Raw genomic sequence first — 57244 nt, forward strand, 5'->3', positions numbered from 1 at the left:
TGGTCAGGGTGTTCTTCAGGGCGTTCCAGAAGAAATCCGAGGACCAGAGGTTCTTGTAGTTGTCCAGGCCCGCCCAGGTCTGGTGACCGAGGGACGACAGCTGCACGTCGTGCAGCGAGTACCAGGCCGTGTAGAGCAGCGGGACCAGCGTGAACGCCCCGAACAGGACGAAGAACGGGGACACGAACGCGTACGGCGACGCCTTCATGTCCCAGCGGTACAGCCGGCTGCGCCAGGAGTCGGCGCCCGCCGGCGTACCGCGACCGTGAGCGCCCCGCGCCGCGCCCGGCGGGGTGCCGGGCGCGGCGTCGGCGCTCGACGCGGGCTGCGCGAGAGCCTGCTTGGGGCTGGTCACTGGCCGAGCACGTCCTTGATCTCCTTGGACGCCGCGTCCCAGCCCTGGGACGCCGACTTGCCCTTCTGCTCGACCTGGAGGATGCCGATGTCGGTGATCGCGGAGTTGATCGGCTGGTCCTTGATGCCGAAGTACTGCGTCGGGATCGTCTTCGCCGAGTCGGAGAAGATCTGGGTGAGCGGCGCGTTCGAGAAGTACGCCGTGGTGTCCGCGGCCGGCTTCAGGCTTGCGTACGCCGACGGGGTCGAGGGGAAGCTCGCCTGCTTGGCGAAGACGTTGGCCTGCTGCTCGGGCGCGGTCAGCCACTTGGCCAGGGCGACGGCCTCCTTCTGGTGCTTGGTCGCGGTCGGTACGCCGAGGAAGGAACCGCCCCAGTTGGCCGCGGTGGGCGCCGCCGCCACGTCCCACTTGCCCTTGCCGGAGTCACCGGACTTCTGCTCGATGTAGCCGATCATCCACGCCGGGCAGGCGACGGTGGCGAAGGTGCCGTTGGCGTAGCCCTGGTCCCAGGTCGGGTCGAACTGCTTCAGCTTCGCCGACATGTCGCTGGTGGCGACGTCCATGGCGACGTCCCAGGCCTTCTTCACGCCGTCGGACTTGTCCCAGACGACGTTGCCGTCCTTGTCGTAGTACCGCTTGTCACCGCCGCCGAGGGCCGCGTTGTAGACGGAGGCAGCGGAGTCCACGAACTTGGTGCCCTTGGGCGCCTTCTTCATGTACTGCTTGCCGACGTCGACGTACTTGGCCCAGTCGCCCTTCCACATGTCGGCGAGCTTGGTCCGGTCGGTGGGCAGGCCCGCCTTCTGGAACAGGTCCTTGCGGTAGCAGATGGCCATCGGCCCGATGTCGGTCCCGAGCCCGATGAGCTTGCCGTCCTTGCTGGTGGCCTGGGCGTTCTTCCAGTCCAGCCACTGGGACTTGTCGACCTCCTTGCCGAGATCGACGAACTTGGCCGCCTGCGTCTGCACGGCCTCGGTGATGTTGCCGACCTCGATGGCCTGGATGTCGTCCGTGCCGGAGCCGGCCTGGAGGCGGGTGAGCACCTTCGGCCAGTAGACGTCGGTGCGGGTGGTGACGTTCTCCTTGATGTTGATGTCCGGATGCAGCTTCATGTACTCGTCGTACAGGCCGGCCTGCTTGTAGCCGAAGACGCCGAAGGTGCCGATGGTCAGCGTGATCTTGCCTTTGCCACTGCCGTTTCCGCCGCCGCCGGAGCCGTCCGACGAGCTGTCGTCCGAGTCCTTGGCGCAGCCTGCCAGCAGCCCCGTGGTCAACGCGGCAACGGCCGCGAGGGCCATCAGCCGCTGGGACCGGCGGATGCTCGTGCGCATTGCGTCCTCCTGTTGCCTGACGTGCCGACCCCCCGGCCAACTGCATGAATCGGGCCCGTTCGTACTCGCTGCGGCTCGGGCGGGGAACGTGCGGGATGTGTAGGTGCCAGGTAGTGTGGGAGCGCTCCCATGAGTGATGTGTTGAAGAGTCGTCGGTCGGCGGCGGGGTGTCAAGGGAACGGACATCGGTAACTGCGTTCAGTTATCTGAGCGTTAACTGCGTCGAGCCGGGGACGCCGGTAGTCGGTATCCAGCCCGACCGGCGTTGGCGGACGAGGCCGAAGACCGATGAGCGGGGGTCTGCGGGCGGCGGCCCCCAGGACGGCCACCGCGGCGAACGGTGCTGTTACATTCGGCCAGCACAGAGGACGCGGCGAGAAAGGCGGAGCCCATGGCAAGCCACGGAGCGCGGGGCCGCGGCGGGGGGCGGCCCACGCTCGAGGAGGTCGCCGCCCGGGCCGGGGTCGGCCGGGGCACGGTGTCGCGGGTGATCAACGGCTCGCCCCGGGTCAGCGACGCCACCCGCGCCGCGGTGGAGGCGGCGGTCGCCGAGCTCGGCTACGTCCCCAACACCGCCGCCCGCGCCCTCGCCGCCAACCGCACCGACGCCATCGCGCTGGTGGTCCCCGAGCCGGAGACCCGCTTCTTCGCGGAGCCGTACTTCTCGGACATGCTGCGCGGAGTCGGCTCCGAACTCTCCGACACCGAGATGCAGTTGCTGCTGATCTTCGCGGGCAGCGACCGGGAGCGCCGGCGCCTCGCCCAGTACCTGGCGGCGCACCGGGTGGACGGTGTCCTGCTGGTCTCGGTCCACGCCGACGACCCCCTGCCCGACCTGCTGGCCCAGCTGGAGATCCCGGCCGTGATCAGCGGCCCCCGCTCGGCCGGCGAGACGCTCGCCTCGGTGGACTCGGACAACTACGGCGGCGCCCGCTCGGCCGTGGAGCACCTGCTCTCCCGGGGCCGCACCCGCGTCGCGCACATCACCGGCCGCCTCGACGTCTACGGTGCCCAGTGCCGCGTCGACGGCTACCGCGACGCCCTGCGGGACGCGGGCCGGGAGGTGGACGAACTCCTCGTCGAACCGGGGGACTTCACCGAGGAAGGCGGCCGCCGGGCCATGTCCGTGCTCCTCGACGTGCGCCCCGACCTGGACGCGGTGTTCGCCGGCTCGGACGTGATGGCGGCCGGCGCCCGGCAGGTGCTGCGCGAGGCGGGCCGCCGTATCCCGGACGACGTGGCCCTCGTCGGCTACGACGACTCCGCCATCGCCCGCCACATGGACCCGCCGCTGACCAGCGTTCGCCAGCCCATCGAGGAGATGGGCCGCGCGATGATTGACCTCCTCCTCACGGAGATCGCCGACCGCCGCCCACCTGTTTCCCGGGGGCTGGAGCGGCAGCACGCGGTACTGCCGACGGAACTGGTGGCACGGGCGTCGTCGTGACGGGGTGCGCTGATCGTCGTGGTGGTACCGCGCCTGGATGAGGATGACCTTGTCCTCGGTGACCGCGGAGGCCAGACGGTTTCCGCCAGGGCCCAGTGGGTGAAGTCGTCCCGCCCTTGAGCGTCGAACCCGAGCCTCCTTGGACTGCTACCGCATCACGGTCCCGGTTGCGGGGCTCGGATCGCGTGCTCAACGTCCGCAAGCCCGGTCCAGCGCCTGCTCGGCCTCGGTGGCCAGCGTGGCCACCAGGTCGGCGGCGGAGGGCACGTCGGTGATGAGGTCGACGGACTCGCCGGCCCATCGCGGGAGCGTGGGGATCTCGCCGCGGGCTACGGCGTCCTCGTACGACCGCCTGGCCTCGGGGTCGTTCGCGAGTTCCGGCTCCCGGCCGCGCCAGCGGTCGAGGAAGGGGTGTGGGAGGGTCCGGGCGGTGTAGTCGGCCGGCCAGCGCGAGCCGCGGGCGATGTCCAGTACCCGGTTCCGTTCGGTGTCCTCGCTGCGCCCCGCGACGATGGCCCGGGCGGTCGCGGGGTCGACCAGGGCCTCGGCCGTGGCCTGGAAGCGGGTGCCGAGCAGCGCCCCCGCGGCCCCCAGGGCCAGGGCGGCCGCCACACCGCGGCCGTCGCCGATCCCGCCGGCCGCCAGCACCGGCACGGGCGCCGCCAGGTCCACGACGACGGGCACGAACGGCAACGTGGACCGCCCGTGCCGGGCCCCGTGCCCACCGGCCTCGGTGCCCTGCGCCACGATCACGTCGGCGCCCAGGTCCACCGCCCTGCGGGCCTCTTCCAGGTCGGTGACCTGAATGATCAGCGCCGTACCGGAGTTGCGGATGCGCTCGGCGAACGGGCCCGGGTCCCCGAAGGACAGCATCACCGCCGCCGGGCCCTGCTCCAGCGTCCACTCCACCGCACCGACCTCGGTGGCCCACGCCTGGAAGCCGACGCCCCAGGGATTTCCGGCGCCCTCGGCGGCGACGACAGGCAGTTCGCGGGCCAGCCAGTCCCGGTCGCCGTTGCCGCTGCCCAGCAGTCCGAGGCCGCCGCCGCGTGAGACAGCCGCGGTCAGCGCTCCGCCGGCCGAACCGCCCATCGGTGCCAGGGCGATCGGATGCTCGGCACCGAACAGCCGGGTGAACGCCGTGGACAACGCCATGACGCCGTCTCCTCCCGTCAGCGGATGCCGATGGCGTAGGCGGGTTCCGCCACCGCGAGGAGCAGTGCGTCCGCTGTCGGCCGTTCATCCCTTCCCACCCGCTACGGCGTTCCAACCCCGCTCCAGCGGATCGGGGGCCTTGTCGACGGCGGCGACCCGGTCGGGGCGGTCATGGCGGCGACGGCCGCCGGGGTGTGCGCCGTCGCGTTCGTACTGGCGCTGCTGGTGGTGGAGGTGCCGCTGCGCGGCCGGCCCGGCACGGCGCAAACGAATCAGCCGGTGACTCGTCTTGCGACGGAGTCACCGGCTGATCGGTGAGGGTGAGTGACGGGACTCGAACCCGCGACATCCTGGACCACAACCAGGTGCTCTACCAGCTGAGCTACACCCACCACGACCGGCGGTTGAACTCGTCGTTTCCCCGACCGGCCGAGAAGAAGTCTACAGGGTCCGACGGGGTGCTCGCGCACAGGTTTTCGCGCGGGCCTCCCAGCGGACCCCGAAAGGGTGCAGATGGGTCGTTACCGCGCGGGCACGACGTGCTTGGCGGCGATCGCCCTCGCGGTGTCGGAGTCCGGGCCGGGCTGCGGGACGAAGATGGCCTCGCGGTAGTAGCGCAGCTCGGCGATCGACTCGCGGATGTCGGCGAGGGCCCGGTGGTTGCCGTTCTTCTCCGGGCTGTTGAAGTACGCCCTCGGATACCAGCGGCGGGCCAGCTCCTTGATGGAGGACACGTCGACGATCCGGTAGTGGAGGTAGTCCTCCAGGGTCGGCATGTCCCGCAGCAGGAAGCCGCGGTCGGTGCCGACGGAGTTGCCGCAGAGCGGGGCCTTGCCGGGCTCCTTCACGTACTCCTTCACATAGGCGAGGACCTGCTCCTCGGCGTCCTGAAGGGTCGTGCCGTTCGGGAGCTCCGCGAGCAGCCCGGACGCGGTGTGCATCTGACGCACCACCTCCGGCATCGTCTCCAGCGCCTGGTCCGGCGGGCGGATGACGATGTCCACCCCCTCGCCGAGTACGTTCAGCTCGGAGTCGGTGACGAGGGCGGCCACCTCGATGAGCGCGTCGTCGGACAGCGAGAGGCCGGTCATCTCGCAGTCGATCCACACCATGCGATCGTTCATGCGTCCACCCTAAAGCGGACCTGAGCTTTTGTGGCTCCCTGTGCCGATGCCGGGCCACTGCCGGCCTGCGCGGAAGAGGGGGCGAGCAGGTGCTCGCCCCCTCTCTCAGCTACCGCTCCGCGGCCCCGGCAGCAGGCCCACCGCGCCCGCCGCCGTGCGGCGGCTCTGCATCGGCACCCCGTTGTCCCGGTCCGGGTGCAGCACGGGCGCGTGGCCCATGGGCCCGGGGCCCGCGAGGCCCGTGGGCGGGCCCGGCTGGCCGGACGGCGGCAGCGGCGGCTCCGTGTCGGCCGGCCTCTCGCCCTGCGGCCTGCGGGCCCGGTAGGCGGCCCGGTAGGCGGCGGGGGACGAGCCGAGCTGGCGGCGGAAGTGCCCGCGCAGCGCGACGGGGGAGCGGAAGCCGCAGCGGCCCGCCACCTCGTCCACGGAGTAGTCCGACGTCTCCAGCAGGCGTTGGGCCTGCAGCACACGCTGTGTGATCAGCCACTGCAGCGGCGCGCTGCCCGTCAGCGAGCGGAACCGGCGGTCGAACGTACGGCGGCTCATATAGGCGCGTGCCGCCAGGGTCTCCACGTCGAACTGCTCGTGGAGGTGTTCCAGCGCCCAGGCGACGACCTCGGCGAGCGGGTCGGCGCCGATCTCCTCCGGTAAAGACCGATCGAGGTAGCGCTCCTGGCCGCCGCTGCGGCGCGGCGGGACCACCAGGCGGCGGGCCAGCGCGCCGGCCGCCTCGTTGCCGTGGTCAGTCCGCACGATGTGGAGACAGAGATCGATTCCGGCCGCCGTCCCGGCCGATGTCAGGACGTCGCCGTCGTCCACGAAGAGCTCTCGTGGATCGACGTGCACCGACGGATAGCGCTTGGCCAGTGTCGGCGCGTACATCCAGTGGGTCGTCGCCGGGCGGCCGTCCAGCAGGCCCGCCGCCGCGAGGACGAAGGCGCCGGTGCACAGTCCGACGATCCGGGCACCCTCCTCGTGCGCCCGGCGCAGCGCGTCGAGCGCCTCCTCCGGTGGTGGCGCGGTGATCGACCGCCAGGCCGGTACGACGACCGTCCCGGCGCGTGAGATCGCCTCCAGTCCATGCGGTGCGCTGAGTTCCAGGCCCCCTGTGGTCCGCAGCGGGCCCTCCTCGCCGGCGCACACCAGCAGTCGGTAGCGCGGCACGCCGGCGTCCTGGCGGTCGATCCCGAACACCGACAGCGGTATGGAACTCTCGAAGATGGGGCCGCCGCCGAACAGCAGCACCGCGACGATCTCCTTGCGGCGTCGCCCGGAGAGTTTCCGGGCTGCGGCATCCGGCGCGGCAGTGGAGTCGTGGCTCATACTGCTAAGCCCCCCTCGGTGGTCGCGGCTCCTCGGTTGTGTCGCTCCTGCACGTTTCCCCTCGGTCCTGCACGAGTCCCCCGCCGTAAGACAGTCAAGATCGAATCTACTGGGTCCCGCGGTCGCACGGTGACCAGTTCCACACGCCCGAATTGTCGATATGACAACTTGGCGTGAAGCATTCGATCACGAAGCGTTGCACTCGCGGGCCGTGCAGGGAAGTGCGCCTTGTCGCAGTGGCCAAACCGCGTAGGGTGCACAGCCGCCCGTGGACCCTTTCCGTGCAGGTCGAACGGGGGTTGGAGGGTGGTTGGGGCCCCTCTGCGGCGACATTCAGAAGTTGGCTGAAAAGAAGCGTTCGGGGGTACGGAAACAGGTCAGTCGACCGGTGTCGGTCGGCGGGTGTGACGTCCGCCTCTTTGCTCACCTAAACCCTCCTCGTCGCACCCGTACCGCCCGGCACACCGTTCCGACCGGCGCAGCAGGAAACGGCACACGGCCGTGACGGTGGCCAGGCCCAGGGCGGCGCCCGCCGCACCGGCCGGCGAGGTGCCGTACCAGAGCAGGACCACGGGGACGACGACGCAGCTGAAGGCGGCCCAGCGGATCACCTCGCGCACGGTGTCCGGCGCGGGCGGCGGCGCGGAGGTGGATCGGCGACCGGGCATGACTCGTACTCCCTGTGGCGGTGGCTCGTCCCCGTTCAACGCCCGTTCGGCCGCTCGGTCACCGGTCGTACACCTGTTGATCCTGTGCAAACCGCCTGTACGGGGCAGCAACCATTGCGTTACGGGCGCCGCTCGTGCATGCTCCGGTGAACCCCGACGGACGTCGGGGGAGCGCTTACAGAGCGTGCGCGGGATCTGGGCTCGGGAGGCGTGCCGCCGTACCCTTGGGGGTATGGGGTTGGGAAGATGTTTCCCGGACACAGCTCCGCCGCACACTGTCGTCCCCACCCATAAAGGATCACAACGCCGAGACAGCCATGGCCGGTCACGAATTCTTCGAACCCGCGGACCGCAAGCGGCCGGTCGCCGACCCCACGGCGGCCGATCCCCTGGCGGCGGAAGAGCCACGCCCCATCTGCGACCCAGCCTTCCGGCACGGAGTCGTCGTCGGCTTCGACGGCTCCACCTCCAGTGAGCGCGCCCTCGCCTACGCCATCGGCATGGCCCACCGCTCCCACTCGGGTCTGATCATCGTCCATGTCGCCAACCGGCTGCCGACCACCGTGTGGGCCGGTTGCGAGCCACCCGTCTTCGTCGACGTGCCGGACCACCGCACCGAGGTCCTCGGTCTTGAGCTGGCGTGCGCGGACTATCTGGCCGAGGTGCCGTGGATCCTCGTCGAACGGGGCGGGGACATCTGCCACGAACTCGAAGAGGTGGGGCGGGAGTACGAGGCCGACGCGATCGTCGTCGGCTCCACGCACGGTATCGTCGGCCGTATCTTCGGTTCCGTCGCCGGGCGGCTCGCCAAGCGGGCGCAGCGGCCCGTGATCGTCATCCCCTGAGCCTCTCAACTCCCTTTGTGCAGCGCGAAACTACTCGCGCGTAGAGGTGGTTTGTGCCCTTGTGAAGGGCATATACCGGTCACCGCGCAACAGCACAATGAAGGGAGCCCGCCGTGGACAACGAAGTCTCTGCGGGAAGCGGAAGCACCACCGTGGTCGGCCGACTCGCCCTGGGAATCACCCTGTTGGCGTTCGGGCTCGGTACCACCGGTGTCATCGACGGCGTGGCAGCGTCCGACGCCGTCTCAGTGGCCCACTATGTGGGCGGAGTTGCCCTGTTCCTCGTCGGTCTGCTGGCCTTCCGTGGCGGTGACAGCGCCTCCGGTACGGGATTCGTGGCCCTCGGCGCGCTCTGGTTCACCTGGGCCGTCGCCGGTCACTCCTCGGCCAACGCGGCCGGACTCTTCCTGCTCCTCTTCGCCCTGGTGGCGCTCACCCTGACCCTCGCGGGCGGGGACAGCCTCGGTCAGGTCATGCACGGGCTGCTGTTCCTGGCGATGCTGGTGCTGGCTGTCGCGGCCTTCGCCGACAGTTCGTCTCTGGCCAAGGTCGGGGGCTGGGTGGCCGCCGTGTCCGGTGCGGTGGCCTGGTACGCCGCCACGGCCGCGCTGGCCCACTGGCCGACGGCGCTTCCGGGTCGTGCTGCGGGCCGGGGGGTGACGGCCGCCGGCTGATATTCGAGCAGCACTGAACGGACCCCCACGTGAAGGTGGCACACGTGGGGGTCCGTCCTACTGCGGCGGAATTACTCCACCGTCACCGACTTCGCGAGGTTCCTCGGCTTGTCGATGTCCCGGCCGAGAGCCTTCGCCGTGTGGTAGGCGAGGAGCTGGAGCGGGATGCCCATCAGGATGGGATCCAGCTCGTCCTCGTTCTTCGGGACGACGATCGTCTGGTCGGCCTTCTCCTGGTGCTGGTGGGCCACCGCGAGGATCTTGCCGCTGCGGGCCTTGATCTCCTCCAGGGCCGCGCGGTTCTTCTCCAGCAGGTCGTCGTCGGGGACGATCGCGACCGTGGGCAGGGCCGGCTCGATCAGGGCGAGCGGGCCGTGCTTCAGCTCGGAGGCGGGGTAGGCCTCGGCGTGGATGTAGGAGACCTCCTTGAGCTTCAGGGAGGCCTCGCGGGCCACCGGGTAGCCCCGCACGCGGCCGACGAACAGCATCGAGCGCGCGTCGGCGTACAGCTCGGCCAGCTCCTTGACCTTCTCCTCCTGCTTGAGGATCTCGGTGATCTGCTCCGGCAGCTTGCGCAGGCCCTCGATGATCCGCTTGCCGTCGCGGACCGAGAGGTCACGGGTGCGGCCCAGGTGCAGGGCGAGCAGCGCGAAGGCGACCGTGGTGTTGGTGAAGCACTTGGTGGAGACCACGCAGACCTCGGGGCCCGCGTGGACGTAGATGCCGGCGTCCGCCTCGCGGGCGATCGCCGAGCCGACCACGTTGACGATGCCGAAGACCCGGGCGCCCTTGCGCTTCAGCTCCTGGACGGCGGCGAGCACGTCGTACGTCTCACCGGACTGGGAGACGGCCACGTACAGGGTGTCGGGGTCCACGACCGCGTTGCGGTAGCGGAACTCGGAGGCCGGCTCGGCATCTGCGGGGATACGGGCCAGCTCCTCGATCATCTGGGCGCCGATCATGCCCGCGTGGTACGAGGTGCCGCAGCCGAGGATCTTCACGCGACGGATCTGCCGGGCCTCGCGGGCGTCCAGGTTGAGGCCGCCGAGGTGCACGGTGGAGAAGCGGTCGTCGATTCGGCCGCGCAGCACGCGGTCCACGGCGTCGGCCTGCTCGAAGATCTCCTTGTGCATGTACGTGTCGTGGCCGCCCATGTCGTACGACTCGGCCTCCCACTCCACCGTGGTGGGCTCGGCCGTCGTACGGGTGCCCTCGGTGGTGTAGGTGCGGAAGTCGTCGGCCTTGAGGGTGGCCATCTCGCCGTCGTCCAGGGTCACTATCTGGCGGGTGTGGGTGACCAGGGCGGCGATGTCGGACGCGACGAACATCTCCTTCTCGCCGATGCCGAGGACCACCGGGGAGCCGTTGCGCGCCACCACGATGCGGTCGGGGAAGTCGGCGTGCAGCACCGCGATGCCGTAGGTGCCCTCGATCACACGGACCGCCTGGCGGACCTTGTCCTCCAGCTTCTCGGCGGAGGAGCGGGCGATGAGGTGGGTGAGGACCTCGGTGTCGGTCTCGGAGAGGAACTCGACGCCGTCCGCCTCCAGCTTGCGGCGCAGGTCGGCGGCATTGTCGATGATGCCGTTGTGCACGACGGCGACCTTGTTGTCGGCCGACATGTGCGGGTGGGCGTTGATGTCGGACGGGGCGCCGTGGGTGGCCCAGCGAGTGTGGGCGATGCCGGTGGTGCCCTTGAAGCGCGCCGGGACCTTGGCCTCCAGGTCGCGCACCCGGCCCTTGGCCTTGACCATCTTCAGGCCGGGCGCCTTCGGGGAGGTGACGACGATGCCCGCGGAGTCGTAGCCGCGGTACTCCAGCCGCTGCAGGCCCTCCAGGAGGAGAGGGGCGACGTCACGCTTCCCGATGTATCCGACAATTCCGCACATATCCCGTATCCCTCGGCCCGTGGTCCCCGGCCGGTTCTCAGCCGTAGACGATGCGGCGCAGCTGCCTGAGCGTCAGCTCCGGCGGCGCCACCGCCCGGTATTTCAGATCCGCCTCGATCCGTTCGAAGATCTCCGCGTTCACCAGGCCCTGGGCCTGCAGCTCGCGGTGGCGGCGACGGACGAAATCCTGGGTCGTCTCGTCGAAAAAGGCGAGCACGTCCTGAATCACCCGCAGCGCCTCGCCCCGGCTCAGGGGCGTGGACCGCGTCAGATGATCAACAAGTTCGTCGTGCACCCATAGATCTTGGAGTACCGCAGCCGGTTTCGCAAGAAACGTGCCCGATTTCGGGCAGATGGCTGGCGCGGGGCTGTTGGATCTCTGTTCGCAGGCTGTCCATTCTGTGTCTTGCGTCTCGTTGCCCAGACCCACGAGTTTCGGACGCCATGGACATTCCTCGTATGGGAGTACCCGACAAGCTGGCCGCGCGCATGAGCATGGCCGAGCAGCATGAGTACCTGCGCACCAGATTCTCCCGGCGCACCATGATCAGAGGTGGCGCCGTGACGCTCGGCGCCGTCGCCGGTGGCGCGTTCGTGCCGGGCGCCACCGCCCAGGCGGCCGTGCCCACGCAGCGCACCGCCGCCGCCACCGAGACGGTCGACGGCGCGCTCGTCGCCCCCTTCGGTCGCCACCTCGCCTACGGCAACGACCCGCGCACAGAGATGACCGTCTCCTGGCAGGTCCCCGTCGCCGTGAAGAATCCGTTCATCCGCATCGGCGCCCAGCCCTGGGACCTCTCCCGCAAGATCGAGGCCGAGGTCCGCACCCTCTACACCCCGGCCGGTGTCGGCGCGAGCGGCGACCACATGCAGTACTACCTGCACGCCAAGCTCACCCACCTGCGCCCCGGCAGGACCTACTACTACGGCGTCGGCCACGACGGCTTCGACCCGGCCGAGCCGCACCTCGCGGGCACCCTGGGCACCTTCACCACCGCCCCCGCCCACAAGGCGCCGTTCACCTTCACCGCCTTCGGCGACCAGGGCGTCAGCTACCACGCCCTGGCCAACGACAGCCTGATCCTCGGCCAGAACCCGGCCTTCCACCTGCACGCAGGCGACATCGCCTACGGCGACCCGGCCGGCCAGGGCAAGGCCACCGACACGGGCTTCGACTCGCGCACCTGGGACCAGTTCCTGTACCAGACCGAGTCGGTCGCCAAGCAGATCCCGTGGATGGTCAGTTACGGCAACCACGACATGGAGGCCTGGTACTCGCCCAACGGCTACGGCGGCGAGGAGGCCCGCTGGACCCTCCCGGACAACGGCCCGGACGCCAGGAACCTGCCGGGCGTGTACTCCTTCGTCCACGGCAACACCGCGGTCATCTCGCTGGACCCGAACGACGTCTCCTTCGAGATCCCGGCGAACCTGGGCATCTCCGGCGGAACCCAGACCAAGTGGTTCGAGGCCCAGCTGAAGACGTACCGGGAGTCGAAGGACGTCGACTTCATCATCGTGTTCTTCCACCACTGCGCGTACTGCACGTCCACGGCGCACGCCTCGGAGGGGGGCGTGCGCCAGGAGTGGGTGCCGCTGTTCGAGAAGTACCAGGTGGACCTGGTCATCAACGGCCACAACCACCAGTACGAGCGCACCGACGTCATCAAGACCGGCGCCGTCACCAAGAAGCTCCCGATCGGCGGCACCGCCTACCCCGAGACCGAGGGCGTGGTCTACGTCACCGCCGGCGCGGCGGGCCGCAGCCTGTACGCGTTCAGCGCCCCGGACTCCTACGAGGGCCACGAGCACGAGGTCGACTCGGTGGCGTCCTTCATCAACACCAAGGACGGCAAGGTCAACGAGACCGTCACCTGGTCCCGGGTCCGCTACCTCAACTACTCCTTCCTGCGCGTGGACGTCTGCCCCGCGCCGCAGGGCCGCCAGACCACGCTGAAGGTGTCGGGCATCGCCGAGACCGGCGACCGCATCGACCACTTCACGGTGTCCCGCGCGGCCAAGTAACTCCCTGAGCCGGGCCGCGGGCGGTCCTCACGCGCGCTCTCACATGCGTTTGAGGACCGCCTGCTTGGCCAGGGCGAACTCCTCGTCGGTCAGCACCCCGCCGCGGTGCAGCTCACCCAGCTCGCGCAGGCGCCGGAGCTGGGCGTCGTGGTCGTTCTCGGCGGCAGGCCCCTTGGCGAGCTGCACCGGCTCGCGGCGTACGGCGTCCACCTCGGCGGGGGCCGCGGGATGCGGCAGCCGCGCCTGTACGGCGGCGGCCACCAGGGCCATCAGCGGATCCTTCTTGAACCCCCACAGCTCGACCGCGTTCGGGTCGTACTTGGGCGGGGCCGTCACCGGGGCGCCGCGCACCAGGAAGCGCAGATGGCCGTTCTCCAGACCGGCCGCCGGCTGCCACTCCACGCCGACGACGTCCGCGAGGGGGATCGTGCGGGGGCCGCCGGAGGACTTGGCGTCCTCCGTCTTCCAGTTCCACTCCAGCCGCACCCGTTCCCCGTCGAAGTGGATCCGGTGAAACCCCGTCCAGCAGCAGGGCGTTGCGCACCTCGTCCGCGAAGTACTCGGCGACGCCGTGCCGGTCGGACTCCACCGTCAGCTGGTACGGGTCGTTCGGCTCGCCGAGCCGGCCGCCGGTGGCCTGCGTCAGCGGATCGGCGCCGTCGCGCAGCCGCAGCCTGAGCCGCCCCGACTTCCTCCCCTGCTCGAAGGAGACACCGGCCAACGCCCCCAGCAGTATGAGGAGTTCGCCCAGCTCGCGGCGGAGCGGGCTCACGTTCTTGTCCCGCCCCGGAGTGAGCCGCAGGACATCGCCGTCGAAGGCCCAGGTGCCGTCCTTCTGGATGATTTCCGCCATGGAGGGATTGTTTCATCGGATCTGCGGGAGAGTGGTCTCGACCACTTTTGAAGGGAGCGCATGTGAGACGGAACCACAGCACGACTCCCCGAACGACCCGCATCCTCGGTTCACTGCTGCTACTGGCGGCAGCCGGGGTCTTCACCCTCGGCGCGGCCCCCGAGGCGCAGGCGGCCGCCCCGACACCGCTGGACCGGGTGGTCCCGGCACCCGCCGCGGTCGCCCCCGGCGGGCACCCGTACCGCATCACCTGGGCGACCGGCGTCCACGTCGACGACTCCGCCGAGGTCCGCCGCATCGGCACGTACCTCGCGGGCATCCTGCGCCCCTCGACCGGCTATCGACTGCCGATCACCACCGACCAGGGCGCGGGAGGCATCCAACTCCACCTCGCCCAGGGCGACTTCGGCGCCGAGGGCTACCGGCTGCACAGCGACCCGGCCGGCGTCAGCATCACCGCGAGCGCCCCCGCCGGCCTCTTCCACGGCGTCCAGACCCTGCGTCAGCTCCTCCCGGCCGCCGTGGAGAAGAAGACCGCCCAGCCCGGCCCCTGGCAGATCGCCGGCGGCACCATCGAGGACCGCCCCCGCTACTCCTACCGGGGCGCCATGCTGGACGTCTCCCGGCACTTCTTCACCGTCGCTCAGGTCAAGCGGTACATCGACCAGTTGGCCATGTACAAGATCAACGAGCTGCATCTGCACCTCAGCGACGACCAGGGCTGGCGCATCGCCGTCGACTCCTGGCCGCGCCTCGCCACCTACGGCGGCTCCACCGAGGTCGGCGGCGGCAAGGGCGGGTACTACACCAAGGCCGAGTACCGCGACATCGTCTCCTACGCCGCCTCCCGCTATCTGGAGGTCGTCCCCGAGATCGACATGCCCGGCCACACCAACGCTGCCCTCGCCTCCTACGCCCAGCTCAACTGCGACGGCGTGGCACCCCCGCTGTACACCGGCACGCAGGTCGGCTTCAGCTCGCTGTGCGTGCCGAAGGAGGTCACCTACGACTTCGCCGACGACGTCATCCGGGAGCTGGCGGCCCTCACCCCCGGCCGCTACCTCCACATAGGAGGCGACGAGGCGCACTCCACCAGCCACACCGACTACGTGAAGTTCATGGACCGCGTGCAGCCGATCGTCGCCAAGTACGGCAAGACCGTCATCGGCTGGCACCAGCTCACCGGCGCCCACCCGGCCAAGGGCGCCCTCGCCCAGTACTGGGGCCTGGACGGCACCAGCGCGACCGAGAAGGCCCAGGTCGCCAAGGCCGCCCAGAACGGCACCGGACTGATCCTGTCCCCGGCGGACCGTCTCTACCTCGACATGAAGTACACCAGCAGCACCGGGCTGGGCACGAAGTGGGCCGGTTACGTCGAGGTCCAGCGCTCGTACGACTGGAACCCCGGCAACTACCTCCCCGGCGCCCCGGCTTCGGCCATCCAGGGCGTGGAGGCCCCGCTGTGGTCGGAGACCCTGAAGACGTCGGCCGACATCGAGTACATGGCATTCCCGCGCCTTCCGGGCGCGGCCGAACTGGCCTGGTCCCCGGCGGCCACCCACAACTGGAACACCTACAAGCTCCGCCTGGCCGCCCAGGCCCCCCGCTGGGACGCCCTCGGCATGAGCTACTACCACTCACCGCAGGTCCCCTGGCCGAAGAGCTGACCACACACGGACGGGCACCCCGGAGGACCGTACTCCGGGGTGCCCGTCAGCGTGTCGACCGCTGGTACTCCAGCAGGACTTCCCTAGATCCTTTGCCGATGCAATTCAGAGACAGGTGTGGCTGCCAGTCGAATTGCACGTCGGACCGTTGGGAAATTCCCTGTCAGTAGGCGCTGTTGACGTTGTCGATCGAGCCGTAGCGGTGGTACGCGTAGTTGCAGGCCGCGGTGATGTTGGCGACCGGGTCGTAGATGTCCGACGAGGTGCCCGGCACGTGGTACGCGTCGAACGTCGGCTGGATCACCTGGAGCAGGCCCTTGGACGGGGTGCCCTTGACGGCGTTGGAGTCCCAGAGGTTGATGGCCTTCGGGTTGCCGGAGGACTCACGCATGATGTTGCGGTGGATGCCGTTGTAGGTGCCCGGAATGTTGTTCTTGGCCATGACCGCCAGGGAATGCTTGATCCAGCCGTCCAGGTTGTTGGTGTAGGTCTGGCCCGAGGAGGACGGCGTGCTGGACGGTGCCGCCGTGGTCGAGGCCGCCGTGGACGAGGCCGACCCGGTGGGCAGGGTGAGGACCTGCCCAATCTGGATGATGTAGGGGCTGGCGAGGTGGTTGGCCGACGCGATGGCCTGCCAGCCGCCCGGCACATGGAGGGATCGGGCGATCGACGTCAGATGGTCGCCGGCCTTGACGGTGTAGGCGGTCGTGCCGGTGGACGTGGCGGCAGCGGCCTGAGCGGTGCCCGCGGCCGTGCAGGCCAGGGCGAACGTGCCGACGGTGACGGCGCCGCCGGCGAGGAATCGGCGGGACCGGGATGAGGTCTTGCGGGCATGACGGGGCATGGAGCGGTCCTTTTCCGAGAATTGGATCACCTGCAGTTGCCGATTCCCTTCGGCAAACAGCACTGCATTTCGTTTAGCGGTGCGCTGCGGCGGGAATATTGTTAATACGCTGGGAATAAGCTGGCAATTGCCCTATTTACTAACCGGGCTAGTTGTCCTCCGGTGCCGGGTTCGGTCAGGGCCCCGGGAAATCCGGAAGTTAAGGGCAGCTCGAAGTCCTAGGGGGCTTCGTAAGTGAATTGGGTCACGTGGCCCAGGTCAAACGACTCAACGGCTTAAATACGGAAATAGCAGGACTTTGCGGCAAATTAGATTAAATCGGACATCGAGGCATGTATAAGTCGGCGCCCCGGAGGACCGTGCTCCGGGGCGCCCGTCCGTTTGTGAGCTGTCAGAGGCCGGCGATCGGGTTCTTCAGCATGCCGACGAGCTGGAGCGCGCCGGAAGGATCGGTGAGGTCCACCATCTGCCTGTTGTTGCGCAGCTGGAGCCGGTTCAGGCAGGACAGGGCGAACCGAGGGGCGAAGATGTCGTAGTGCCGGAACTTGCCGGCAAGTTCCGGATTCGCGTCCTGGTACTCACGGGTGACCTCCGCGACCGTGCGCCAGAAGGCCTCCTCCTTCAGGATCTCCTCGGCGGCGAGATGGGCGGCGAGGAAGCGGAAGAAGCAGTCGAAGACGTCGGTGAAGACCGACAGGAGCTTCTTGTCCTCGGGTACGTCCACGCGGACGCGTGCGACCTCCGGCGGGAGGACGGCGTCCGGGTCCATCACCGCGATCTCCTCGGCGATGTCCTTGTAGACCGCCCGCTGCACGGCCCCGTCCCTCAGTACTAGGATCACGTTCTCGCCGTGCGGCATGAACACCAGGTCGTAGGCGTAGAAGCTGTGCAGGAGCGGGGTGTAGTAGGCACGGAGGTAGCGCCGTAGCCACTCCGTCGGGGTGAGACCCGACCGTTCGATCAGCGCGGCCGCGAAGGAGGCGCCGGCGTGGTCCACGTGCAGCAGGGAGGCCATGGTCGCCAGCGACTCGCCGTCCCGCAGCGAGGGCACCGGGCTCTCCCGCCACAGCGCGGCCAGCATCTTGCGGTACGGCGAGTAGCGGTCGGTGGCCTGCTCGTACTCCAGGTGCCGGTAGCCGACCGCTGCACGCTCCCGGATGATCGACAGGCCCGTCGATTTCAGCACCGGGTCGTTCTCGATCAGCTGGACCAGCCAGTCGTTGATCGCCGGGGTCGCCTCCATGTAGGCGGCAGAGAGTCCCCGCATGAAGCCCATGTTGAGGACCGACAGGGCCGTCTTCACATAGTGCTTCTCTGGGTGGGAGGTGTTGAAGAAGGTGCGTATGGATTGCTGGGCCAGGTACTCGTCGTCACCCTCGCCGAGGCAGACCAGATGCCCGCGGGCCACCTCGGCGGCGAAGGTCACGGAGAGCTTGTTCCACCACTGCCAGGGGTGGACCGGGATGAGGAGGTAGTCGGCGGGGTCCAGGCCCTGGTCGGTGAGGGTGGTGCGGAAGCGGGTCAGCGTCGGCTCGCCCAGCTCCTCCCGCAGGAAGGACTCGTACTCGACTCCGGCGCCCGCCGTGAACGCGGCACGCGAGCGGTGCGCGGCCAGCCACACCAGCCGGACGGGGCTCGCGGTCTCCGGGGCGTACGACAGGTACTCGTGGATGCCGAACCCGAGCCGCCCGTTGTTCGCGACGAAGCAGGGGTGCCCCTCGGTCATCCCGGTCTCGATGGCCTGGAAGCCGCTGCCGGCCAGCTCGGCCGAGGTGATGCGGGGCTTGGTGAGCTTGTAGCAGGTGCCGGCGAGGGTGGAGGAGATCTCCTCCAGGTAGACCGGCAGGACCTCGTCGCTCAGGCCCAGGGATTTCCTCAGCTCGATGAAGAAGTCCAGGGCGGACAGCGGAAGTGCGGCGCCGTCGCGGTGGCGGGTGATCGAGTCGGGGTCGATCTGCCAGTGGTCGAGGGCGCGGCGGACGGCGGCGAACCGGTACGTGATTCCCCCGTCGTCGCTGCGGACGACGTACCGGCCGCCGTCGCCGACCTCGGGCGTGATCAGGCGCTCGTGCGCGAACTCCGCGAGCGCCTTGCGGATGAGCAGGCGGTTGGCGGTCGCCCAGCGCTCGGGGGAGAGGTGGGCCACGGCATCGGCGAGGCTCATATGGCCACCCCCGTCGCGGCGGCGAACTGCTCGCGGGTGCAGAAGCTCAGCAGGGCCTGCTTCTCCGGCTTCCGGATCTCCCGCTCGGGCACGAACCCGACGGCCTCGTTCAGGGCGTGCACGGCCTTGTTGTCCACGTCCGGTTCGACCACGACTCGCTGTACCGCGGGGTCCTCGAAGAGGTGGGCCATCACGGCGGTGATGACGGCCCGCGTGAACCCGTGCACGGGCGTGTCGGTCGGTGCGACCATGAAGTGCATGCCGACGTCGCCCGGCCGGGGCTCGTACAGGCCGGCCAGCTCCCGCTGCGCGGGGTCGTACTTCTCCATCAGGAAGACCGGCTCCCCGTCGTGCAGCCCGAGCAGAGCGTGGTGGTGCTCGTCCGCCGCGATCTCCATGTAGGCCCGCTCGACGTCCTCCGGCTTCGCGTCCTGCATCATCCAGAAGGACGCCTTGGCATCGGTGACCCAGGAGTGCAGGAGTTCGCCGTCCCTCAGTGGGTCGACGCTACGGAAAGTGAAGATCATACGGCGAACTCCTGGAACGCGATCGTCTTCTCGACCGGGTAGTACTCGGTGCCGAGCAGCTGGCGGATGATGGACGAGTTGCGGTACGCGCCCATGCCCAGGTCGGGGCTGGTGATGCTGTGGGTGTGCACGCCCGCGTTCTGCAGGAAGACGCCGCGGCCGGTGACGTCGATGGCGTAGTTGCGGGCGACGTCGAAGCGGCCGTGGCCGTCGAAGAGGAGGCGGTCGCGGATCGGGGCGAGGAAGGCCGGGGGCTCGTAGCGGTAGCCGGTGGCCAGCAGCAGGCCCTCGGTGCGGATCTCGAAGTCCTTGTCCTGCTCGTCCTGGTGGAAGCCGAGGGTGAAGGTGCCGTCCTCGTAACCGGCCCAGGTGAGCGTGGAGTTGGTGAGGAGGCGGGTGGGGACCGGGCGGTCGCCGCTCTCGACGTTCTTCAGGTAGAGCAGATCGAAGATCGAGTCGATCAGATCCGAGTTGATGCCCTTGAACAGGCACTTCTGCTGCTTCTCCAGCCGGTAGCGGGTCTCCTCGGGCAGCGCGCGGAAGTAGTCGATGTAGTCCGGGGAGGTCATCTCCAGGGTCAGCTTGGTGTACTCAAGCGGGAAGAACCGCGGGGAGCGGGTGACCCAGTTCAGCTGGTAGCCGTAGAAGTCGATTCCGGCGAGCAGTTCGTGGTAGATCTCGGCGGCGCTCTGGCCGCTGCCGACGATCGTGATGGACTTCTTCGCCCGCAGCTCCGCCTTGCGCTGCATGTACTGGGAGGTGTGCAGGAAGTCGCCGGCCAGATCCCGGCAGGCCCGCGGGACGTAGGGGGTCGTCCCCGTGCCCAGGACCAGGTGCCGGGCACGGAACGTTTCACCGGCCTCGGTGCGGACGACGTACCGCTCGTCCTCGTACGTCACCTCGGTGACCGTCGTGCCGAAGCGGACGCTGCTGAGTTTGCTCGCCGCCCAGCGGCAGTAGTCGTCGTACTCGATCCGCAGCGGATAGAAGTTCTCGCGGATGTAGAACGAGTACAGTCTGCCCTTCTCCTTCAGGTAGCTGAGGAAGGAGTACGGCGAGGTCGGGTCGGCGAGGGTGACCAGGTCCGACATGAACGGGGTCTGGAGATGGGCGCCGTCCAGGAACATCCCGGCGTGCCACTCGAAGTCGGGCTTGGAGTCCAGGAAGACCCCGTTCAGGCCGGTGATGGGCTCGGTGAGGCAGGCGAGGCCGAGGTTGAAGGGGCCGAGCCCGATGCCCACGAAGTCGTAGGTCCGGCTGGCTTCAGGACGCGCGGTCAAGGGGCTCTCCCAGGTACTGCTCGGCGTGGCCGGCGATCAGGTCGAGGACGGCGGTGATGTCGGCCGCCCGTGTCTCGGGGTTGAGCAGGGTGAACTTCAGGTAGTGGCGGCCGCCGACCTTGGTGCCCGCGACCACGGCGTCACCGGAGGCGAACAGGGCCTTGCGGGCGTAGAGGTTGGCGCGGTCGATCTCGGCCGGGTCGGTGACGGCCGCCGGGATGTAGCGGAAGACCACGGTGGACAGCGTGGGTTCGACGACGACGTCGAAGCGGGGATCGGCGGAGAGCAGCCTCCAGCCCTCGTGGGCCAGGTCGCAGACCTCGTCGAAGAGCTGCCCGATGCCGTCGGCGCCCATCACCCGCAGGGTCATCCAGAGCTTGAGGGCGTCGAAGCGCCGGGTGGTCTGCAGGGACTTGTCCACCTGGTTGGGGATGCGTTCCTGCACCATGCGGCGCGGGTTGAGGTACTCGGCGTGGTAGGTGGCGTGGCGCAGGGTGGCCGCGTCCCGGACCAGCACGGCGGAGGAACTCACCGGCTGGAAGAAGGACTTGTGGTAGTCGACCGTGACGGAGTCGGCGCGTTCGATGCCCGCGAGGCGGTCCCGGTGCTTGAGGGAGGCGAGCAGCCCGCAGCCGTAGGCCGCGTCGACGTGCAGCCACACGCCGTACTGGGCGCACAGCTCGGCGATCTCCGGGAGCGGGTCGATGGAGCCGAAGTCGGTGGTGCCGGCGGTGGCGACGACGGCCATCGGGACCAGCCCGTCGCGCCGGCAGCGCTCCAGCTCGTGGGCGAGGGCGACGGTCTGCAGCCGCTTGTCGTGGTCGACGGGGACCGGGACGACCGCCTCCTGGCCGAGGCCCAGCAGTTTGGCGGACTTCTTCACGCTGAAGTGGCTCTCCTCGGAGGCGAAGATCCGCAGCCCGGCGACGGAATCCGTCTTCGCCTCCTCCCTCGCCAGCAGCAGCGCCTGGAGGTTGGACTGGGTGCCGCCGGAGGTGAACACGCCGTCGGCGGCGGGTCCGAGGCCGATCCGATCGGCCGTCCAGTCGATGAGCCTGCGCTCGATGAGGGTGCCGCTGGCCGACTGGTCCCAGGTGTCGAGGGAGGAGTTGACGGCGGAGAGCACGGCCTCGCCGAGCACCGCCGGGATGACGACCGGGCAGTTGAGGTGGGCGAGGTAGCGGGGGTGGTGGAAGTAGACCGCGTCGCGGAGGTAGACGTCCTCCAGCTCGTCCAGGACGGCCGCGGTGTCGCCGAGCGGGCGGTCCAGGTCGATGGCGTCGATCCGGGGGGAGAGGGCGTCGACGGTGACGCCGGTGAACGGACGGTCGGTGGTGGCGAGTTTGGCCGCCACCCGCTCGACTCCTTCGGTCACGGAGCTGCGGTAGTGCTCCGCGGTGAGGCCATTGAGCAGGTGCGAGCGCATGTGGGGGTCCTCCGAGGGGACAGTCCGTGCGGGGATTGAACGGAACCGCTTTAACTAAGGTTAGCCTAACCTAACTTTCTTGGATCAAGGCATGCCTCACCCGTGACCGGTGTCACGCGCAAGGCAGCTACCTGCTCAGGGGAGTTACTACTCCGCGGCCCGCAGTTCTTCCTCGGCCAACCCCTGGCGCCAGTACCCGACGAAGGTCACCCGCCGCCGGTCGACCCCGCGCTCGCCGACGAAGTGCCGCCGCAGCGCCTTCACCTGCCCCGACTCGCCGGCGATCCACACGTACGGCCGCCCGGCTGGGGGAAGTTGTGCGGCCCGTACGGCGTCGACGGCCATGGGGGACCCGTCGTGCCGTACGAGCCACGTGATCTCCGCGTCCGCCTCCGTGCGCACGTCCTGGATGTCACCGGCGTGCGGCACCTCCAGCCAGGCCCGGGAGCGGGTGCCGGCCGGGAGGGATTCGAGGATGGCGGTCGCGGCCGGTACGGCGGTCTCGTCGCCCCACAGGACGACCAGGTCGGTGTCCTCGGGCGGGCGGAAGCGGATGGCGCGGTTGTCGGCGATCGCCGGACCGAGCACCAGCACCCGGTCGCCGGGGGTGGCCCGGGAGGCCCAGCGGGAGGCGGGGCCGGCGGGGGTGGCCGCGCCGGACCCGATGCCGTGCAGCGCGAAGTCGATGTCGATCTCGACCGTGCTGCCCTCGGCGTCCCGGCGCAGGGACCGGAGCGTGTACGAACGCATCACGGCCCGTACGTCATCGGGCAGTTCGCGCCAGGCCCGCCACCATCCTTCCCCCAGGTCCAGGGGTACGACAGGCTTCGGCTGGCCAGGGTGCGGGAGGAACAGCGAGACGGACTGGTCGCGTCCGTCGGAGTGGAACGCGTGCAGATCGGTCCCGCCGAAGGTGACGCGAACGAGAGACGGCCCCAGCCGCCTCGTCCGTACGACCTGCAGAGAGAAGAATCGGAACGGGGCGGCTACGGCCGTCGTCATGAGGGACTCCTCAGCCAACCTTCTTGGCCTTCTCCAGGGCCTCGGCCAGACTCGTCAGCAGTGGCACGCACTTGTCGTACGAGAGAATCGGCTCGGGCGACCGGGCGATGACCTGACCCGCCTTCACCGCGGGCAGTTTCTTCCAGGTCGGCTTGGTGATGTCGGCCGGCTGGATGGCCGACGACCGGTCGTCCATCATGATGATGTCGGCCTTGTACTTGTCGACGTTCTCCCAGCTCAGCGACTCGTACCAGCCGCCGCCCTGCTTCTTGGCGCTCTCCGGCGGCTCGACGAAGTTCACGCCGAGGGCCTTGAAGTACTCCAGGTCGATGGAGAGGTTGGTGCCGGAGACGTAGAACAGTTGGTCGCTGGCGCTGCCGGCCATGACCTTGATGTCCGGCTTGGCCTTGGCGGCGGCGCGCAGCCGGGCGGCCGCGGCCTCGAACCGCGTCTTGGCGTCGGTCACCTTCGCGGCCTTCATGTCCGCGCCCAGCGACTCGGCCAGCTCCCACATGCGCTGCAACGGCTGGGTGAGCCGGCGGTCATAGACGGAGATACCGATGCTGGGGGCCAGCTGGGCGATCTTCTTCTTCGACTCCTCGGGGACGTACCAGAGGGTGCCGGCGCCGTCGAACATCGTCGTGATCAGCACGTCCGGCGCGAGGGAGGCGTACTTCTCGACGCTGAACTGGCCCCAGGCGTTGCCGAGGACCGTCACCTTGCTGACGTCCATGTCGCCGGCCTGGACATCGGCCTTGCCGTCCTTGGTCGTCGTCGGACCGAAGACGCCCTTGACCTGGATGCCGTAGTCGTGGAGCGCGGCGCCGACGCCGGTGAAGGCGACGATGTTCGCGGGGAGCTTGTCGAGCTTCACGGTCGTGCCGCGGTCGTCCTTGAAGGACCAGGGGCCCGACTTGGCGGCCTTCGTGCCGCCGTCGGAGCCACTGTCTTTGCCCTTGCCGTCCCCGCAGGCGGCGAGCGCGGCACCGAGTCCGACGGCGCCGCAGGCGGCGAGGAGGCCGCGGCGAGTGAGGTGGGTGGCACGGGCGTGGGACATGGGTATGACTGCTTTCGAACGGGGCGGAGCGCCCGCCGGACAGGTTCGAAGGTAGGTTAGCCTAACCTTCCTTGTTGTCCAGGGGTGGGGTCTGCGCTCCTTGTTCCGTACGGGACCGCCCCCAGCCCTCCGCAGGAGTCACCCATGTCCAAGCCCCGCTTCGCCGTCCTCGGCGCCGGCAGTATCGGCTGCCATCTCGGCGGCCACCTCGTCGCCGCCGGGTACGACGTGGCATTCATCGGCCGGTCCGCCGCCATGGACGTGCTGCGCGAGCGGGGGCTCACCCTCAGTACGTCCGTCAGGCCGCCCGTCCATCTGACGCCGGACCAACTCACCCTCGCCACCGGTCCGGAGGCCGCGGCCGGTGCGGACTATGTGCTGGTCACCGTGAAGACCGCCGGCACCGAGGCCGCCGCCAAGGAGCTCGCCGCTCAACTCGCCCCCGGTGCCGTGGTGGTCAGCTTCCAGAACGGGCTGCACAACCCGGCCACCCTGCGCGCCGCGCTCCCCGGTCACACCGTGCTGGCCGGGATGGTGCCCTACAACGTGGTGCAGTCCGAGCCGGGCACCGTGCACCAGGGCATGCCGGGCAGGCTGATGACCGAGCCCGACGACAGGCTCTTCGCCGCCTTCCGCGGGGCGGGCCTGGCCATCGAGGCCCGTACCGACATGTCCGGGGTGCAGCACGCCAAGCTGCTGATGAACCTCAACAACGCGATCAACGCCCTGTCCGGGCTGCCGCTCCGCGACCAGCTCGGCCGGCGGGCCTACCGGCGCTGCCTCGCGCTGTGCCAGCGCGAGGCCCTCGCCGCCTACCGCGCCGCCGGGGTCACCCCCGCCCGCCTCGGCCCCACCGCGCCCGGCGTCACCCCGTACGTACTGGGGCTGCCCGACGCCCTCTTCCGCCGGGTGGCGGCGGCGTCCCTGCGGATCGACGCCCACGCGCGCTCCTCGATGTGGGAGGACCTGCAGCGCGGCCGGCCCACGGAGGTCGACTCACTGCAGGGCGAGATCGTCGCCCTCGCCACGGCCCATGGACGCAGCGCCCCCGTGAACGCGCGTCTCGCCGCCCTGGTGCATGAGGCGGAGTCCACGCCGCGCACCTGGACGGGACCGGAGCTGTACGCCGAGCTGCGCGCGGCGCGCTGAACCGGCGACCGGAACGCGTCACAAATCCCGTTCCAGGCGCCCGAGTCACCGCAGTCAACCCTCGTCGGCCGACGAACCGGCCCCGCGCTGCCAGTGCACGCGCGGGGCCGGAACCGTCCGATCAGCCGGAGCTCAGCTCACCAGGCCCAACTCCCGGGCGATCAGCATCCGCTGGACCTCGCTCGTGCCCTCGCCGATCTCCAGGATCTTGGAGTCGCGCCACATGCGGGCCACCGGGTACTCGTTCATGAAGCCGTAGCCGCCGTGGATCTGGGTGGCGTCACGGGCGTTGTCGACGGCGACGGTGGAGGAATACAGCTTGGCCAGGGCCGCCTCCTTCTTGAAGGGCTCGCCCGCGACCAGCCGGGAGGCCGCGTCGCGCCAGGCCAGGCGGGCCGTGTGGGCCTTCATCTCCATGTCGGCGATCTTGAACTGGATGGCCTGGTTGGCACCGATGGGCCGGCCGAAGGCCTGGCGCTCCTTGGCGTACTTCACCGACTCGTCCACACAGCCCTGGGCCAGGCCGGTGGCGAGCGCCGCGATGGCGATACGGCCCTCGTCCAGGATGCGCAGGAACTGGGCGTAGCCGCGGCCCTCCTCGCCGAGCAGGTTGGCGGCGGGGACCCGGACATCGGCGAACGACAGCTCGCGGGTGTCGGAGGCGTTCCAGCCGACCTTCGAGTAGGGCGCCGCCACCGTGAAGCCCGGGGTGCCGGACGGGACGATGATCGACGAGATCTGCGGCTTGCCGTCCGGCTTGCGGCCGGTCACGGCGGTCACCGTCACCAGGCCCGTGATGTCCGTGCCCGAGTTGGTGATGAAGCACTTGGTGCCGTTGATCACCCATTCGTTCGTGTCCGGGTCCAGGCGGGCCGTCGTACGGGTAGCGCCCGCGTCGCTGCCGCCGTCCGGCTCGGTCAGGCCGAAGGCGCCCAGGATCTCCCCGGTGCACAGGCGGGGCAGCCACGCGCGCTTCTGCTCCTCGGTGCCGAAGAGGTGCAGGGGCATGGCGCCGAGCGAGACTCCGGCCTCCAGGGTGATCGCCACCGACGAGTCCACCCGGGCCAGTTCCTCCAGCGCGATGCCGAGCGCCAGATAGTCGCCGCCCATGCCGCCGTACTCCTCCGGGAACGGCAGCCCGAACAGGCCCATACGGCCCATCTCGCGGACGATCTCGTACGGGAACTCGTGCCGCTCGTAGAAGTCGCCGATCTTCGGCGCCACGACGTCGTGCGCGAACTCCTCCACCGTACGACGGAGTTCCTCCAGCTCGGGGCTGAGACGGTGGTCCATGCTGATCACTGGTCCTTGTGGGAGAGAGCGCGGACGGTACGGGACGGGCTGGGCCGGTCCAGATGGGCGGCCATCCACACGCTGGTGGCGGTCAGACGGCCGAGGTCGACCCCGGTCTCGATGCCGAGTCCGCGCAGCATCCAGACGAGGTCCTCGGTGGCGAGGTTGCCGGTGGCGGACTTCGCGTACGGGCAGCCGCCGAGGCCGCCGGCCGAGGCGTCCACGGTGGTGACGCCGTGCTGGAGGGCCGCCAGGGTGTTGGCGAGCGCCTGGCCGTAGGTGTCGTGGAAGTGCACGCCGATCATGTTCGTCGGCACGCCCTCCTCGTTGAGCAGGGAGAGGAGTTCGAGAACGTGGCCGGGGGTGGCCACGCCGATCGTGTCGCCCAGGCTCAGCTCGTCGCAGCCCATGTCCCTGAGGGCCGTGCAGACGCGGGCCACCTGGTGCAGCGGGACGGCACCCTCCCAGGGGTCGCCGAAGCACATGGACACATAGCCGCGCACATGCACGCCCCGGTCCTTGGCCTGCCGCACCACCGGCTCGAACACGGCCAGCGACTCGTCCAGCGTGCGGTTGAGGTTGGCCTTCGCGAAGGACTCGGTGGCGCTGGCGAACACGGCGACCCGGTCGGCGCCGAGCGCCAGCGCCCGGTCCAGGCCGCGCTGGTTGGGCACGAGCACCGGCAGCGCGACGCCTTCAAGCTCGCTGACCAACGGGAACAGCTGCTCGGCGTCCGCCAGTTGGGGCACCCACTTGGGATGCACGAAGCTCGTCGCCTCGATCGTCGTCAGGCCCGCGTCGGCGAGCCGGCGGATGAACTCCGCCTTGATCTCGGTCGGTACGGTCCGCTTCTCGTTCTGCAGTCCGTCACGCGCGCCGACCTCGTGGATCCGCACCCGCGCGGGCAGATCGGAAGCCGGTACGACCATGGGCAGTTGCTCGGCGGTCACTTACGCCACCTCCTCGTGCGGTGCGATCACGGCCAGCACCTGGTCCATCGCGACCGTCGCGCCCGGGGTCACGTCCAGTTCGGCGACCGTGCCGGCGTGCGGGGCGGAGATGACGTGCTCCATCTTCATCGCCTCCACCACCAGCAGGCTCTGCCCGGCGGCCACCTCGTCGCCGACGGCCACCTTGACCACGGTCACCGTGCCGGGCATCGGCGCGGTGAGGGAGTCGGCACCGGCGTGCGCGGACCGGCTGAGGGACGCGGCCACCGGGTCGTGGTCCCGCACCTGCCAGGCGTCGCCGTCGCGGCCGATCCAGTCACCGGCCCGGTGGAAGGTGTGCCGGACGCCGTCGAGGGCGACGCAGACCGTGGCACCGGTGACGGTGGAGCTGCCGCGCGGGGTGTACGTCACCGGGTCCTGCACCCGCAGGTGGAAGGCGGGCGGCTTCGGGGTGCCGCCGAGCCGCCAGCCGCTCGGCACCGAGAAGGGGTCGACCCAGCCGTCCGTACGGGGCTCCAGCGCCTTCGCGCGTACGGCCGCGGCCGCCTCGTACACCTCCTCCGGTACGTCCGTGGTGACCAGCTCGTCCACCACGCGCTCCACCAGCCCGGTGTCCAAGTCCCCCGCTACTACCGACGGATGGGCCAGCAGCCGCCGCAGGAAGCCCGCGTTGGTCTGCACGCCCAGCGTGACCGTCTCGGCGAGCGCCGACCGCAGCTTCCTGAGCGCGGTCTCCCGGTCGGGGGCGTGGGCGATCACCTTGGACAGCATCGGGTCGTACAGGCTGCCCACCTCGGTGCCCTCGCTGAGCCCGGAGTCGGTGCGGATGCCGTCGCCCCGCGGCTCGTTCAGCAGCAGGACGGTGCCGCCGGAGGGCAGGAAGCCGCGCGCGGGGTCTTCGGCGCAGATCCGGGCCTCGACCGCGTGCCCGGTCAGCGTCACGTCGTCCTGCGAGAAGCCCAGCTCCTCCCCGGCCGCGACCCGCAGCTGCCACTCCACCAGGTCCAGGCCGGTGATCAGCTCCGTGACCGGGTGCTCCACCTGGAGGCGGGTGTTCATCTCCATGAAGTAGTACGCGGACGGGTCGCCGCCCGGCACGATGAACTCCACCGTGCCCGCGCCCCGGTACCCGCAACTGCGGGCCGCCTGCACGGCGGCCTCGCCCATCGCCGCGCGCGTGGCCTCGTCGAGGAGGACGCTCGGCGCCTCCTCGATGATCTTCTGGTGCCGCCGCTGCAGCGAGCACTCGCGCTCGCCGAGGTGCACGACGTTCCCATGGCCGTCGGCCAGCACCTGGATCTCGATGTGCCGGGGCCGGTCGATCCACCGCTCCACCAGCAGGGTGTCGTCGCCGAAGGAGGCGCGGGCCTCGCGCCGGGCGGCGGCGATCTCCTCCTCCAGCACGGTCATGTCCCGCACCAGCCGCATGCCCTTGCCGCCACCGCCGGCGGAGGGCTTGAGCAGCACGGGCGCGCCCAGCGCGCGGGCCGCCTCGGCCAGTTCGGGGTCACGTCCGCCGGGCACCACCGGCACCCTGGCCGCCTGCACCGTCTCCTTGGCGCGGATCTTGTCGCCCATGAGGGCGATCGCGTCCGCCGGCGGTCCGATGAAGACGAGCCCCGCCTCCTCGCACGCCCGGGCGAAGCCGGCGTTCTCGGCGAGGAAGCCGTAGCCCGGGTGGACGGCCTGGGCGCCGGTGCGGGCGGCGGCGTCCAGCAGGCGGTCGGTGGACAGATAGCTCTCGGCGGCCGGTGCCGGGCCGATCCGTACCGCCGTGTCGGCCTCCCGGACGTGCCGCGCGTCGGCGTCGGCGTCGGAGAAGACCGCCACCGAGCGCACGCCCAGCGAGCGGAGCGTACGGATGACGCGTACGGCGATCTCGCCCCGGTTGGCGACCAGCACTGTGTCGAACACGGTTCCCCTCCTCACATCCGGAAGACGCCGAACTGGGGGTCTCCCAGAGGCGCGTTGGCGCAGGCCGTCAGGGCGAGTCCGAGCACCTGACGGGTCTGAAGCGGGTCGATCACGCCGTCGTCCCAGAGGCGGGCGGTGGCGTAGTAGGCGTTGCCCTGGCGCTCGTACTGCGCGCGGATCGGTGCCTTGAAGGCGTCCTCGTCCTCGGCGGGCCAGGCCTCTCCCCGGGCCTCCAGCTGGTCGCGCTTGACCGTGGCGAGGACGCTGGCGGCCTGCTCGCCGCCCATGACGGAGATCTTGGCGTTGGGCCACATCCACAGGAAGCGGGGGGAGTAGGCCCGGCCGCACATCGAGTAGTTGCCCGCGCCGTACGACCCGCCGACGACGACGGTCAGCTTGGGCACGCGCGTGCAGGCGACGGCCGTCACCATCTTGGCGCCGTGCTTGGCGATACCGCCCGCCTCGTAGTCCTTGCCGACCATGAACCCGGAGATGTTCTGCAGGAACACCAGCGGGATCCCGCGCTGGTCGCACAGCTCGATGAAGTGGGCGCCCTTCTGGGCGGACTCGGAGAAGAGGATGCCGTTGTTGGCGACGATCCCGACCGGGTGGCCGTGGATCCGGGCGAAGCCGGTGACCAGGGTCTGCCCGAACTCGCTCTTGAACTCGGCGAAACGGGAGCCGTCGGTGATACGGGCGATGATCTCGCGTACGTCGTAGGGGGTACGGGAGTCGACCGGGACGGCGCTGTACAGCCCGTACGGGTCGATCTTCGGCTCCACGGCCGGCTGGACCTCCCAGGGCAGGGACTGCCGGGCCGGGAGGGTGGCGACGATGTTCCGCACGATCCTGAGGGCGTGCGCGTCGTCCTCGGCGAGGTGGTCGGTGACGCCGGAGATCCGGGAGTGGACCTCGCCGCCGCCCAGCTCCTCCGCCGTGACGACCTCGCCGGTGGCGGCCTTCACCAGGGGCGGCCCGCCGAGGAAGATCGTCCCCTGGTTGCGGACGATCACGGCCTCGTCGCTCATGGCCGGGACGTACGCACCACCGGCCGTGCACGACCCGAGGACCGCCGCGATCTGGGGGATCCCCGCGCCGGACATCCGGGCCTGGTTGTAGAAGATCCGCCCGAAGTGGTCCCGGTCCGGGAACACCTCGTCCTGCATGGGCAGGAAGGCACCGCCGGAGTCCACGAGATAGACGCACGGCAGGCGGTTGTCGAGGGCGATCTCCTGGGCGCGCAGGTGCTTCTTCACGGTCATCGGGTAGTACGTGCCGCCCTTGACGGTCGCGTCATTGGCGACGATCACGCACTCGCGCCCGCTGACCCGCCCGATCCCGGCGATCACCCCGGCGGCCGGGGCCTGCCCGTCGTACATCCCGTCGGCCGCGAGGGGTGCCAGTTCCAGGAACGGCGACCCCGGGTCGAGCAGTGTGTCCACCCGGTCCCTCGGCAGCAGCTTGCCCCGCGCGGTGTGCCGGGCCCGCGCCCTCTCGCCGCCGCCGAGGGCCGCCGCGGCCAGCTTGCCGCGCAGCTCCTCCACGAGCGCGAGATGAGCCTGTTCATTGGCCCGCCAGGCCTCCGACGCGGGATCTGCCGCGCTGTGGAGCTCCGGTGCCTCCTGCATCCTGCGGTCCCCTCACCCGGTGATCGAACCTGTGATCCGCTGTTAATGAGCGTTAACCATTTCCTTCAGGTTAACGACCGCTAACCTCCCTGTCTAGAATTGCCTGCATGGTCACCAGAACCGACGCCCCGACCCGCCGCGAGCAGATCCTCAAGGAGGCCGCCCGGCTCTTCGCCGAGCGCGGTTTCCACGGCGTCGGCGTCGACGAGATAGGCGCCGCGGTGGGCATCAGCGGCCCCGGCCTCTACCGGCACTTCCCGGGCAAGGACGCGATGCTCGCCGAGCTGCTGGTCGGCATCAGCGGCCAGCTGCTGACGGGCGCGAAGCGCCGCCTGGCGGAGGCCGACGGGGACAGCCGGCCCGCCGCCGTCCTGGACTCCCTGATCGAGGGCCACATCGACTTCGCCCTGGACGATCGTCCACTCATCACCCTGCACGACCGCGAGCTGGACCGCCTGCGCGACAGCGACCGCAAGCTGGTGCGCCAGCTCCAGCGGCAGTACGTCGAGCTGTGGGTGGAGGTCGTACGGGAGGTGTATCCCGCACTGTCCGAGCCCTCGGCCCGCTCGGCCGTCCACTCGGTCTTCGGCCTGCTGAACTCCACACCGCACCTGGGACGCGCGGGCACCTTGCCGGGCCGGGGGGCCACGGCGGCCCTGCTGCACCGGATGGCGCGGGGGGCGTTCGAGGCGGCGGGGGAGAAGTGAGGCCGGCAGCGCAGCGGTGACCTGGCGGGAGGATCGGCGGTGCGTCGGCGTCGCCCGCGCCCGCGCAGCCGACCGGGGGCGGCGCATGACGTACACCGCCCCGGCGGCCGACCCCCGGTGAGCACCTGACACGCGCCCCCGGCCCGACCCCGATCCGCCGACCCGTCTCCCCCCGGACCGCACCGGCGCGGTCGCCGGCTTTCCCGCGTACGCGCGCCTCCGTGTCGCACTGTGAGCCCCGTCGCCCCGGCCGGAGAGTGACCTGCGTCTCTGGACGCCTCCCCGTACTCGCCGGTATCTTCGAGTCTGAGCAAGCGCTTAGACAGGTACCTGGAGGTGGGCGGCGTGCGCCGTACGGTGTTCAACGAGGATCACGAGGCGTTCCGGGAGACCCTGCGCGCCTTCATCGAGGCCGAGGTCGTCCCGGTCTACGACGAGTGGTTCGCCGCCGGCCAGGCGCCGCGCGACTTCTACTACAAGCTCGGTGAGCTGGGCATATTCGGGATCAACGTGCCCGAGGAGTTCGGCGGCGCGGGCCTGGACAGCCACAAGTTCGAGGCCGTCCTCTACGAGGAGACCGCCCGCGCGGGCGTGAGCTTCGGCGGCTCCGGCGTACACGTGCTGCTCGCCCTGCCGTACATCAAGATGCTCGCCACCGACGAGCAGAAGAAGCGCTACCTGCCGAAGTTCGTCACCGGCGAGGAGATGTGGGCCATCGCGATGACGGAGCCGGGCACCGGCTCCGACCTCGCGGGCATGAAGTCCACCGCCAAGCTCAGCGAGGACGGCACGCACTACGTCCTCAACGGCGCCAAGACCTTCATCACCGGTGGCGTCCACGCCGACCGTGTGATCGTCTGCGCCCGCACCTCCGCGCCGACCGCCGAGGACCGCCGCCACGGCATCTCCCTGTTCGCCGTGGACACCAGGTCCGAGGGCTACTCCGTCGGCCGCAAGCTGGACAAGCTGGGCCTGAAGACCTCCGACACCGCCGAACTGGCCTTCGTCGACGTCAAGGTGCCGGTCGAGGACCTGCTGGGCGAGGAGAACAGGGGCTTCTACTACCTCGGCCACAACCTGGCCTCCGAGCGCTGGGGCATCGCCTTCGGCGCCTACGCGCAGGCCAAGGCCGCCGTCCGGTTCGCCAAGCAGTACGTCCAGGAGCGCACCGTCTTCGGCAAGCCGGTCGCCCACTTCCAGAACACCAAGTTCGAACTGGCCGCCTGCCAGGCCGAGGTGGACGCCGCCGAGGCCGTCGCCGACCGCGCGACCGAGGCCCTGGACGCCGGTGAGCTGACCCCCGCCGAGGCAGCCTCCGCCAAGCTGTTCTGCACCGAGGTCGCCCACCGCGTCATCGACCGCTGCCTCCAACTGCACGGCGGCTACGGCTACATGAACGAGTACCCGATCGCCCGCCTGTACGCGGACAACCGCGTCAACCGCATCTACGGCGGCACCAGCGAGATCATGAAGACGATCATCGCGAAGGACATGGGCCTGTAAGACGGACCTGTCACCATCGCAATCACTGGCCTGTACAACTAGATGCCATGAGCCAGGCACTCCAGGATCTCCTCGATCTGCTCGACCTGGAGCAGATCGAGGAGAACATCTTCCGCGGCCAGTCCCGCTCCGCCGTCGTACCCCGCGTCTTCGGCGGGCAGGTCGCGGCGCAGGCGCTGGTCGCCGCGGGGCGTACGGTCCCCGCGGACCGGCCCGCCCATTCGCTGCACGCGTACTTCCTGCGTCCCGGCGACCCCGGCGCGCCGATCGTCTACACCGTCGACCGCATCCGCGACGGCCGGTCCTTCACCACCCGCCGTGTGGTCGCCGTCCAGCACGGCAAGCCGATCTTCCATCTCTCGGCGTCCTTCCAGACGTACGAGGAGGGCCTGGAGCACCAGGCACCCATGCCCGCCTCGGCCGACCCGGCGACCCTGCCCACCTCGCAGGAGCGGCTGCGCGGCTACGACCACCTCGCCCCCGAGGTCGTCGAGAAGTTCATCGAAGCCCGCGAGGCGATCGACCTCAGGTACGTGGACGAGCCGCCGTACGGGCAGTTCGGCGCGCCGCGCGAGCCGCACTCGCAGGTGTGGTTCCGCACCAACGGCAAGCTGGACGACGATCCGTTGCTGCACGTCGTGCTCGCCACCTACGTCTCCGACATGACCCTCCTCGACTCCGTGCTGCTCGCGCACGGCCGTGGCGGCTGGGCGGTCGGTGACGTCGTGGGCGCCTCCCTGGACCACGCGATGTGGTTCCACCGCCCCTTCCGGGCCGACGAATGGCTGCTGTACGACCAGGAGTCGCCGTCCGCGCACGGCGGCCGGGGCCTCGGTCAGGCCCGTATCTACACGCAGGACGGACAGCTCGCGATCACCGTCATCCAGGAGGGTGTCGTCCGCGTCCCGCGTGGCTGATGTTGCTCCGAGGTGCCGAGTGACGGGTGTGAAGCTAGTCTCTATGAGTGAGCGCCGCAGTACACGGTGTAACCGGCCGACGGTTTCCGGATCCCGGGAATGGCAAACGTCGGCGGCGACGTCCGTGCAGTCAATCCTCTGCGGTGACACCTGAAGAGCGCGCCGTGACGTCCCCCACAGTGAGCACGGCGCCGACCATCCGCCCCGTGTCTTCCTCGTGGAGCCGCGGGAGATGATGGAAACAGAAGGGTAACTTCCCATGCGAGCACAGCGCGTCAAGCGTTACATCGTCATGTCCACAGCAAGCTTCCTGCTGGCGGGCGGAGCCGCGATCGGCACAGCGGGCACCGCCTCGGCAGCCCCCGCACAGCACACCCTCAGTGTCCACAGCCGGCTCGTTGACTGTGGTTGTGGTTGGGGCTGGGGTTGGCATCACCGCCACCACCGCCGCGGCTGGGGCGGCTGGGGCGGCTGGGGCGGCTGGGGCCGCTGGGGCGGGGGCTGGGGCGGCTGGGGCAACGCCAGCTGGGGCAACTGGGGCAACGGCGGCTGGGGCAACGGCGGCTGGGGCAACTGGGGCAACGGCGGCTGGGGCAACGGCGGCTGGGGCAACGGTGGCTGGAGCAGCAGCGGCAACAGCAGCGGCAAGAGCAACACCAACACAAACACCAACACCAACACCAGCAACATGAGTAACAGCAGCGGCAGAGGCAACACCTGATCCGGTGCCGATCACGCCCACACTGTGCGGCTCCGCGTGCGGGGCCGCACAGTGCCGTGCCGGAGCGGTGCCGAGGCGGGTCAGGAGAGTCCCGCCTCCGCCAGCAGATACGCCGTCAGCGGGTCGTAATGGCGGGGGCTGGCGACATGGTCGTCCAGCGGTACGACGACCTGGAGGGTGCCCTCGGACTCGGCGAGGAACAGCGCCGGGTCGTTGCAGTCGGCGTAACCGACGGAGTCGATACCGTGCTGACCCGCGTATCCGGCCCATCCATGGTCGGCGACGACCAGGTCCGGCAGCGGGCGTCCCTCGCGCTCAAGTCCGTTCAGAATGGCCCGCATCGGCTCCCCGGAGTGGGTGTGCCACAGCGTCGCCCCGTGCTCCAGCACCGCCACGTCCGCGAACTGCATCACGTACCCCTCGTCCGTCTGCAGCCCGTCCGGGATGACCACGATCTCGCAGCCGGCGGTCCGCAGCGCGGCGGCCGTGGCCCGGTGCACGTCCAGCAGGCCGCCCGGGTGGCCCGTCGCGAACAGCACCCGCTGCCGGTCCTCCGCCGCCTTGTGCAGCCGCGCCGCCATCCGCTCCAGCGCGTCCACGGTCAGCTCGGGGTCGATCGTGTCCTGCCCGTACCGGTACTCGGGATCGTCGTTGACGCCGACTCTCTCCGCCATCACGGCGAGCACGTCCTGCTCGTCCGTCCAGCGGTCGCCCAGCTCCAGGCCGAGCCAGAAGTTGCGGACACCGTTGGCGAGCTGACGGTAGTGGGAGAGGTTGTTCTCGCGGGGCGTGGCGACGTCCCCCGCGATACGGGTCCTCACCAGGTGGTCGACGAGCTGGGCGCGGCTGGGTGTCCCGGGTATCGGCATGCCACCATTGTGAGGCAGCGCGCCACGGCCGTCCTCGGCATATCGCCCGCTGGGACGTGACTCACGCGCGCGCCCGGTCAGCTCTGCCGCAGCGCGAACCACAGCTCCATGCGTACGTCCGGATCGTCCAGGTCGGTGTCCAACAGCGCGGCACAGCGGGCGATGCGCTGCCGCACGGTGTTGCGGTGCACGTCCAGCGCCACCGCCGTACGGTCCCAACTCCCGTGCAAAGCCAGCCAGTTGCGCAAAGTCTCGGCGAGCTCGGGGCGGCCGGCGAGGGGTGCGAGCAGCGCGCTGGCGTGTGCCTCGGCGTCCGTGCGCGGCACCAGATCCTCCAGGCCGCGCCGGGCGCCGTGCCGGACCAGCGGGGTGCGGGTGGCGCGGGCCCGGGCGAGGGCACGGGCCGCCTGGGCGTCGGCGGCCGCCCACTCCCGCGGCTCCACGGCGGCGCTCACCCCGAGCGTCCACCCGGCCTGCGGCTCCGGCGCCCGCCCGCCCGGTACCAGCACCCGCACGACGTCGTGCCCGAGGTCGACCAGCGGCGAGCCCAGCGCGGCACCGAGCGCGGAGGCCGCGACGGCGTCGGGCAGCTGGGCCTCCGGTCGCGCGTGCACGACCAGCCACTCCCCGGTGCCGAGCAGCGGGGCGACCTCCTCGGGCGGGGAGCCCAGCAGCAGCCGTACGAGAGCGGAGGAACGGGCGGCACCGGTGCCGCTGTGGTGCTCACCGGTCAGCAGGGACAGCAGTACGGCGGCGACGGAGGCGATGGTGTGATCGCCGGGATCGCGCCGCGGGGTGGCCACGCCGAGCACGAACCCTTCGCCGGCGCCGAGGGCGTAGACGGCCAGGTGGGTCTCGCCGACGGTGTCGGTGGCGGAGGTGGCCCTGGGTGCCGTACGCGTACGCCCCTGGGGCCGCACCACGCCCGAGAGCTCCGCGAGCGCCCCCTTCACCCCCTCCGCCGGCTCCCGGCCCGCCGCCGCGATCTCGGTGCCGTCGGGGCCATGGAGAACCGCGTGCCCGGCCAGGCGCTGGGCCAGCTGGCGCAGTACCGAGGGCACCGGATCCGGGCGGGAGGCCGCCGCCGCCAGGCTCTGCTGGGCCTCCGTGACGCGGCGGAGTTCGGCCAGGCGGGCCTGGGCCATCAGCTGCCACACCGCGCGGGCCACCCCGGAGAAGGTGGTCTGCGGCGGGACCTCCAGGAGGGGGAGGCCGTAGTGGTCGCAGGCCGCCACCAGGGCGCGCGGGACCGTGTCGTGCACCGGGGCCAGGCCGAAGCCGAGGGCCGCGCCGCCCGCCTCCACGATCCGGGACACATAGGCGTCGAAGTAGGTGCCCGAACCCGCCGCCTCCGGGATGTGCACCCCGGCCGTGAGCAGCAGCTCGCCGCCCAGCAGATACGGGTACGGGTCGGCCATCTCCGAGGTGTGCGCCCAGTGGATCACGACCGGCGGATCGGACGGGCCCGCGATCTGGCGCAGGGCCAGGTCCTCTCGGGCCAGCAGGGCCGAGAGCGGGACCGGTGGGGTCGGCGGGACCGCTGGGGTCACCGGGGCGCTTGTCTCCAGCATGGTGTGTGTTTCCTCCATCCCACCCCGTTCATATGGATGAAACGTACACTTCGCAGTCGCTTTCCGGCCACCTAGTGTCAAGTCAGACCGGCAGCCGCGGGTACGGGCGGATGTCCCCGCGATCTGTTGCCGGCTCGTCCCCACTGCACCTGCACGACACGCCACCGGAATGTGCGCGAAGGAGGGCCCCCATGGCCGTCGACTACACAGTGATCGTCGTCTATCTCGCCGGCATGCTGGCAATGGGCTGGTGGGGCATGCGCCGCGCCAAGTCGAAGAGCGACTTCCTGGTGGCGGGCCGCCGCCTGGGCCCGGCCATGTACTCCGGCACCATGGCGGCGATCGTCCTCGGCGGCGCCTCCACCATCGGCGGCGTGGGACTGGGGTACCAGTACGGCCTGTCCGGCGCGTGGATGGTGTTCACCATCGGCCTCGGCCTGCTCGCCCTGTCCGTGTTCTTCTCCGCCCGCATCGCCCGCCTGAAGGTCTACACCGTCTCCGAGATGCTGGACCTGCGCTACGGCGGCCGGGCGGGTGTCATCTCCGGCGTGGTCATGTGGGCGTACACCCTCATGCTGGCCGTCACCTCGACCATCGCCTACGCCACGATCTTCGACGTCCTCTTCGACATGAACCGGACCGTCGCGATCATCCTCGGCGGCTCGATCGTCGTCGCCTACTCCACCCTCGGCGGCATGTGGTCCATCACGCTGACCGACATGGTCCAGTTCGTGGTGAAGACCATCGGCGTGCTCCTCCTGCTCCTGCCCATCGCGGTGGTCAAGGCGGGCGGCTTCAGCGAGATGAAGGCCAAGCTGCCGACCTCGTACTTCGACCCGCTGGGCATCGGTGGCGAGACGATCTTCACCTATGTCCTGATCTACACGTTCGGCATGCTGATCGGCCAGGACATCTGGCAGCGCGTGTTCACCGCCCGCAGCGACAAGACCGCCAAGTGGGGCGGCACGGTGGCCGGAACCTACTGTCTGGCCTACGCCCTGGCCGGCGCGGTGATCGGCACGGCCGCCAAGGTGCTCTACCCCAAGCTCGGCAGCCCCGACGACGCCTTCGCCACCATCGTCAAGGACGAACTCCCCGTCGGCGTACGCGGCCTGGTCCTGGCCGCCGCCCTCGCCGCCGTCATGTCCACCTCCTCCGGTGCCCTGATCGCCTGCGCCACCGTCGCCAACAACGACATCTGGTCGCGGCTGCGTGGCATGACCAAGCGGTCGTCCGAGGACCACGACGAGGTCGGCGGCAACCGCCTGTTCATCCTGATCATGGGCGTGGCGGTGATCGGCACCGCGATCGCCCTGAACAACGTGGTCGAGGCGCTCACGGTCGCCTACAACCTCCTCGTCGGCGGCCTCCTCGTGCCGATCCTCGGCGGCCTGCTGTGGAAGCGCGGCACGGTGCAGGGCGCGCTGGCGTCGGTCATCGTCGGCGGCCTGGCTGTGATCGGCCTGATGGCGGGCTACGGCATCCTCGCCAACGAGCCCGTCTACTACGGCCTGCTCGCCTCCCTCGCCGCCTACGTCGTCGTCTCCCTGGCGACCAGGCCTACCGACGAGACCGTTCTCGCCACCTGGCGCGAGCGCCTCGCCGGCCGGAACCCCGAACTCGCGTCCGAACCGGTCCCGGCTCACCAGTAGAGTCGTATGAAAAGCAGTACATGCGCGACGAAGTGCAGGAAAGAAGGCATTTGACCATGAGCAGCAACGAGACGCCCCGCGGCCCCGTCGACTCCTCCCGCATCCCGCGGTACGCCGGCCCCGCGACCTTCGCCCGGCTGCCCCGCCTGGACGAGGTCGGCACCGCCGACGTCGCCGTGGTGGGCGTGCCGTTCGACTCCGGCGTCTCGTACCGGCCGGGCGCCCGCTTCGGCGGCAACGCCATCCGCGAGGCGTCCCGGCTGCTGCGCCCCTACAACCCGGCGCAGGACGCCTCCCCCTTCGCCCTGGCGCAGGTCGCGGACGGCGGCGACATCGCCGTGAACCCGTTCAACATCAACGAGGCCGTCGACACCATCGAGGCCGCCGCGGACGACCTGCTCGGCACCGGCGCCCGTCTGATGACCCTGGGCGGCGACCACACCATCGCCCTGCCGCTGCTGCGCTCGGTGGCGAAGAAGCACGGCCCGGTGGCCCTGCTGCACTTCGACGCCCACCTGGACACCTGGGACACCTACTTCGGCGCCGAGTACACCCACGGCACCCCGTTCCGTCGCGCGGTCGAGGAGGGCATCCTCGACACCTCCGCCCTCTCCCACGTCGGCACCCGCGGCCCGCTGTACGGCAAGCAGGACCTCACCGACGACGAGAAGATGGGCTTCGGCATCGTCACGTCCGCCGACATCTACCGCCGGGGCGCCGACGAGGTGGCCGACCAGCTGCGCCAGCGCATCGGCGACCGCCCGCTGTACATCTCCATCGACATCGACTGCCTGGACCCGGCACACGCGCCCGGCACGGGTACGCCGGAGGCCGGCGGCATGACCTCCCGTGAGCTGCTGGAGATCCTGCGAGGCCTGGCGTCCTGCAACCTGGTCTCGGCGGACGTGGTGGAGGTCGCGCCGGCGTACGACCACGCCGAGATCACCTCGGTCGCGGCCTCCCACACGGCCTACGAACTGACCACCATCATGAGCCGCCAGATCGCCGCGGCCCGGAAGGACTCGGAAGCGAAGTGACTCACGACCACGACCTGGTACTCCGCCCGACCGATCAGCAGACGGCGGCCGCGCTGAATCCCCCTCCCGGCCGCAACGGCGGAGACCTGGTCGTGGAAACGCTCGCCGGGCTCGGCGCGACGACGGTCTTCGGCCTGCCCGGCCAGCACGCCCTCGGCATGTTCGACGCCCTGCGCAGGTCTGCTCTGAGCTATGTGGGCCTGCGGGTGGAGAACAACGCGGGTTTCGCGGCGGACGCGTACGGCCGGATCACGGGCGAGGCAGCGCCCTTGCTGCTCTCGACGGGCCCGGGCGCGCTGACGTCGCTGGCCGCTCTGCAGGAGGCGGCCGCGGCCTCGGCTCCCGTGCTGGCGATCAGCAGCCAGATCCCGACGGCGGGCCTGGGCGGCGGCCGCCACGGCTATCTGCACGAACTCCCCGACCAGGCAGCCTCGTTCCGTGGCGTGGTCAAGTCCGTCCACACGGTGCGCACGCAGTCCCAGATCCCGTCCGCGATCGCGGCGGCCTGGAAGTCGGCGCTCACGGCACCGCACGGCCCGGTGTGGGTGGAGATCCCCCAGGACGTCCTTCTCGCTCCGACCACGCTGCCGGTGGTGACGGCACCGGACGCGACTCCCGAGGACCTGGTCCCGCGCCCCGAACTGACGGCGGTGGCAGCCGACTTGCTGTCCCACGCCGCTCGCCCGGCGATCATCGCGGGCGGCGGGGTCGTACGGTCGGACGCGTCGGGAAAGCTGAGGGCGCTGGCCGAGAGGCTTCAGGCGCCGGTGGTGACGACGTTCGGCGGCAAGGGCGCGTTTCCGTGGGAGCACCCGCTGTCGATGCAGTCCTGGCTGGAGGACCGGTACACGACGGACTTCCTGGAGGACGCGGACGTCCTGCTGGTGGTCGGCTCGGGCCTGGGTGAACTGTCCTCCAACTACCACACGTTCAAGCCCCGCGGCCGAGTCGTCCAGATCGAGGCCGACCTCGGCAAGCTGGAGTCCAACCACCCCGCGCTGGGCATCCACGCGGACGCGCGCCTGGCGTTGCAGGCGCTGCTGGAGACGGTGGAGGAGCGCACGGACGAGTCGGCGCCGGAGCGGGTGCGGCAGCTGCTGGAAAAGGTGGCGTCCCGGATCACGGGTCAGGAACTCGCCCTGGAGCAGGAGGTGTTGGGGTCCGTCCGGCGTGCGCTGCCCGCGGGTGCCCCGTCCTTCTGGGACATGACGATCCTGGCGTACTGGGCGTGGTCGGCCTTCGACCCCCGGGGTGCGAACACCATGCACTCCGCACAGGGCGCCGGCGGCCTCGGCTACGGCTTCCCGGCGGCGCTGGGCGCGGCGGCGGCGGATCCCTCGCGTCCGGTCCTGGCGGTGTCGGGCGACGGCGGCGCCCTGTACTCGATCGCGGAACTCGCCACGGCGAGGCAGTACGACCTGCCGGTCACCTGGCTGATCGTCGACGACGGCGGCTACGGCATCCTCCGCGAGTACATGACGGACGCCTTCGGCCAGGCGACGGCGACGGACCTGACGCGCCCGGACTATGTGGCGCTGGCCCAGTCCTTCGGCGTACCGGGCGTCCGTACGACCCCGGAGACCCTGGAAGAGGACCTGGCGAAGGCGCTGGCGGCACCGGGGCCCTCGGTGGTCGTACTCCCGGCGGTGCTGCGGATGTTCGCGCCGACGCATTTGGGCTAGCGAGTGCACGGGTGCCGCCCCGGCGCGGGTGCGGAACCTGCGCCGGGGCGGACGATTCGGGGCCGAGGGTGCCTCAGTGGCAGGTGCTGGACGTGCTGATGTACACCTGCGTCGGGTGCGCCGAGCCGAAGCTCCAGCCCTGACCCGGCTTCATGCAGATCGTGGGGTAGTTGGAGAACCGCACGTAGGCCACGTCGTCGTGCCGGGTGTTGACCGCGCCCCTCGCGTTTCGGCTCGCGCCGAGCTTCTGCCAGTACCCGGTGTCCTTGAACTTCCCGGTCATGGTGTTGCCGTTGTAGAAGCAGACGTACGGATACGGACACCTCGGGCGGGCCGCGGTGGCCGCGGTGTGCGCGATGGACGCCGTGGTCGCCGTGTGTGCGGTGTGGGTGTCGGCCGGTGCGGCCGGTGCGGCCTGTGCGGAGAGGGCGAGGCCACTGCCGGCCATGGCGCAGGCGGTCAGGACGGCTGCGGTCGCGATGCGGAATCGCATGGGTGCTCCCAGGGTTGGTTCGAGTGGGTGTACGGCCCGCCCCACCCCCGTGCGTGCGGGCCGTTCGACGCCTGGGGCGGTGCGGGGTGGGCCGCACCGCCCGTCGTGCACCACCGACAGTGCAGGCCGAGTCCGGGACGGGGCCAGGGGTGCCGGACAGTTGCCGTCCACGCGGGACGTCCCACCCTCCGACCTGCACAGACGCCCCGCTCGGTGAGGCACCGGTGGGACGCGGGAAGGCCGTGGGGGGCGGCCGAAACCGTGCGCTCGCCCGGCCGCCCGCGGGAACCGGGCGCCGCGGGTGGGGCATCCTCCTCTGGAGAGCTGCAACAGACATGGGGTGGGACATGTCTCGTTGGAAACAGTTGCCGGACTCGCTCGACCCGCGAGTGCGGCAACTCGTCGTGCAGATGCGCCGTATCAAGGACCACAGTGGTCTCGGTCTGCAGACCCTGGCCGCCCGGACGGGCTACAGCCGTGCCTCCTGGGACCGCTACCTCAACGGCCGTTCGTTACCGCCGCAGGAGGCGGTCGCCGCGCTGGCCCGCGTCTGCGACACCGACCCGGCGCGCTTGCTGGCCCTGCATGAGGTGGCGGTGGCGGCGGGGCGAGGGGGCGCAGGCGGTGCCGGTCGGGTGGGGGAAGCAGCCCCGGGGGTGGAATCCGGGCCCCGTGACGAGGAACCGGCGGGGCTGGGGGAGGAGAACGGTGTTCGAGGACACGGCCCGGGACGGCGGCTGCTCGTCACCGTACTGGCCGGAGTCGTACTTCTGTCGGTGCTGATCGCCCTGCTGGTGGCCGCACCGTGGGACGGCGCACGGGAGCGGACCGGCGGCCGGCCGGTCTCGGCGGACTCCACGGAGCGGGCCCCGGGGTCCTCCGGGGCGGGAGTGGCGAAGAAGGCGTTCGCGTTCCGGGCCGGCAATGACTACCCGTGCCGGGTGCACCGTGGCGAGGACGGGCTGCTGTACGCGGGGTACAGCACGACCCGTGTCGACCTGATCGGCATGGGGTCGTCGCAGTGGGCCGTCGTAGAGGTGCAGTGTCTGCTGCGCCACCACGGCTTCTCGCCGGGGATCGCCGACGGGGCGTTCGGCTCCCGCACCGGGCGCGCGGTGGAGCGGTTGCAGGCCGGGGCACACATCCGTGTGGACGGTGTCGTCGGCGAGGACACGTGGGGGGTGCTGCGGAAATGACGTCCGGTGACCCGCCCGTCGACCGGCCGGTGGAGTGCGAGCGGCTGGCGGAGACCCTGCGCGGGCTGCGGACCGGGACCGGCTTGAGCCTGGCCGCGCTGGCCGCGAAGACGCCGTACAGCAAGTCGTCCTGGGACCGCTATCTGAACGGCCGCATCGTCCCGCCCCGGCAGGCGGTCGCGGAACTGTGCGAACTGGCGGGCGAGGAGCCTGGCCGGGCGCTGGCCCTGTGGGAACTGGCGGACGCGGTGGCCAGTGGGCGTGGGGCGGGTGGGGGTGGGGGAGGCGTGCGCCCGCGCGCGGGCGGGTTCGCCTCGGCTCCGGCCGAGTCGCTCCCGCCCGAGGACGCAGGCAGCTCACCCCGGCATCCGGCCCGGCGCGGTCTGCTCGCCGGAGTCGTGGGCGGCGGGCTGACGGTCGTCGCGGTCATCGTGGCGCTGGCGGTCACCGGTGCCTTCGGTTGGTCCACCCCGAGCGCGTCCTCGTCCCAGTCCCTGTCTCCCTCCGCACCCGTACTCGTGAAGGGATGCCACGGCAGCGGCTGCACGGGCAAGGACCCCGAGACGTACGGCTGCGGAGCGGATCCCGTGCCGGTGACCCTGGGCCGGCAGAGCTTCCCCGGGCCGACGGTGGTGAAGATCCGGCACAGTACGGCCTGTGGTGCGGTGTGGGCACGGATCGACCTCGGCAAGGTGGGGGACCGGGCGGAGATCCTCGTACCGCATCACGCCCCCTGGCGGATCGAGGTCAAGGACCAGTACGACGCCAAGGACTCCCTGTCGACCCCGATGGTCGCCGCGACCCGGTCCGACCTGGACCACGTGCGGGCCTGCCTGGTACGGGACGGCAAGCGGCACTGCTTCGGCCCGGTGGAGTAGAAGAGCAGGGGCTGGTCGGAGTCCTGTCGTCGTCAGTTGCCATCAGCCCTGGAGGCCATGGAGTCCGGCCTGCGCGGAGTGGGTCTCCTTCAGGGTCTCGATGAAGTGTTTGTTCCGGGGGAGTCGGGTGGAGGTGCAGGTCGGGGTGGTGGTTGGGGATCTGGGGTGGAACGGATCTGCCGATCGCCGGCGAAGTCATGGTGGTGCGTTCCCCCCGCAGTCGGATCGCCGGCCCGACGGCGCGGCGCGCCAAGGGATGTCGGGGCCCTTGGCGCGCTGCGGGGGTCGGTCTCGGTCGGTCCCGGGTTCAGCTCACGTCCGACGGGTCCAGACGGTAGATCGTGGACTGGTTGGCGGAGGAGGAAGGAGAGGAAGAAGACGAGGACGACTTTGACTTCGATGCTGTGGAAGCCGCGCTCTTGCTGTACGTGCTCTCCTTCAGCAGCGTCCCGTGCTTCTTCACCCAGGACGTCACCTGGGACGACACGTTGTTGGTGTCTCCTCCGGGGCCGCCGCCCATCATGCCGCCGCCGAGTTGGATGTAGTGCAGCTCGCCCTTCTTGACCAGTTCCTTGAGCTTGGCGACGGTCATCGCCTTGTCGGTGCCGGTGAAGCCCCACATGGAGATGACCGGCACCCGCGCGCGCAGCTCGATCTGGGCCGCGCTCTGGGAGTTGGAGACCGCTAGCAGCCATGTGGCGCCGTCCTGGTGCTTCTTCAGGTAGGCGATCAGCTCGCTGTTCGCCCCGCCCATGCCGCCGCCCCCGCGGGGGCCGCCGCCCATGGCGGCTCCCGTACGGCCGGGCGTGCTTCCCGGGCCGGCGTTCGGGGCGCCGGTGCCGCCAGTTCCGCCCGGGGCCGTCGTACCGCCCGACGTGCCCTGGCCGCCGGGGAGTTCGCCGTTCTGGGCGCCGCCCGGGAAGCCACCGGCCTGCTGTCCGCCGCTCGGCATCGCCCCGCCGGGAGCGCCACCGGAAACCCCGCCCGACGCGCCCCCGGGCGCGCCGCTCGCCGAGCCGTCGGGCGCGGTCCCGCCGCCGGGGAAGCCGCCGCCCTGCTGGGTGCCGGCCGGCATCTCTGCGCCGCCCGGGAAGCCGCCCCGGCCGCCCCCGCCAGGGCCGCCGCCGAAGCCGCCGCCCGTCGAGGGGCCGGCCGTCGGGTTCGTGCCGCCCATGCCGCCGCCCGAACCGGACGGCACCGACCAGGCGTATGCCGCCGGGCCCGCCAGGGCCGCGATCACGGCTGCCGCCACGGAGGCCGCGAGCAGACGCACGCGCTTGCCGGAGCGGAAGACGAACAGGCCGACGATCGCCGCCGCCATGACCACACCGACGGTCGGCCACAGCCAGGTGTGCCAGCCCGAGCCCCGGCGCAACAACACGATCGCCCAGACAGCCGTTACCGCCAGACCGGCCGGCAAGGCCCACGCCCAGCGCTTGTCGGTGCGGAAGGCGCGGAGCAGCATGACGCCGCCACCGCCGCACAGTGCCGCGATTCCGGGTGCCAGGGCGGTCGTGTAGTACGGGTGCATCGTGCCCTCGGCGGTCGCGAAGGTCACGTAGTGCAGCACCGTCCAGCCGCCCCAGAGGAGGAGCGCGGTCCGGGTGAGGTCGGTGCGCGGAGCACGGCCGCACAGGGTCAGGCCAAAGACGAGGGCGAGGGCCGAGAAGGGGAGCAGCCAGGAGATCTGGCCGCCGAGGATGTCGTTGAACATCCGGCCGAGGCCCGCGGAGCCGGAGAAGCCGCCTCCGCCGCCCCCGCCTCCGCCGCCGTTGCCCTCGCCGCCGAAGATCCGGCCGAGGCCGTTGTATCCCGTGATCAGGTTCCAGGCCGTGCCGTCCGTCGAACCGCCGATGTACGGGCGCTCGGAGGCGGGGGCGAGGGACACGGCGATCGCCCACCAGAAGCTGGAGGCCGCCAGGACCACGCCGGCGAGCAGCAGGTTGACGATCCGTCGTACGGGCTTCGGGCGCGCCGCGAGCAGGTAGACCGCGAAGACGGCGGGGAGCGCGATGTATCCCGCCAGCATTTTGGTGTTGAAGGCCAGGCCGAAGCACACCGCCGAGCCGAGCAGGGGCAGCAGGCGGCCGTTCGTCACCGCGCGCAGGGCCAGCGCCGCGCCTGTGACCATCAGCAGGACGAGGATCGTGTCGGGGTTGTTGTCCCGGTTGATGGCGACCGTGATGGGGGTCAGCGCGAGGACCAGTGCGGCCACTGCTGCCGCCGCGTGCCCGAACGTCCGCTTCACGGAGGAGTGCAGGATCCAGATCGTGGCGAGCCCGGCCACGACCTCCGGCAGCATCATTTGCCAGGTGCCGAAGCCGAAGATCCGGCACGACAGGCTCATGACCATGTCGGCGAACGGCGGTTTGTCGACGGTGAGGAAGTTCCCGGCGTCGAGTGAGCCGAAGAACCACGCCTTCCAGTTCTGCGTGCCGCTGTAGATGGCCGCGCTGTAGAAGATGTTGAGGCCGGCGCCCGAGAGGTTCCAGGTGTAGAGCGCGGCTGCCAGCAGCTCGATCGCGAGCAGCGCGGGCAGCGACCAGCGGGGGGCGCGGTCCGGCGGTACGGCGTGCGGTGCCGGCGGACCGGGGGCCGTGGCCGTGGTCGCGGTCGTCGGGTGGGGAAGGGGATCGGTGGCAGATGTCACCAGTGCACCATGCGGACCGGCGATGGGTGCAGGCTGTGGTGCGTCTGGGCGGAAGCTGTGGATCGGTGAGAGCCGGGTAAGGGCAGCCCCGGCACGGCTCAGGACAGCAGCTGGGAGAACTTGTCCCGGAATACGGTGATCTGAGCGTCGTAGCCCGCCTTGAACTCGGCGAACGCTGACGGGCTCAACCCGCCGTGCGGCACGTTTCCCTCCTCCAGGAAGTCCGGTATCGACCGGAATGCCGCGGCTGCCGCCTCCCAGTTCTTGCCGCCGTTGTTGACGCGGGCCTTCACCAGGAGGGCGTACACGTCCCCTCTCGCCCTGTCTATGCGGCCCTGCGGGTGGGTCTTCGTGTCCGGACCGTCCAGCGTGCGCAGTTTGTCGTCCGCCCCCGCGGCGAGGCGAAGCACCGCCAGCGCCGCGAACAACCGCCCCGACTGGCTGAGTTGACTTTCCCTCTGTCCCGGCATGAAGGAATCATTGCCCTCCGGGGGGCTGTCGGAACGCACTGCCTGGGAACATGCGTACAACTTCCGGCCACTCCGGCGAGTCAACCCAACAGGCGCAGGCGTGCGCCCACTCGACGTTCCCAGGGGGACCTTCCCATGACCCACCGCATGACCCGACGCGCCAGAGTGCTGGCGGCAGCGCTCGGCGCCGGCGTGCTGATACCCACCGTGGCCGCCGCCACCCCGGCCGCCGCGGCCACGCCCACCGTCAGCTGCACGTCCGCCAAGGCGGGCCTCGCCGCCAAGCTGCAGAAGGACATCACGGCCGCCCTGGCCAACCGCAAGGGCACGGTCGCGATCGGCCTGTACGACCGCAGCACCAGCACCACCTGCACCCTGCGCGCCACCAGCTCCTACGACTCGGCCAGCACCGTCAAGGTCACCGTGCTCGCCACGCTGCTGTGGGACGCCAAGAAGCACAACCGCTATCTGACCGACCGTGAGGTCACGCTCACCAAGGCCATGATCACCAAGTCGGACAACGACGCGACGACCGCGCTGTGGAAGCAGCTCGGTCTCACCAAGATCAAGGGCTTCCTCGCCGCCGCCGGGATGACGAAGACCGTGCCGGGGGCGAACGGCTACTGGGGTCTGACCCAGGAGAACGTCACCGACGAGCAGAAGCTGCTCAAGCTCATCACCGCCAGGAACAGCGTGCTGAGCGACAACTCCCGCGCCTACATCCTGAAGCTGATGGGCCAGGTCATCTCCTCGCAGCGCTGGGGCACCCCGGCCGGTGCGCCGTCCACGGTCTCCGTGCACGTCAAGAACGGCTGGCTGCAGCGCGCGACGCACGGCTGGCGGGTGCACAGCCTCGGCACCTTCAACGGCGCCGGTCACGACTACATGATCTCGGTGCTGACGCAGGACAACGGCACCATGGACTACGGCGTCACCACCATCCAGAACGTCGCCAAGGCCATCCACAAGGACATCGTGCCGACCACGTCGACCACCCAGGTCTACACCCCGACCAGCCGGCCCAGCGAGGCGTTCGTCGCGGTGCCGCCCCAGGGCTGACGCGCCATACAAGGCGGTTCACAAGACGGTTCACAGGGCGTCACAAGGCGGTTCACGAGTCGGTTCACGAGGCGGTCTCCCGCAGGACACCCGCCCGCCCTAGCGGTGACCGGCATGCGCCTGAGAACCGTACTCGCCACCCTGACCGCCGGCCTGGCGGCGGCCACCTCCCTGGCCGCCGCCGGGCCCCCAGTGCCAACTCCGCGAGCAGCAGCGCCTGTTCGCTGTCGGTCTCCACCGACCGATTCTCCGACGCGTTCGACAAGACGACGTACGACGGCACCTTCGTCGGCAACTTCTCCGCGCTCGCGGTGGACCGGGACGGCTCGCCGGTCGCGCCGGAGGACCGTTCCTCCCTGTTCACCCTGGACCCACAGACCCTCCAGCCGGGGTAGGCCGTCCACCTCGCCGACGAGAAGGGCACCGACCTCGACTCCGAGGGTCTGGTCGTCGACCGCGACGGAACCCGGCTGATCAGTTCCGAGACCGAGCCGTCCGTGCGCCGCTGTTCGGTCGACGGCAAGATCCTCGACCGGCTCCCGGTCCCGTCCTCCCTGCTGGTCACCTCGGCCGGCCGCGCCACCGCCAACCAGACCTTCGAGGGCCTGAACCTGCTGCCCGGCGGCCACACGCCGCTGGTCTCCATGGAGGGTGCTATCTCGGGCGGCTCGACGGGGATCGTCCGCTTCGAGACCCGGCAGTGCTCGAAGGGCGGCCGCTTCCGTCTCTCGGCGCAGTACGCCTACCGCACCGACGCCGGCCTCGGCGTCCCCGAGGTCCAGGCCACGCCCGACGGTCGCCTCCTGGTCCTGGAACGAGGCTTCACCTCCGGCGTCGGCAACACCGTCCGCCTCTGCCTGGCCGACCCCCGCCACGCGACCGACACCAGCGGTATCGAGAACCTGACGGGACAGCCTTCCGTCCGCTTGATCAAGAAGACCCTGCTGGCGGATATCGCCGCCTGTCCGTCCCTGGGTGCCAGGGCCAAGCAGCCCCAGCCGAATCCCCTGCCGGACGGCGGAGGGGCCCCATGACGATCGCCGGCCGTGATCACAAGGGCCGCCTGAAGGTCCTCCTGGTGAGCGACGACAACCAGAATCCGGCCCACACGACCAGGTTCTATTACCTGCGGGTACGGGTCTGATACTTGCGGGTGCGCGTCCGACCCCGCCCTCGCTTTGTTGCGCAGGGATGAAATCCGGCCCCGTCCGCGTTGGTGTGTTCCGGTAGAGCAGGTCGACAGGAAGGCACCGGCGTGGCAGCGCAGCGGGGATGGGCACGACGCCTGGCGGCATACGCCTGGCGGTATCCGAAGGACGTCGTCCTCGCCCTCGGCTCCTCCCTCGCCGGCATGGCCGTCATGGCCGTCCTCCCGTTGATCACCAAGGTGATCATCGACGACGTGATCGGGAACCACACCCGCTCCATGGCCCCCTGGGCCGGCGCCCTGATCGGCGCGGCCCTGCTCGTCTACGCCTCGACGTACATCCGCCGCTACTACGGCGGCCGTCTCGCCCTCGACGTCCAGCACGACCTGCGGACCGGGATGTACGGCACGATCACCCGCCTCGACGGCCGCCGCCAGGACGAGCTGTCCACGGGGCAGGTCGTCGGCCGCGCCACCAGCGACCTGCAGCTGATCCAGGGCCTGCTCTTCATGCTCCCGATGACCATCGGGAACGTCCTGCTCTTCCTGATCTCCCTGGCGATCATGGCGTGGCTGTCGCTGCCGCTGACCCTGGTCGCCCTCGCCGTCGCGCCCGCGCTCGGCTGGATCGCCAAGCGCAGCCGCAGCAAGCTCCACCCCGCCACCTGGTACGCCCAGGCGCAGGCCGCCGCCGTCGCGGGCGTGGTCGACGGCGCCGTCAGCGGCGTACGCGTGGTCAAGGGCTTCGGGCAGGAGGAGCAGGAGACCGGCAAGCTCAGGGAGGTCGGGCGCAGGCTCTTCGCCGGGCGGCTGCGCACGATCCGGCTGAACAGCACGTTCACGCCCGCCCTCCAGTCCGTACCCGCCCTCGGCCAGGTCGCCATGCTGGCTCTCGGCGGCTGGCTGGCCGTGCGCGGGCACATCACGCTCGGTACCTTCGTCGCCTTCTCCAGCTACCTCGCCCAGCTGGTCGGCCCGGTCCGCATGCTCGCGATGGTCCTGACCGTCGGCCAGCAGGCCCGCGCCGGCACCGAGCGCGTCCTGGAGCTGATCGACACCGAGCCGACGATGAAGGACGGCAGCAAGGAGCTGCCCGCCGACGCGCCCGCGACCGTCGAGTTCGACGACGTGTCCTTCGGGTACGACGGCGGATCCAAGGTCCTGGACGGGCTGAGCTTCGAGATCCGGCCCGGTGAGACCCTCGCCGTCGTCGGCTCCTCCGGCTCCGGCAAGTCCACCCTCTCCCTGCTGCTGCCGCGCTTCTACGACGTCACCCACGGCGCCGTCCTGATCGGCGGCCACGACGTCCGCGAGCTCACCCTGGACAGCCTGCGGGCCGCGATCGGGCTCGTCCCCGAGGACTCCTTCCTCTTCTCCGACACCGTGCGCAACAACATCGCCTATGGCCGCCCGGAGGCCACCCAGGAGGAGATCGAGGCCGCCGCCCGCGCCGCCCAGGCGGACCGTTTCATCGCCGAGCTGCCCGCGGGCTACGACACCAAGGTCGGCGAGCAGGGCCTGACCCTCTCCGGCGGCCAGCGCCAGCGCGTCGCGCTCGCCCGCGCCCTGCTCACCGACCCGCGGCTGCTCGTCCTCGACGACGCCACCTCCGCCGTCGACGCCCGCGTGGAACACGAGATCCACGAGGCCCTCAAGCACGTCATGGAGGGCCGTACCACCCTGCTCATCGCGCACCGCCGCTCCACCCTCAACCTCGCCGACCGCATCGCCGTCCTCGACGGCGGCCGGCTCGCCGACCTCGGCACCCACGAGGAACTCCAGGAGCGGTCCGCCCTCTACCGCCGGCTGCTCACCGACCCGGACGAGCTGGGCGGAGTCTCCCCGGGCCACACCGGGCCCGCCCTGCCCCAGGAGGACACCTCGGTCCGCGAGGAGCTGGACGCCGAGTTCGACGCAGAGCGGGGTGTGACCCCCAGGCTGTGGACCGGCGACCGGGAACCGAAGGACCAGGCGCTCTCCGGTACCCCGGCCACCCCCGAACTCCTCGCCCAGGTGGAGGCGCTGCCCCCGGCCACCGACACCCCCGGCATCGACGAGGCCCGGGCGGTCCTGCCGGAGGACTCCTACGGCCTGCGCCGCCTGCTGCGCGGCTTCGGCCTGCCCCTGCTGCTCAGCCTGCTGCTGGTCGCCCTGGACGCGGGCGCGGGCCTGCTGCTGCCGGTGCTGATCCGGCACGGCATCGACTCGGGTGTGACGAAGATGGCCATCGGGGCCATCTGGTCCGCGTCCCTGCTGGCCCTCCTCACCGTCCTCGTCCAGTGGGCCGCGCAGATCGGCGAGACCCGGATGACGGGCCGTACCGGCGAGCGGGTGCTGTACACGCTGCGGCTGAAGATCTTCGCCCAGCTCCAGCGGCTCGGGCTCGACTACTACGAGCGCGAGCTGACCGGCCGGATCATGACCCGCATGACGACCGACGTCGATGCCTTGTCGACGTTCCTGCAGACGGGTCTGGTCACGGCGTTCGTCTCGGTCGTCACCTTCTTCGGCATCATGGTCGCCCTGCTGGTGATCGACCTCCAGCTCGCCCTGGTGGTCTTCGCGACGCTGCCCCCGCTGATCGTCGCGACCTTCTTCTTCCGCCGGGCGAGCGTGAAGGCGTACGAACTCGCCCGTGAGCGCGTCTCGGTGGTCAACGCCGACCTGCAGGAGTCGGTCGCCGGGCTGCGGATCGTGCAGGCCTTCCGGCGCGAGCGGGACGGCGGGCGGCGGTTCGCCGAGCGCAGCGACAGCTACCGGCGGGCCCGCATCCGCGGCCAGTGGCTGATCTCCGTCTACTTCCCGTTCGTGCAGCTCCTGTCGTCGGTCGCGGCGGCCTCGGTGCTGATCGCGGGCGCGGGCCGGGTGGAGGGCGCCACCCTGACGGCCGGTGCCCTGGTCGCCTACCTGCTCTACATCGACCTGTTCTTCGCGCCGGTCCAGCAGCTGTCCCAGGTCTTCGACGGCTACCAGCAGGCCACCGTCTCCCTGGGCCGCATCCAGGAGCTGCTGCGCGAGCCGACGTCCACGAAGTCGGCGGACGAGCCCCGGGAAGTGCTGTCCCTGCGCGGGGACATCGCCTTCGAGGGCGTGCACTTCGCCTATGGCGACGACGAAGAGGCGCTCGTCGGCGTCGAGTTGACGATCCCCGCCGGGCAGACGGTGGCCTTCGTCGGCGAGACGGGCGCCGGCAAGTCGACCCTCGTCAAGCTGGTCGCGCGGTTCTACGACCCCACCGCGGGGCGGGTCACGGTCGACGGCACGGATCTGCGCGCCCTGGACCTGACCTCGTACCGGCACCGGCTGGGAGTCGTCCCGCAGGAGGCGTACCTGTTCCCCGGCACGATCCGGGACGCCATCGCCTACGGCCGCCCGGACGCCACCGACTCCGAGGTGGAGGCGGCGGCGCGGGCGGTCGGCGCGCACGAGATGATCGCCACGCTGGAAGGCGGCTATCTGCACGAGGTCGCCGAGCGCGGCCGCAATCTCTCGGCCGGCCAGCGCCAGCTGATCGCGCTCGCCCGCGCCGAACTGGTCGACCCCGACATCCTGCTCCTCGACGAGGCCACGGCCGCGTTGGACCTGGCCACGGAGGCCCAGGTCAACCAGGCCACCGACCGTCTGGCGGGGCGGCGTACCACGCTGGTGGTCGCCCACCGGCTGACCACGGCGGCCCGCGCGGACCGGGTGGTGGTGATGGACCACGGCCGGGTCGCGGAGGACGGCACCCACGACGAACTCCTCACCCTCGAAGGCCGGTACGCCGAACTGTGGCGCACCTTCGTCGGCCGCCCCGAACCGGAGGAGCCGGTCACCGCGTCCCGCTGACGACCCGTCGGCCTCTCCCGGCGCACCCCCTCGACGCGCGTCGCTGACGGCCGTGCAACCATCCGGCATACGTCGTGCGTCCGTACATCAGTACGGAAGCCGGGGGAGCACGACCGTGGTACGGGGAGGATCGAAGTGGACAGTGGTGGGATACGCCGGCGCCTGGCGCTCGGTGCGGCCGTGTTGGCGGCGAGCGGGGCGCTCGCCCTGGTGACGTCCGGCACCGCGCAGGCGGGCACGGTCGGCGGCTGTGCCGGGCACGAGGTGCGGACCCTGCCGTTCAGCAGCGGGGTCACCCACGTCTACAAGCACGACGGGTACGTGTGCGCCATCACCGTCGCCCGGCATCCCGGATCCGCCCGGACGATGTCCGTCAGCGTCCAGGCCCGCGGCAACCGCCCGGTCGTCGACAAGGGCGTCTACCGGCACCACGCGGGGCCGGTGACGGTCCACGCCGGCCACCGCTGCGTGTGGATCAAGGGCGCGGTGGGGCCCCAGGGGTCGGTCAGCTCGGGGTGGATTCTCTGCTGAGGGCCCGCGCGGTCAGCCCGCTTCCGGGAGCCTCGCGAACGCCTCGTGGAACCCCGGGAACGTCTTGCGGACGCAGCCGGGGTCGTCGTACGACAGGCCGGGGGTGCGCAGGCCGGTCACCGCGAAGGACATCACGATGCGGTGGTCCCCGAAGGTCCTGATCCCGGTGCCGGGCGCGGGCGTGCCGGGCCGGATCTCGATCCGGTCGGGGCCGGTCGCCACCGGCACGCGCGCCCGGCCGGAGGAACCCGGCGCGCGCCGAACTCGTCCAACGCGCAGGTTGCCGGACGAGTCTTCCGTGCCGTGGCGTCGGCCCTCGCGACTGGCCGCGAACGCCGACCCACCCTCTTCGCCGCGGCACGGCCGGCCGCCCGCCGCCATCGGCGCGCCCCCCTCCGCCGCGCCGGTGGCGGCCCCCTGCGAGGTTACTGTGCAGTCCCTTGACGGAAAGAAACTTCCCGGATATTGGTGACTCCTCGGAAGTTTCCTTCAGCGGTACTCCTCTGGAAGGAGCGCACGTGCCCGACACCAGCACGGGAAGCGACACCAGCACGGGAAGCACAGCAAGCACCGGACACACCGCAAGACCCTCCAGACGCGCCGTCCTCGCCGCGACCGCGGGCCTCACCGCCGCGCTGACCGTACCGACGGCCGCGCGCGCCGCCACGCCCGGCGACGACCGCCGGCTGCGCGCCCTGGTCTCCCGGATGACGCTGGAGGAGAAGGTCGGCCAGCTCTTCGTGATGCGGGTCTACGGCCACTCCGCCACCGCCCCCGACCAGGCCGACATCGACGCCAACCTCAAGGAGATCGGCGTCCGCACGGCCGCCGAGCTGATCGCCAAGTACCGCGTCGGCGGGATCATCTACTTCGCCTGGGCCCACAACACCCGCGACCCGCACCAGATCGCCGACCTCTCCGACGGCATCCAGAAAGCCTCCCTGGACCAGCCGCGCGGCCTGCCGGTGCTCATCGCCACCGACCAGGAACACGGCGCGGTCTGCCGGGTCGGCAAGCCCGCCACCCTCTTCCCCGGCGCCATGGCGATCGGCGCCGGCGGCTCCCGCGCCGACGCGCACACCCTCGGCCGGATCTCCGGCGCCGAGCTGCGCGCGATCGGCATCAACCAGGACTACTCCCCGGACGCCGACGTCAACGTCAACCCGGCCAACCCGGTCATCGGCGTACGGTCCTTCGGCGCCGACCCGGACGCGGTCGGCGCACTGGTGGCCGCCGAGGTGACGGGCTATCAGGCGTCCCGGATCGCGGCGACTGCCAAGCACTTCCCCGGTCACGGCGACACCGCAACCGACAGCCACACCGGCTTCCCGGTCATCACGCACAGCCGGGACCTGTGGGAGAAGCTGGACGCCGTACCCTTCCGGGCCGCGATCGCCGCGGGCATCGACTCCATCATGACCGCGCACATCCAGTTCCCGGCCCTGGACGACTCCGGCGACCCGGCCACCCTCTCCCCCCCGATCCTCAGCGGCATCCTGCGTGGCGAACTCGGCTACGACGGGGTCGTGATCACCGACTCCCTCGGCATGGAGGGCGTCCGCACCAAGTACGGCGACGACCGGGTGCCGGTGCTCGCGCTGAAGGCCGGAGTGGACCAGCTGCTCAACCCGCCGAGCCTCGACGTGGCCTGGAACGCCGTACTGAAGGCCGTCCAGAACGGCGAGCTGACCGAGGCCCGCCTCGACGAATCGATCCTGCGCATCCTGCGCCTGAAGGCCCGGCTCGGCCTCTTCGCCGACCGGCGGGCCGGTCGGACGAGCATCGAGGGCACGGTGGGCACCGAGGCGCACCTGGCCGCCGCCGACAGGATCGCCGAGCGCACCACGACCCTCCTGGTCAACGAGGACCACACCCTCCCCTTCTCCTCCCGCACCGAGCCCCGCCTCCTCGTCGTCGGCGCGGACCCGGCCTCGCCCTCCGGCACCACCGGCCCGCCCACCGGCGTGCTGGCCGCCGCCCTCACCGAGCTGGGCTTCACCGCCACGGCCCTGTCCACCGGCACCGCACCCTCCGCCGCGGTCATCGCCCAGGCGGTCAAGGCCGCGCAGGACGCGGACGCGGTGGTCGTCGCGACCTACAACGTGACGGCGGACAACGCCCAACGCACGCTGGTGGAACAGCTCCTGGCCACGGGCAAGCGCCTGGCGGCCCTCGCCGTCCGCAACCCCTACGACGTGGCCCGGTTCCCCTCCGTCAAGGCCTGCCTGGCCTCCTACGGCTGGGCGGACGTCGAAGTGCGCGCCGCCGCACGGGTGATCGCCGGCGGCGTGGCTCCGCGCGGCAAGCTGCCGGTGCCGGTGCAGCGGGCCGACGACCCCACGCAGGTGCTGTACCCGATCGGGTACGGGCTGACGTACTAGCCGTACGCCACACACCGGGCGCAATACCCCCAACGGGGGGAAACCCTCCCTGATGTCTGGCGTGGCCGCGCCGCCAAGGGCCACGCTGGACCGGGGTGTCAGGGGGGTTGCCATGCGTGGGAGAGGTGCCGTGAGGGCCGCGTGCCTCGCCTGCCTGCTGCCGGCCGCCCTGCTGCTGTCCGGCTGCCGGGGCACGGCGGGCGCCCCCGTCGGCGACGCCCGCCCCACCCCGGCCACGAGCGGCGGATACGGCGCCGAGTTCCTCGCGGTCGGCGAGTGCAGTTCCTTCGGCACGACCAGCTTCACCGAGGTGCCCTGCGCGAGCGAGCGGGCGGCGGCCAGGGTCGTCGCCCGCTACGACGGCGCGACCGCCGACGGCCCCCTGTGCCCGCCGACGACCGACTTCGTGCTGCACATCAGCGCCCAGTCCGCGGCCGCCGACGAGGACGGCGACGGCGCGTTCCCCCAGGGCTACGCCTGCATGCGCGACCTGGAGCCCCCGCACCCCGGCGACCCCGGCGGCGGGGGCGGCCCTCGCACGATCCCCGGCGACTGCGTGTACGCCTCCGGCAAGGGCCAGGTCCGCGAGACGGCGTGCGACGGCTCGGCCCGCCGAAAACCCGAGTACCGCATCACGAAGGCCGTCCCCGACCGCACGGACTGCCCGGCGGCGACGGCGTTGTACGTCCAGCTGGGCGGTACCAGGCCGGTGGGCTGCGCGCGGCGGCTGTGAAAGAACGGGCGACGGCTGTCGGCGCGTCCCTACGGCCGCAGCGCGGGTTCGCGCTCAGGATCTTGGACGTCCAGCTTGGCGTCGAACGCGGCCAGGGGTTCGGCCTTGGCGACGTCGGCGGAGGAAACCCCGGCCCACTGCAGGATGCGAGCCGTGGCGAGAGCCTTCTGGCCGGGGACCAGGCCCGCGACATTCGCGCCGTGGTTCATACCGGGCGCCGTGAAGACGTACGCGTCACGGGCGCCCGTGCCGAGCCGGAAGCGCTCCGAGCCCCAGGGGTCGTTCTGGCCGTAGACGAACAGCATGTGCGTCGCGTGGTGCCGCACCCATGTGTCCACGTCCCGCATCGCCTGTGGCTGGAAGCGCATCGGGATGGAGCGGGGCACGAAGTTGCGCGGCGGCTGGTAGCCGTAGTGGATCAGCTTCCGCTCGATGTACGGGAAATGGATGGTCGGCGCGCCCAGCTGGGTGGCCGCCTGGTAGTAGTACGGCGTGTACGGCTCGAGGCCCTGGTCGGTGTAGGCGGAGAAACCGGAGATGGTGTCGACCGAGTTCCAGATCTCGTCGTCGCTCGCGGTGGCCGCGTGCGCCGGGACGGTGTCGCAGTCCTCCAGCAGGCTGTACTGCCA

General features: G+C 70.6%; 46 protein-coding genes, 1 tRNA gene and 3 pseudogenes (2 of these 50 only partly in view). 21 read left to right on the forward strand and 29 right to left on the reverse strand.

All coding sequences use genetic code 11. The features are described 5' to 3' along the window. A protein-coding gene (locus AB0M27_RS09280) for a sugar ABC transporter permease (RefSeq protein ID WP_365719569.1) crosses the window boundary here: on the reverse strand, positions 1-355 show its 5' end (the start). The gene continues 671 nt to the left of window position 1, outside the view; 355 of the gene's 1026 nt are visible here — the first part of the coding sequence; it begins with the start codon at positions 353-355; its stop codon lies beyond the left edge, outside the window. After that, the gene (locus AB0M27_RS09285) at positions 352-1686 is read right to left on the reverse strand and encodes an ABC transporter substrate-binding protein (protein ID WP_365719571.1); all 1335 of its coding nucleotides are present in this window, start codon (positions 1684-1686) and stop codon (positions 352-354) included. The genes AB0M27_RS09280 and AB0M27_RS09285 overlap by 4 nt, the downstream gene beginning before the upstream one ends. Positions 1687-2077: 391 nt before the next feature. Here AB0M27_RS09285 and AB0M27_RS09290 point away from each other — a divergent pair, with 391 nt between their 5' ends. Then, positions 2078-3133 carry a LacI family DNA-binding transcriptional regulator gene (locus AB0M27_RS09290; RefSeq protein ID WP_365719573.1) on the forward strand — a complete coding sequence of 352 codons (1056 nt, stop codon included), beginning with the start codon at positions 2078-2080 and terminating at the stop codon, positions 3131-3133. Positions 3134-3322: 189 nt separating this feature from the next. Here AB0M27_RS09290 and AB0M27_RS09295 read toward each other — a convergent pair whose 3' ends face one another. The 6 genes from AB0M27_RS09295 to AB0M27_RS09320 form a co-directional block, all read right to left on the reverse strand. Further along, positions 3323-4288, reverse strand: a complete 966-nt coding sequence (locus AB0M27_RS09295; protein WP_365719575.1) for a nitronate monooxygenase — start codon at positions 4286-4288, stop codon at positions 3323-3325. Positions 4289-4372: 84 nt separating this feature from the next. Then, entirely contained in the window at positions 4373-4555 is a 183-nt protein-coding gene (locus AB0M27_RS09300) for a hypothetical protein (protein WP_365719577.1), read from the reverse strand. A gap of 52 nt (positions 4556-4607) precedes the next feature. Further along, a tRNA-His gene (locus AB0M27_RS09305) sits at positions 4608-4680 on the reverse strand. A 129-nt stretch (positions 4681-4809) separates the two neighbouring features. Next, complete coding sequence (orn, locus tag AB0M27_RS09310; RefSeq protein WP_365719579.1) at positions 4810-5412, reverse strand: oligoribonuclease; 603 nt, start codon at positions 5410-5412, stop codon at positions 4810-4812. 105 nt (positions 5413-5517) lie between these two features. Beyond that, positions 5518-6735, reverse strand: a complete 1218-nt coding sequence (locus tag AB0M27_RS09315; RefSeq protein WP_365719581.1) for a helix-turn-helix domain-containing protein — start codon at positions 6733-6735, stop codon at positions 5518-5520. Between the two features lie 377 nt (positions 6736-7112). Continuing rightward, entirely contained in the window at positions 7113-7403 is a 291-nt protein-coding gene (locus tag AB0M27_RS09320; RefSeq protein WP_365719583.1) for a hypothetical protein, read from the reverse strand. Between the two features lie 317 nt (positions 7404-7720). Between AB0M27_RS09320 and AB0M27_RS09325 the strand changes: the two genes are divergently transcribed. Then, positions 7721-8248: a universal stress protein gene (locus AB0M27_RS09325; protein WP_351808640.1), complete on the forward strand. Its 528-nt coding sequence runs from the start codon at positions 7721-7723 to the stop codon at positions 8246-8248. 113 nt (positions 8249-8361) lie between these two features. Beyond that, complete coding sequence (locus tag AB0M27_RS09330; protein WP_365719585.1) at positions 8362-8922, forward strand: GPR1/FUN34/YaaH family transporter; 561 nt, start codon at positions 8362-8364, stop codon at positions 8920-8922. A 71-nt stretch (positions 8923-8993) separates the two neighbouring features. On the opposite strand, the gene glmS is transcribed toward AB0M27_RS09330, so the two are convergent. Next, positions 8994-10811, reverse strand: coding sequence for a glutamine--fructose-6-phosphate transaminase (isomerizing) (glmS, locus tag AB0M27_RS09335; protein WP_365719587.1), 1818 nt, complete (start codon positions 10809-10811; stop codon positions 8994-8996). A gap of 37 nt (positions 10812-10848) precedes the next feature. Next, the gene (locus tag AB0M27_RS09340; RefSeq protein WP_351808632.1) at positions 10849-11106 is read right to left on the reverse strand and encodes a hypothetical protein; all 258 of its coding nucleotides are present in this window, start codon (positions 11104-11106) and stop codon (positions 10849-10851) included. A gap of 164 nt (positions 11107-11270) precedes the next feature. Between AB0M27_RS09340 and AB0M27_RS09345 the strand changes: the two genes are divergently transcribed. Continuing rightward, the gene (locus tag AB0M27_RS09345) at positions 11271-12836 is read left to right on the forward strand and encodes a metallophosphoesterase family protein (protein WP_365719589.1); all 1566 of its coding nucleotides are present in this window, start codon (positions 11271-11273) and stop codon (positions 12834-12836) included. A gap of 39 nt (positions 12837-12875) precedes the next feature. Here AB0M27_RS09345 and AB0M27_RS09350 read toward each other — a convergent pair. Next, a pseudogene (locus tag AB0M27_RS09350) lies at positions 12876-13689 on the reverse strand (DUF4429 domain-containing protein). Between the two features lie 62 nt (positions 13690-13751). Between AB0M27_RS09350 and AB0M27_RS09355 the strand changes: the two are divergent. Further along, positions 13752-15356, forward strand: a complete 1605-nt coding sequence (locus AB0M27_RS09355; protein WP_365719591.1) for a beta-N-acetylhexosaminidase — start codon at positions 13752-13754, stop codon at positions 15354-15356. A gap of 163 nt (positions 15357-15519) precedes the next feature. Here the strand turns inward: AB0M27_RS09355 and AB0M27_RS09360 are convergent, their stop codons facing one another. The 7 genes from AB0M27_RS09360 to AB0M27_RS09390 all read right to left on the reverse strand — a co-directional run bounded on the left by AB0M27_RS09360 (position 15520) and on the right by AB0M27_RS09390 (position 23656). After that, on the reverse strand, positions 15520-16200 hold the full coding sequence (locus AB0M27_RS09360) for a LysM peptidoglycan-binding domain-containing protein (protein ID WP_365719593.1): 681 nt from the start codon (positions 16198-16200) through the stop codon (positions 15520-15522). 391 nt (positions 16201-16591) lie between these two features. Continuing rightward, complete coding sequence (locus AB0M27_RS09365; protein WP_365719595.1) at positions 16592-18364, reverse strand: IucA/IucC family siderophore biosynthesis protein; 1773 nt, start codon at positions 18362-18364, stop codon at positions 16592-16594. Then, the gene (locus tag AB0M27_RS09370) at positions 18361-18891 is read right to left on the reverse strand and encodes a GNAT family N-acetyltransferase (protein ID WP_365719597.1); all 531 of its coding nucleotides are present in this window, start codon (positions 18889-18891) and stop codon (positions 18361-18363) included. Before AB0M27_RS09370 ends, AB0M27_RS09365 begins: the two co-directional genes overlap by 4 nt. Then, positions 18888-20171, reverse strand: coding sequence for a lysine N(6)-hydroxylase/L-ornithine N(5)-oxygenase family protein (locus AB0M27_RS09375; RefSeq protein WP_365719599.1), 1284 nt, complete (start codon positions 20169-20171; stop codon positions 18888-18890). The genes AB0M27_RS09370 and AB0M27_RS09375 overlap by 4 nt, the downstream gene beginning before the upstream one ends. Then, a complete protein-coding gene (gene desA, locus AB0M27_RS09380; RefSeq protein ID WP_365719601.1) occupies positions 20155-21597 on the reverse strand; it encodes a lysine decarboxylase DesA in 1443 nt (480 codons plus the stop codon). Before desA ends, AB0M27_RS09375 begins: the two co-directional genes overlap by 17 nt. Before the next feature lie 147 nt (positions 21598-21744). Next, entirely contained in the window at positions 21745-22599 is an 855-nt protein-coding gene (locus tag AB0M27_RS09385; RefSeq protein ID WP_365719603.1) for a siderophore-interacting protein, read from the reverse strand. A gap of 10 nt (positions 22600-22609) precedes the next feature. After that, positions 22610-23656 carry an ABC transporter substrate-binding protein gene (locus AB0M27_RS09390; protein WP_365719605.1) on the reverse strand — a complete coding sequence of 349 codons (1047 nt, stop codon included), beginning with the start codon at positions 23654-23656 and terminating at the stop codon, positions 22610-22612. 144 nt (positions 23657-23800) lie between these two features. Between AB0M27_RS09390 and AB0M27_RS09395 the strand changes: the two genes are divergently transcribed. After that, on the forward strand, positions 23801-24805 hold the full coding sequence (locus AB0M27_RS09395) for a 2-dehydropantoate 2-reductase (RefSeq protein ID WP_365719607.1): 1005 nt from the start codon (positions 23801-23803) through the stop codon (positions 24803-24805). A gap of 132 nt (positions 24806-24937) precedes the next feature. Here the strand turns inward: AB0M27_RS09395 and AB0M27_RS09400 are convergent, their stop codons facing one another. The 4 genes from AB0M27_RS09400 to AB0M27_RS09415 are packed head-to-tail and all read right to left on the reverse strand — an operon-like array spanning position 24938 to position 30590. After that, the gene (locus tag AB0M27_RS09400; protein ID WP_365719609.1) at positions 24938-26098 is read right to left on the reverse strand and encodes an acyl-CoA dehydrogenase family protein; all 1161 of its coding nucleotides are present in this window, start codon (positions 26096-26098) and stop codon (positions 24938-24940) included. 5 nt (positions 26099-26103) lie between these two features. Continuing rightward, complete coding sequence (locus tag AB0M27_RS09405; protein ID WP_365719611.1) at positions 26104-27048, reverse strand: hydroxymethylglutaryl-CoA lyase; 945 nt, start codon at positions 27046-27048, stop codon at positions 26104-26106. Beyond that, a complete protein-coding gene (locus AB0M27_RS09410; RefSeq protein ID WP_365719613.1) occupies positions 27049-28962 on the reverse strand; it encodes a biotin carboxylase N-terminal domain-containing protein in 1914 nt (637 codons plus the stop codon). Positions 28963-28973: 11 nt separating this feature from the next. Further along, positions 28974-30590 (reverse strand): carboxyl transferase domain-containing protein, encoded by a 1617-nt coding sequence (locus AB0M27_RS09415; protein WP_365719615.1) that lies wholly within the window; start codon positions 30588-30590, stop codon positions 28974-28976. A gap of 107 nt (positions 30591-30697) precedes the next feature. Here AB0M27_RS09415 and AB0M27_RS09420 point away from each other — a divergent pair, with 107 nt between their 5' ends. The 4 genes from AB0M27_RS09420 (at position 30698) to AB0M27_RS09435 (ending at position 34438) form a co-directional block, all read left to right on the forward strand. Beyond that, complete coding sequence (locus AB0M27_RS09420; RefSeq protein WP_365719617.1) at positions 30698-31297, forward strand: TetR/AcrR family transcriptional regulator; 600 nt, start codon at positions 30698-30700, stop codon at positions 31295-31297. A gap of 345 nt (positions 31298-31642) precedes the next feature. Further along, entirely contained in the window at positions 31643-32800 is a 1158-nt protein-coding gene (locus AB0M27_RS09425) for an acyl-CoA dehydrogenase family protein (RefSeq protein ID WP_365719619.1), read from the forward strand. A gap of 47 nt (positions 32801-32847) precedes the next feature. Then, entirely contained in the window at positions 32848-33717 is an 870-nt protein-coding gene (gene tesB / locus AB0M27_RS09430) for an acyl-CoA thioesterase II (RefSeq protein WP_365719621.1), read from the forward strand. A 259-nt stretch (positions 33718-33976) separates the two neighbouring features. Continuing rightward, entirely contained in the window at positions 33977-34438 is a 462-nt protein-coding gene (locus tag AB0M27_RS09435; RefSeq protein WP_365719623.1) for a hypothetical protein, read from the forward strand. An 80-nt stretch (positions 34439-34518) separates the two neighbouring features. Here the strand turns inward: AB0M27_RS09435 and AB0M27_RS09440 are convergent, their stop codons facing one another. Together AB0M27_RS09440 and AB0M27_RS09445 are read right to left on the reverse strand one after the other, a co-directional pair. Then, a complete protein-coding gene (locus AB0M27_RS09440; protein ID WP_365719625.1) occupies positions 34519-35307 on the reverse strand; it encodes a phosphatase in 789 nt (262 codons plus the stop codon). Between the two features lie 77 nt (positions 35308-35384). Next, positions 35385-36896 carry a PucR family transcriptional regulator gene (locus AB0M27_RS09445; protein ID WP_365719627.1) on the reverse strand — a complete coding sequence of 504 codons (1512 nt, stop codon included), beginning with the start codon at positions 36894-36896 and terminating at the stop codon, positions 35385-35387. A gap of 173 nt (positions 36897-37069) precedes the next feature. Here AB0M27_RS09445 and AB0M27_RS09450 point away from each other — a divergent pair, with 173 nt between their 5' ends. The 3 genes from AB0M27_RS09450 to AB0M27_RS09460 are packed head-to-tail and all read left to right on the forward strand — an operon-like array spanning position 37070 to position 41249. After that, on the forward strand, positions 37070-38530 hold the full coding sequence (locus AB0M27_RS09450) for a sodium:solute symporter (protein ID WP_365719629.1): 1461 nt from the start codon (positions 37070-37072) through the stop codon (positions 38528-38530). A gap of 56 nt (positions 38531-38586) precedes the next feature. Then, positions 38587-39567, forward strand: coding sequence for an agmatinase (gene speB, locus AB0M27_RS09455; protein ID WP_365719631.1), 981 nt, complete (start codon positions 38587-38589; stop codon positions 39565-39567). Beyond that, positions 39564-41249: a thiamine pyrophosphate-binding protein gene (locus AB0M27_RS09460; protein ID WP_365719633.1), complete on the forward strand. Its 1686-nt coding sequence runs from the start codon at positions 39564-39566 to the stop codon at positions 41247-41249. The genes speB and AB0M27_RS09460 overlap by 4 nt, the downstream gene beginning before the upstream one ends. A 73-nt stretch (positions 41250-41322) precedes the next feature. Here the strand turns inward: AB0M27_RS09460 and AB0M27_RS09465 are convergent, their stop codons facing one another. Beyond that, on the reverse strand, positions 41323-41742 hold the full coding sequence (locus tag AB0M27_RS09465) for a hypothetical protein (protein ID WP_365719635.1): 420 nt from the start codon (positions 41740-41742) through the stop codon (positions 41323-41325). 347 nt (positions 41743-42089) lie between these two features. On the opposite strand from AB0M27_RS09465, the gene AB0M27_RS09470 reads away from it, so the two are divergent. Further along, positions 42090-42938 (forward strand): helix-turn-helix domain-containing protein, encoded by an 849-nt coding sequence (locus AB0M27_RS09470; protein WP_365719637.1) that lies wholly within the window; start codon positions 42090-42092, stop codon positions 42936-42938. Continuing rightward, on the forward strand, positions 42935-43816 hold the full coding sequence (locus AB0M27_RS09475) for a helix-turn-helix domain-containing protein (protein WP_365719639.1): 882 nt from the start codon (positions 42935-42937) through the stop codon (positions 43814-43816). Before AB0M27_RS09470 ends, AB0M27_RS09475 begins: the two co-directional genes overlap by 4 nt. Before the next feature lie 307 nt (positions 43817-44123). Here the strand turns inward: AB0M27_RS09475 and AB0M27_RS09480 are convergent, their stop codons facing one another. Further along, entirely contained in the window at positions 44124-46466 is a 2343-nt protein-coding gene (locus tag AB0M27_RS09480) for a glycosyltransferase family 39 protein (RefSeq protein WP_365719641.1), read from the reverse strand. A gap of 98 nt (positions 46467-46564) precedes the next feature. After that, positions 46565-46936: a hypothetical protein gene (locus AB0M27_RS09485; protein WP_365719643.1), complete on the reverse strand. Its 372-nt coding sequence runs from the start codon at positions 46934-46936 to the stop codon at positions 46565-46567. A 135-nt stretch (positions 46937-47071) separates the two neighbouring features. On the opposite strand from AB0M27_RS09485, the gene AB0M27_RS09490 reads away from it, so the two are divergent. The 4 genes and pseudogenes from AB0M27_RS09490 to AB0M27_RS09505 all read left to right on the forward strand — a co-directional run bounded on the left by AB0M27_RS09490 (position 47072) and on the right by AB0M27_RS09505 (position 53501). Continuing rightward, positions 47072-47995, forward strand: a complete 924-nt coding sequence (locus tag AB0M27_RS09490; RefSeq protein ID WP_365719645.1) for a serine hydrolase — start codon at positions 47072-47074, stop codon at positions 47993-47995. 114 nt (positions 47996-48109) lie between these two features. Further along, positions 48110-49139: pseudogene (locus tag AB0M27_RS09495) on the forward strand (esterase-like activity of phytase family protein). Positions 49140-49250: 111 nt separating this feature from the next. Continuing rightward, positions 49251-52970, forward strand: a complete 3720-nt coding sequence (locus AB0M27_RS09500; protein ID WP_365719647.1) for an ABC transporter ATP-binding protein — start codon at positions 49251-49253, stop codon at positions 52968-52970. A gap of 135 nt (positions 52971-53105) precedes the next feature. Beyond that, positions 53106-53501, forward strand: a complete 396-nt coding sequence (locus AB0M27_RS09505) for a hypothetical protein (protein ID WP_365719649.1) — start codon at positions 53106-53108, stop codon at positions 53499-53501. 12 nt (positions 53502-53513) lie between these two features. On the opposite strand, the pseudogene AB0M27_RS09510 reads toward AB0M27_RS09505, so the two are convergent. Further along, positions 53514-53729, reverse strand: a pseudogene (locus tag AB0M27_RS09510) (3-phosphoshikimate 1-carboxyvinyltransferase); the annotation flags it as partial. A 290-nt stretch (positions 53730-54019) separates the two neighbouring features. Here AB0M27_RS09510 and AB0M27_RS09515 point away from each other — a divergent pair. Together AB0M27_RS09515 and AB0M27_RS09520 are read left to right on the forward strand one after the other, a co-directional pair. Beyond that, complete coding sequence (locus AB0M27_RS09515; RefSeq protein WP_365719651.1) at positions 54020-55882, forward strand: glycoside hydrolase family 3 protein; 1863 nt, start codon at positions 54020-54022, stop codon at positions 55880-55882. Positions 55883-55994: 112 nt separating this feature from the next. After that, on the forward strand, positions 55995-56615 hold the full coding sequence (locus AB0M27_RS09520) for a hypothetical protein (protein ID WP_365719653.1): 621 nt from the start codon (positions 55995-55997) through the stop codon (positions 56613-56615). 29 nt (positions 56616-56644) lie between these two features. Here AB0M27_RS09520 and AB0M27_RS09525 read toward each other — a convergent pair whose 3' ends face one another. Next, a protein-coding gene (locus AB0M27_RS09525; protein ID WP_365719655.1) for a S28 family serine protease crosses the window boundary here: on the reverse strand, positions 56645-57244 show its end. 813 nt of this gene lie beyond the right edge of the window; 600 of the gene's 1413 nt are visible here — the last part of the coding sequence; the start codon falls outside the window, past its right edge — the gene reads right to left on this strand; the stop codon is at positions 56645-56647.

This window comes from Streptomyces sp. NPDC052107 (genome assembly GCF_040680215.1).
In the GTDB taxonomy this organism is placed as follows: Bacteria; Actinomycetota; Actinomycetes; order Streptomycetales; family Streptomycetaceae; genus Streptomyces.

What these genes read in the sequence shown, in the direction of transcription:
- glmS (WP_365719587.1), bottom strand. Translation starts at nt 10,811, where the DNA reads ATGTGCGGAATTGTCGGATACATCGGGAAGCGTGACGTCGCCCCTCTC.
- desA (WP_365719601.1), bottom strand. Translation starts at nt 21,597, where the DNA reads ATGCGCTCGCACCTGCTCAATGGCCTCACCGCGGAGCACTACCGCAGC.
- AB0M27_RS09385 (WP_365719603.1), bottom strand. Translation starts at nt 22,599, where the DNA reads ATGACGACGGCCGTAGCCGCCCCGTTCCGATTCTTCTCTCTGCAGGTC.
- AB0M27_RS09395 (WP_365719607.1), top strand. Translation starts at nt 23,801, where the DNA reads ATGTCCAAGCCCCGCTTCGCCGTCCTCGGCGCCGGCAGTATCGGCTGC.
- AB0M27_RS09435 (WP_365719623.1), top strand. Translation starts at nt 33,977, where the DNA reads ATGCGAGCACAGCGCGTCAAGCGTTACATCGTCATGTCCACAGCAAGC.
- AB0M27_RS09475 (WP_365719639.1), top strand. Translation starts at nt 42,935, where the DNA reads ATGACGTCCGGTGACCCGCCCGTCGACCGGCCGGTGGAGTGCGAGCGG.
- AB0M27_RS09285 (WP_365719571.1), bottom strand. Translation starts at nt 1,686, where the DNA reads ATGCGCACGAGCATCCGCCGGTCCCAGCGGCTGATGGCCCTCGCGGCC.
- AB0M27_RS09445 (WP_365719627.1), bottom strand. Translation starts at nt 36,896, where the DNA reads ATGGAGGAAACACACACCATGCTGGAGACAAGCGCCCCGGTGACCCCA.
- AB0M27_RS09470 (WP_365719637.1), top strand. Translation starts at nt 42,090, where the DNA reads ATGTCTCGTTGGAAACAGTTGCCGGACTCGCTCGACCCGCGAGTGCGG.
- tesB (WP_365719621.1), top strand. Translation starts at nt 32,848, where the DNA reads ATGAGCCAGGCACTCCAGGATCTCCTCGATCTGCTCGACCTGGAGCAG.
- AB0M27_RS09465 (WP_365719635.1), bottom strand. Translation starts at nt 41,742, where the DNA reads ATGCGATTCCGCATCGCGACCGCAGCCGTCCTGACCGCCTGCGCCATG.
- AB0M27_RS09325 (WP_351808640.1), top strand. Translation starts at nt 7,721, where the DNA reads ATGGCCGGTCACGAATTCTTCGAACCCGCGGACCGCAAGCGGCCGGTC.
- AB0M27_RS09415 (WP_365719615.1), bottom strand. Translation starts at nt 30,590, where the DNA reads ATGCAGGAGGCACCGGAGCTCCACAGCGCGGCAGATCCCGCGTCGGAG.
- AB0M27_RS09520 (WP_365719653.1), top strand. Translation starts at nt 55,995, where the DNA reads ATGCGTGGGAGAGGTGCCGTGAGGGCCGCGTGCCTCGCCTGCCTGCTG.
- AB0M27_RS09295 (WP_365719575.1), bottom strand. Translation starts at nt 4,288, where the DNA reads ATGGCGTTGTCCACGGCGTTCACCCGGCTGTTCGGTGCCGAGCATCCG.
- AB0M27_RS09490 (WP_365719645.1), top strand. Translation starts at nt 47,072, where the DNA reads ATGACCCACCGCATGACCCGACGCGCCAGAGTGCTGGCGGCAGCGCTC.
- AB0M27_RS09365 (WP_365719595.1), bottom strand. Translation starts at nt 18,364, where the DNA reads ATGAGCCTCGCCGATGCCGTGGCCCACCTCTCCCCCGAGCGCTGGGCG.
- AB0M27_RS09370 (WP_365719597.1), bottom strand. Translation starts at nt 18,891, where the DNA reads ATGATCTTCACTTTCCGTAGCGTCGACCCACTGAGGGACGGCGAACTC.
- AB0M27_RS09485 (WP_365719643.1), bottom strand. Translation starts at nt 46,936, where the DNA reads ATGCCGGGACAGAGGGAAAGTCAACTCAGCCAGTCGGGGCGGTTGTTC.
- AB0M27_RS09420 (WP_365719617.1), top strand. Translation starts at nt 30,698, where the DNA reads ATGGTCACCAGAACCGACGCCCCGACCCGCCGCGAGCAGATCCTCAAG.
- AB0M27_RS09390 (WP_365719605.1), bottom strand. Translation starts at nt 23,656, where the DNA reads ATGTCCCACGCCCGTGCCACCCACCTCACTCGCCGCGGCCTCCTCGCC.
- AB0M27_RS09440 (WP_365719625.1), bottom strand. Translation starts at nt 35,307, where the DNA reads ATGCCGATACCCGGGACACCCAGCCGCGCCCAGCTCGTCGACCACCTG.
- AB0M27_RS09290 (WP_365719573.1), top strand. Translation starts at nt 2,078, where the DNA reads ATGGCAAGCCACGGAGCGCGGGGCCGCGGCGGGGGGCGGCCCACGCTC.
- AB0M27_RS09320 (WP_365719583.1), bottom strand. Translation starts at nt 7,403, where the DNA reads ATGCCCGGTCGCCGATCCACCTCCGCGCCGCCGCCCGCGCCGGACACC.
- AB0M27_RS09400 (WP_365719609.1), bottom strand. Translation starts at nt 26,098, where the DNA reads ATGGACCACCGTCTCAGCCCCGAGCTGGAGGAACTCCGTCGTACGGTG.
- AB0M27_RS09360 (WP_365719593.1), bottom strand. Translation starts at nt 16,200, where the DNA reads ATGCCCCGTCATGCCCGCAAGACCTCATCCCGGTCCCGCCGATTCCTC.
- AB0M27_RS09345 (WP_365719589.1), top strand. Translation starts at nt 11,271, where the DNA reads ATGGGAGTACCCGACAAGCTGGCCGCGCGCATGAGCATGGCCGAGCAG.
- speB (WP_365719631.1), top strand. Translation starts at nt 38,587, where the DNA reads ATGAGCAGCAACGAGACGCCCCGCGGCCCCGTCGACTCCTCCCGCATC.
- AB0M27_RS09450 (WP_365719629.1), top strand. Translation starts at nt 37,070, where the DNA reads ATGGCCGTCGACTACACAGTGATCGTCGTCTATCTCGCCGGCATGCTG.
- AB0M27_RS09315 (WP_365719581.1), bottom strand. Translation starts at nt 6,735, where the DNA reads ATGAGCCACGACTCCACTGCCGCGCCGGATGCCGCAGCCCGGAAACTC.
- orn (WP_365719579.1), bottom strand. Translation starts at nt 5,412, where the DNA reads ATGAACGATCGCATGGTGTGGATCGACTGCGAGATGACCGGCCTCTCG.